Source organism: Nocardiopsis xinjiangensis YIM 90004 (genome assembly GCF_000341145.1).
Lineage (GTDB): Bacteria > Actinomycetota > Actinomycetes > Streptosporangiales > Streptosporangiaceae > Nocardiopsis > Nocardiopsis xinjiangensis.
The window spans coordinates 57672-114488 of sequence record NZ_ANBE01000014.1 but is presented as its reverse complement, the minus strand read 5'-3'; the positions used below and the strand labels follow the sequence as shown (position 1 = coordinate 114488).

Annotated in this window: 52 protein-coding genes and 2 pseudogenes (2 of these 54 running past the window's edge); 26 read left to right on the top strand and 28 right to left on the bottom strand. The window is 71.5% G+C overall.

The window, feature by feature from the left end; genetic code table 11:
* Positions 1-317 carry the 3' portion of a stealth conserved region 3 domain-containing protein gene (locus tag D473_RS0109155; RefSeq protein ID WP_017608775.1) on the top strand. 1429 nt of this gene lie to the left of the window's left edge, so the window shows 317 of its 1746 coding nt (coding positions 1430-1746); its start codon lies off the left edge, out of view; its stop codon occupies positions 315-317.
* 77 nt (positions 318-394) lie between these two features.
* Here D473_RS0109155 and D473_RS0109150 read toward each other — a convergent pair whose 3' ends face one another.
* Positions 395-1237 (bottom strand): SDR family oxidoreductase, encoded by an 843-nt coding sequence (locus D473_RS0109150; RefSeq protein WP_017575002.1) that lies wholly within the window; start codon positions 1235-1237, stop codon positions 395-397.
* Between the two features lie 152 nt (positions 1238-1389).
* Between D473_RS0109150 and D473_RS0109145 the strand changes: the two genes are divergently transcribed.
* Positions 1390-2157: a DUF6544 family protein gene (locus D473_RS0109145; RefSeq protein ID WP_017608774.1), complete on the top strand. Its 768-nt coding sequence runs from the start codon at positions 1390-1392 to the stop codon at positions 2155-2157.
* Positions 2158-2496: 339 nt separating this feature from the next.
* Here the strand turns inward: D473_RS0109145 and argG are convergent, their stop codons facing one another.
* On the bottom strand, positions 2497-3948 hold the full coding sequence (gene argG, locus D473_RS0109140) for an argininosuccinate synthase (RefSeq protein WP_017608773.1): 1452 nt from the start codon (positions 3946-3948) through the stop codon (positions 2497-2499).
* 68 nt (positions 3949-4016) lie between these two features.
* Positions 4017-4586, bottom strand: a complete 570-nt coding sequence (locus D473_RS0109135) for an NADPH-dependent FMN reductase (protein ID WP_017608772.1) — start codon at positions 4584-4586, stop codon at positions 4017-4019.
* Between the two features lie 225 nt (positions 4587-4811).
* Between D473_RS0109135 and D473_RS0109130 the strand changes: the two genes are divergently transcribed.
* The 6 genes from D473_RS0109130 (at position 4812) to D473_RS0109110 (ending at position 11078) form a co-directional block, all read left to right on the top strand.
* Positions 4812-5294: a universal stress protein gene (locus tag D473_RS0109130; protein ID WP_017608771.1), complete on the top strand. Its 483-nt coding sequence runs from the start codon at positions 4812-4814 to the stop codon at positions 5292-5294.
* 6 nt (positions 5295-5300) lie between these two features.
* Complete coding sequence (locus D473_RS0109125; RefSeq protein WP_017608770.1) at positions 5301-6890, top strand: sodium:solute symporter family transporter; 1590 nt, start codon at positions 5301-5303, stop codon at positions 6888-6890.
* Positions 6891-7065: 175 nt separating this feature from the next.
* The gene (locus D473_RS0109120) at positions 7066-8256 is read left to right on the top strand and encodes an anhydro-N-acetylmuramic acid kinase (RefSeq protein WP_026126773.1); all 1191 of its coding nucleotides are present in this window, start codon (positions 7066-7068) and stop codon (positions 8254-8256) included.
* A gap of 34 nt (positions 8257-8290) precedes the next feature.
* The gene (locus tag D473_RS0109115; RefSeq protein WP_017608768.1) at positions 8291-9796 is read left to right on the top strand and encodes a sodium:solute symporter; all 1506 of its coding nucleotides are present in this window, start codon (positions 8291-8293) and stop codon (positions 9794-9796) included.
* Positions 9797-9843: 47 nt separating this feature from the next.
* On the top strand, positions 9844-10332 hold the full coding sequence (locus D473_RS28670; RefSeq protein WP_394296764.1) for a response regulator: 489 nt from the start codon (positions 9844-9846) through the stop codon (positions 10330-10332).
* On the top strand, positions 10281-11078 hold the full coding sequence (locus D473_RS0109110) for a sulfite exporter TauE/SafE family protein (RefSeq protein ID WP_026126772.1): 798 nt from the start codon (positions 10281-10283) through the stop codon (positions 11076-11078). The genes D473_RS28670 and D473_RS0109110 overlap by 52 nt, the downstream gene beginning before the upstream one ends.
* An 86-nt stretch (positions 11079-11164) precedes the next feature.
* Here D473_RS0109110 and D473_RS0109105 read toward each other — a convergent pair whose 3' ends face one another.
* Positions 11165-11998, bottom strand: a complete 834-nt coding sequence (locus D473_RS0109105) for a MetQ/NlpA family ABC transporter substrate-binding protein (RefSeq protein WP_017608766.1) — start codon at positions 11996-11998, stop codon at positions 11165-11167.
* A gap of 586 nt (positions 11999-12584) precedes the next feature.
* Between D473_RS0109105 and D473_RS0109100 the strand changes: the two genes are divergently transcribed.
* From D473_RS0109100 to D473_RS0109075, 5 genes are all read left to right on the top strand, one after another.
* Positions 12585-12806, top strand: a complete 222-nt coding sequence (locus tag D473_RS0109100; RefSeq protein WP_017608765.1) for a hypothetical protein — start codon at positions 12585-12587, stop codon at positions 12804-12806.
* A 214-nt stretch (positions 12807-13020) separates the two neighbouring features.
* Positions 13021-13482, top strand: a complete 462-nt coding sequence (locus tag D473_RS0109090) for a hypothetical protein (RefSeq protein WP_017608764.1) — start codon at positions 13021-13023, stop codon at positions 13480-13482.
* A gap of 110 nt (positions 13483-13592) precedes the next feature.
* The gene (gene solA, locus D473_RS0109085) at positions 13593-14759 is read left to right on the top strand and encodes an N-methyl-L-tryptophan oxidase (protein WP_017608763.1); all 1167 of its coding nucleotides are present in this window, start codon (positions 13593-13595) and stop codon (positions 14757-14759) included.
* Between the two features lie 124 nt (positions 14760-14883).
* Positions 14884-15687, top strand: a complete 804-nt coding sequence (locus D473_RS0109080; protein ID WP_017608762.1) for an SDR family oxidoreductase — start codon at positions 14884-14886, stop codon at positions 15685-15687.
* Between the two features lie 106 nt (positions 15688-15793).
* Positions 15794-16255, top strand: coding sequence for a VOC family protein (locus tag D473_RS0109075; RefSeq protein ID WP_017608761.1), 462 nt, complete (start codon positions 15794-15796; stop codon positions 16253-16255).
* A 23-nt stretch (positions 16256-16278) separates the two neighbouring features.
* Here D473_RS0109075 and D473_RS0109070 read toward each other — a convergent pair whose 3' ends face one another.
* Positions 16279-18246 (bottom strand): PQQ-binding-like beta-propeller repeat protein, encoded by a 1968-nt coding sequence (locus D473_RS0109070; RefSeq protein WP_241474741.1) that lies wholly within the window; start codon positions 18244-18246, stop codon positions 16279-16281.
* A gap of 166 nt (positions 18247-18412) precedes the next feature.
* Here D473_RS0109070 and D473_RS0109065 point away from each other — a divergent pair, with 166 nt between their 5' ends.
* The 4 genes from D473_RS0109065 to D473_RS0109050 all read left to right on the top strand — a co-directional run bounded on the left by D473_RS0109065 (position 18413) and on the right by D473_RS0109050 (position 22149).
* Positions 18413-18754 carry an antibiotic biosynthesis monooxygenase family protein gene (locus tag D473_RS0109065; RefSeq protein ID WP_026126771.1) on the top strand — a complete coding sequence of 114 codons (342 nt, stop codon included), beginning with the start codon at positions 18413-18415 and terminating at the stop codon, positions 18752-18754.
* 292 nt (positions 18755-19046) lie between these two features.
* Complete coding sequence (locus D473_RS0109060) at positions 19047-20006, top strand: GNAT family N-acetyltransferase (protein WP_017608758.1); 960 nt, start codon at positions 19047-19049, stop codon at positions 20004-20006.
* Between the two features lie 174 nt (positions 20007-20180).
* Complete coding sequence (locus tag D473_RS0109055) at positions 20181-21182, top strand: asparaginase (protein ID WP_017608757.1); 1002 nt, start codon at positions 20181-20183, stop codon at positions 21180-21182.
* 43 nt (positions 21183-21225) lie between these two features.
* Positions 21226-22149 carry a polysaccharide deacetylase family protein gene (locus D473_RS0109050; protein WP_206539021.1) on the top strand — a complete coding sequence of 308 codons (924 nt, stop codon included), beginning with the start codon at positions 21226-21228 and terminating at the stop codon, positions 22147-22149.
* Between the two features lie 37 nt (positions 22150-22186).
* Here D473_RS0109050 and D473_RS0109045 read toward each other — a convergent pair whose 3' ends face one another.
* The 6 genes and pseudogenes from D473_RS0109045 to D473_RS0109020 all read right to left on the bottom strand — a co-directional run bounded on the left by D473_RS0109045 (position 22187) and on the right by D473_RS0109020 (position 28127).
* Entirely contained in the window at positions 22187-22945 is a 759-nt protein-coding gene (locus tag D473_RS0109045) for a nucleotidyltransferase domain-containing protein (protein WP_026126769.1), read from the bottom strand.
* Between the two features lie 61 nt (positions 22946-23006).
* The gene (locus tag D473_RS0109040) at positions 23007-24182 is read right to left on the bottom strand and encodes a DUF418 domain-containing protein (RefSeq protein ID WP_017608754.1); all 1176 of its coding nucleotides are present in this window, start codon (positions 24180-24182) and stop codon (positions 23007-23009) included.
* A 160-nt stretch (positions 24183-24342) separates the two neighbouring features.
* Positions 24343-25173: an alpha/beta fold hydrolase gene (locus D473_RS0109035; RefSeq protein ID WP_017608753.1), complete on the bottom strand. Its 831-nt coding sequence runs from the start codon at positions 25171-25173 to the stop codon at positions 24343-24345.
* 330 nt (positions 25174-25503) lie between these two features.
* Positions 25504-26319 (bottom strand): annotated as a pseudogene (locus D473_RS0109030) (aldo/keto reductase); the annotation flags it as partial.
* Between the two features lie 18 nt (positions 26320-26337).
* A complete protein-coding gene (locus D473_RS0109025; protein WP_017608751.1) occupies positions 26338-27345 on the bottom strand; it encodes an NADP-dependent oxidoreductase in 1008 nt (335 codons plus the stop codon).
* An 86-nt stretch (positions 27346-27431) separates the two neighbouring features.
* Positions 27432-28127 (bottom strand): type 1 glutamine amidotransferase domain-containing protein, encoded by a 696-nt coding sequence (locus tag D473_RS0109020; protein WP_026126768.1) that lies wholly within the window; start codon positions 28125-28127, stop codon positions 27432-27434.
* A gap of 195 nt (positions 28128-28322) precedes the next feature.
* Between D473_RS0109020 and D473_RS0109015 the strand changes: the two genes are divergently transcribed.
* Both D473_RS0109015 and D473_RS0109010 read left to right on the top strand, forming a co-directional pair.
* Positions 28323-29150, top strand: a complete 828-nt coding sequence (locus D473_RS0109015) for a helix-turn-helix domain-containing GNAT family N-acetyltransferase (protein WP_026126767.1) — start codon at positions 28323-28325, stop codon at positions 29148-29150.
* Positions 29151-29189: 39 nt separating this feature from the next.
* Positions 29190-29816 (top strand): HAD-IA family hydrolase, encoded by a 627-nt coding sequence (locus D473_RS0109010; protein ID WP_017608748.1) that lies wholly within the window; start codon positions 29190-29192, stop codon positions 29814-29816.
* 20 nt (positions 29817-29836) lie between these two features.
* On the opposite strand, the gene D473_RS0109005 is transcribed toward D473_RS0109010, so the two are convergent.
* The gene (locus D473_RS0109005; RefSeq protein WP_017608747.1) at positions 29837-31678 is read right to left on the bottom strand and encodes an alkyl/aryl-sulfatase; all 1842 of its coding nucleotides are present in this window, start codon (positions 31676-31678) and stop codon (positions 29837-29839) included.
* A gap of 110 nt (positions 31679-31788) precedes the next feature.
* On the bottom strand, positions 31789-32271 hold the full coding sequence (locus D473_RS0109000) for a DUF1269 domain-containing protein (protein ID WP_017608746.1): 483 nt from the start codon (positions 32269-32271) through the stop codon (positions 31789-31791).
* A gap of 335 nt (positions 32272-32606) precedes the next feature.
* On the opposite strand from D473_RS0109000, the gene D473_RS0108995 reads away from it, so the two are divergent.
* Positions 32607-34865, top strand: coding sequence for a glycoside hydrolase family 3 C-terminal domain-containing protein (locus D473_RS0108995; protein WP_017608745.1), 2259 nt, complete (start codon positions 32607-32609; stop codon positions 34863-34865).
* On the opposite strand, the gene D473_RS28370 is transcribed toward D473_RS0108995, so the two are convergent.
* Positions 34855-34977, bottom strand: a complete 123-nt coding sequence (locus D473_RS28370) for a hypothetical protein (protein ID WP_017608744.1) — start codon at positions 34975-34977, stop codon at positions 34855-34857. The two genes, D473_RS0108995 and D473_RS28370, sit on opposite strands and share 11 nt — an antisense overlap.
* Positions 34974-36278 (bottom strand): MFS transporter, encoded by a 1305-nt coding sequence (locus D473_RS0108985; RefSeq protein ID WP_017608743.1) that lies wholly within the window; start codon positions 36276-36278, stop codon positions 34974-34976. Before D473_RS0108985 ends, D473_RS28370 begins: the two co-directional genes overlap by 4 nt.
* 70 nt (positions 36279-36348) lie before the next feature.
* Between D473_RS0108985 and D473_RS0108980 the strand changes: the two genes are divergently transcribed.
* A complete protein-coding gene (locus tag D473_RS0108980) occupies positions 36349-37341 on the top strand; it encodes a GlxA family transcriptional regulator (RefSeq protein WP_017608742.1) in 993 nt (330 codons plus the stop codon).
* Between the two features lie 15 nt (positions 37342-37356).
* Here the strand turns inward: D473_RS0108980 and D473_RS0108975 are convergent, their stop codons facing one another.
* Positions 37357-37998, bottom strand: a complete 642-nt coding sequence (locus D473_RS0108975) for a response regulator (RefSeq protein ID WP_017608741.1) — start codon at positions 37996-37998, stop codon at positions 37357-37359.
* Positions 37995-39215: a sensor histidine kinase gene (locus D473_RS0108970; protein ID WP_017608740.1), complete on the bottom strand. Its 1221-nt coding sequence runs from the start codon at positions 39213-39215 to the stop codon at positions 37995-37997. The genes D473_RS0108975 and D473_RS0108970 overlap by 4 nt, the downstream gene beginning before the upstream one ends.
* Positions 39216-39379: 164 nt before the next feature.
* Between D473_RS0108970 and D473_RS0108965 the strand changes: the two genes are divergently transcribed.
* Both D473_RS0108965 and D473_RS0108960 read left to right on the top strand, forming a co-directional pair.
* Positions 39380-40471, top strand: a complete 1092-nt coding sequence (locus tag D473_RS0108965; RefSeq protein ID WP_017608739.1) for an ABC transporter permease — start codon at positions 39380-39382, stop codon at positions 40469-40471.
* A complete protein-coding gene (locus tag D473_RS0108960; RefSeq protein ID WP_017608738.1) occupies positions 40468-41193 on the top strand; it encodes an ABC transporter ATP-binding protein in 726 nt (241 codons plus the stop codon). The genes D473_RS0108965 and D473_RS0108960 overlap by 4 nt, the downstream gene beginning before the upstream one ends.
* On the opposite strand, the gene D473_RS0108955 is transcribed toward D473_RS0108960, so the two are convergent.
* The 4 genes from D473_RS0108955 to D473_RS0108940 form a co-directional block, all read right to left on the bottom strand.
* Complete coding sequence (locus tag D473_RS0108955; protein WP_026126766.1) at positions 41166-41876, bottom strand: response regulator; 711 nt, start codon at positions 41874-41876, stop codon at positions 41166-41168. The two genes, D473_RS0108960 and D473_RS0108955, sit on opposite strands and share 28 nt — an antisense overlap.
* 420 nt (positions 41877-42296) lie before the next feature.
* Entirely contained in the window at positions 42297-43154 is an 858-nt protein-coding gene (locus D473_RS0108950; protein ID WP_017608736.1) for a 5-oxoprolinase subunit C family protein, read from the bottom strand.
* A complete protein-coding gene (locus D473_RS0108945; RefSeq protein ID WP_017608735.1) occupies positions 43151-43786 on the bottom strand; it encodes a 5-oxoprolinase subunit B family protein in 636 nt (211 codons plus the stop codon). The genes D473_RS0108950 and D473_RS0108945 overlap by 4 nt, the downstream gene beginning before the upstream one ends.
* Complete coding sequence (locus tag D473_RS0108940) at positions 43783-44556, bottom strand: LamB/YcsF family protein (protein WP_017608734.1); 774 nt, start codon at positions 44554-44556, stop codon at positions 43783-43785. The genes D473_RS0108945 and D473_RS0108940 overlap by 4 nt, the downstream gene beginning before the upstream one ends.
* A 187-nt stretch (positions 44557-44743) precedes the next feature.
* Here D473_RS0108940 and D473_RS0108935 point away from each other — a divergent pair, with 187 nt between their 5' ends.
* Complete coding sequence (locus D473_RS0108935) at positions 44744-45535, top strand: aminotransferase class IV family protein (protein ID WP_017608733.1); 792 nt, start codon at positions 44744-44746, stop codon at positions 45533-45535.
* Here the strand turns inward: D473_RS0108935 and D473_RS0108930 are convergent.
* From D473_RS0108930 to D473_RS25615, 3 genes and pseudogenes are all read right to left on the bottom strand, one after another.
* Positions 45505-47622: an MMPL family transporter gene (locus tag D473_RS0108930; protein WP_017608732.1), complete on the bottom strand. Its 2118-nt coding sequence runs from the start codon at positions 47620-47622 to the stop codon at positions 45505-45507. The genes D473_RS0108935 and D473_RS0108930 overlap by 31 nt on opposite strands.
* Before the next feature lie 48 nt (positions 47623-47670).
* A complete protein-coding gene (locus D473_RS0108925) occupies positions 47671-49296 on the bottom strand; it encodes an SDR family oxidoreductase (protein ID WP_026126765.1) in 1626 nt (541 codons plus the stop codon).
* Between the two features lie 215 nt (positions 49297-49511).
* Positions 49512-50662 (bottom strand): annotated as a pseudogene (locus D473_RS25615) (lycopene cyclase family protein).
* Between the two features lie 62 nt (positions 50663-50724).
* Here D473_RS25615 and D473_RS0108915 point away from each other — a divergent pair.
* Both D473_RS0108915 and D473_RS0108910 read left to right on the top strand, forming a co-directional pair.
* Positions 50725-51513 carry a class I SAM-dependent methyltransferase gene (locus D473_RS0108915; protein WP_017608730.1) on the top strand — a complete coding sequence of 263 codons (789 nt, stop codon included), beginning with the start codon at positions 50725-50727 and terminating at the stop codon, positions 51511-51513.
* Entirely contained in the window at positions 51510-53099 is a 1590-nt protein-coding gene (locus D473_RS0108910; protein WP_083917941.1) for an FAD-dependent oxidoreductase, read from the top strand. The genes D473_RS0108915 and D473_RS0108910 overlap by 4 nt, the downstream gene beginning before the upstream one ends.
* Here D473_RS0108910 and D473_RS0108905 read toward each other — a convergent pair.
* The 4 genes from D473_RS0108905 to D473_RS0108890 form a co-directional block, all read right to left on the bottom strand.
* A complete protein-coding gene (locus D473_RS0108905; protein ID WP_017608728.1) occupies positions 53015-54070 on the bottom strand; it encodes a DUF5914 domain-containing protein in 1056 nt (351 codons plus the stop codon). The two genes, D473_RS0108910 and D473_RS0108905, sit on opposite strands and share 85 nt — an antisense overlap.
* 66 nt (positions 54071-54136) lie before the next feature.
* Complete coding sequence (locus D473_RS0108900) at positions 54137-55084, bottom strand: phytoene/squalene synthase family protein (RefSeq protein ID WP_017608727.1); 948 nt, start codon at positions 55082-55084, stop codon at positions 54137-54139.
* Positions 55081-56589, bottom strand: coding sequence for a phytoene desaturase family protein (gene crtI / locus D473_RS0108895; protein ID WP_017608726.1), 1509 nt, complete (start codon positions 56587-56589; stop codon positions 55081-55083). The genes D473_RS0108900 and crtI overlap by 4 nt, the downstream gene beginning before the upstream one ends.
* On the bottom strand, positions 56586-56817 hold the end of the coding sequence (locus tag D473_RS0108890; protein WP_017608725.1) for a polyprenyl synthetase family protein. Its footprint extends 833 nt past the window's final position; the window shows 232 of its 1065 coding nt (coding positions 834-1065); its start codon lies beyond the right edge, outside the window — the gene reads right to left on this strand; it ends in the stop codon at positions 56586-56588. Before D473_RS0108890 ends, crtI begins: the two co-directional genes overlap by 4 nt.

Genomic DNA, 56817 nt, shown 5'->3' with positions numbered 1-56817 from the left:
AGGAGGCCGAACGCACCGTGCGGTCGCGGTTCCGCTCCCCCGAGGACGTCGCGTTCGCCGCGACCCTGCACCACCACTACGCGCTGTTGACCGGGCAGGCGGTGCCCGAAGAGTACCGGTTGCGCTACATCGACGTCGGCGGGGAGGACGCCGCGGCCGAACTCGCGCGCCTGGAGGAGGGCGAGAAGGTCGACTTCTTCTGCCTCAACGACCTGGACACACCTCCGGAGGCGGAGGAGCGGGTGAGCGGCATGCTGCGCTCGTTCCTGGAGCACCGGTTCCCGTTCCCGTCCCCGTACGAGAAACCGGGGGCCTGAGGGGGGACGGGTGCGCCGTACGCGTCGCACCCGTCTCACACGGCTGTCCAACGCACCCGTGTTCCGACCTCCGGATCTCAGCCGGCCCGCCAGGTGCCGTCTTGAAGGGCTTCGGCAGCCTGCGGTCCCATCATGGTCAGGCCACCGTCGACGAAGAGCGAGGTCCCGGTGACGTAGGAGGCCTCGGGCTGAGCGAGGAAAGCCACGGCGGCCGCCACCTCGTAGGCGTGGCCGGGCCGTGCCAGCGGATAACCGGCCCGTGTGTCCAGCTCCGGCGGTTGCTCGTGCTGACCGGTCATGGGGGTGGCGATCTCGCCCGGCACCACGTTGTTCGCAGTGATGCCGTACAGGCTGAGCTCCAGCGCCAAGGTCCTGGTGAGGAGCTTCATCCCGCCCTTGGCGGCGCAGTAGGCCCCGGCGTTGACCCTCGGGTACTCCTCGTGGACGCTGGTGACGTTGATGATGCGTCCGCCCCGCCCGACATCGCGCATGTGGCGTCCGGCGATCTGCGAGCACAGGAACGCGCCGTCCAGGTCCACGGACAGGACTTCGCGCCAATGTTCGTAGTCGGTCTCCAACAGGGGTTGGTTCGACCCCCGACCCGCGTTGTTGACCAGGACCCCCACACCGCCGAGCTCCTCGATCAGCTCACCGACGGCGTCGGCCCCCCGCCGCGGTTCGGCGAGGTCGTGCCGGCGGATAGCCAGGCGGCGACCCGCCTTGCGGACTTCGTGCTCGGTCCGGCTGATGCCCTCGGTGTCCTCGTGGTAGGTGACGCCGATGTCGAAACCGGCCTGGGCGAGACGGATCGCACTCGCCCGCCCGATCCCGCTGTCCGCGCCCGTGACCACCGCCACGCGCTCGTAGTCGTCGAATGCTCCGGACCCCTCGACCCGGTCGGTGCCAGTGGTGACTGACATGGTCGTGCCCCCTCGTGAACAGCTCTCTCACGTGCCTCCCGCCCACCGACTACCCCAGGTACAAGTGCACACACGTCACGGGGCAGAGCCGCTCCGCGGTGCACGGCGCGGCTCTGCCCGGCCTCGGGGCAGTGCGCTCTAGGGTCGGGGCCATGGTGACTCTGCCGGCGCCCCCGGAAGCCCGAACAGCCGCACCGACCTGGGACGCCCTGATCCCGCAGACCCCGGCCACCGAGGGTTTCGATCCCGCCTCGGTCGAGGGCCTGCCCGCCCCGGTGCGGCGGTGGACGGGGCACTGCATCGCCCCGGGCGCCCCGCTGTCGACCACCGTCGTGCTGACCATGCACGGCCGTGTCTGGTTGGGGAGCTGGCGCCGAGTGCGGGCCCGGCAGCTGCTCTCGGCGGGCCGCGGGTACGTGTGGGCGGCCGCCGCACGGGTGGGCCCGTGCCCCCTGCACGGCTTCGACCTCTACCACGCGGGGTCGGGACGGCTGCGGTGGTCGGCCGGGGGCCTGCTACCGGTGTTCTCCGCCGATGACCACGACGTCGCCCGGAGCACGGCGGGGCGGCTGGCCGCGGACCTCGCGCTCACCCCGGCGGCGGCTCTGCTGCCGCAGGTGCACTGGTCCGAGGTCGACGACGACATCGCACACGCCGACATGATCATCGACGGGCGGGTCCACCGGATCACGATCCGGGTGAGCCCCAAGGGCCGGCTGGAGTGGATCGCACTGCCGCGGTGGGGCGACCCGGACGGTCACGGATACGACATCCACCGGTTCACGACCGTGTTCAGCGGAGAGCAGGAGGTCGAGGGCCTCCTGCTGCCGCAGCGGATGCGTGCCGGTTGGGGCCTGGACGCGCGCCAGGGCGCACACGAGTTCTACGACCTGGAGATCGACGCCGCGGTCTGGTTCTAGACGTGGTGTTCGGTGAGGGGATTGGTTCCTCAGGCGTGCGAGAGGTGCTGGGGGCTCGGGGGCTCAGGCTCTGGGGCGCGAGGACAGCGGTGGGTGGGGCAGTGAACCGGTGCAGGTGGGTGGTGTTCGTCGGAGCGTCGAGCTCAGCCCGACCCCGAGGAACCACCGCACCCAGCCACCACAAGAAACCCTGATTGCCGAGCCCCGGGGACCCGAACCCGGCCTCAGGCCCGAGCCCACCCCCGCCCCCAGCAACGATCCCGGGCACGACGGAACGGGCCGCCCTGCCCGGGGTTCCCGGACGGGGCGGCCCGTCGGTTGTCGAGAAGGCTCAGGGCCTCAGTCGTTGCCGGACTCCAGAGCGACGTGGTCGAGCATGTCGCTGTCGTCCGAGCCCTGGCCGCGCGAGGCGATGGCCTCGGCGCCGCCCTCGGGCATCGCGCCGATGAGCCCGGTCGAGGCGGCCTGGGCCGCGCCGACCGTGTTGGGCTGCGTGGCGTCGCCGACCATGCCGACGCGGGAGTAGTCCTCCAGCTTGGCTCGGGAGTCGGCGATGTCCAGGTTGCGCATGGTGAGCTGGCCGATGCGGTCGACGGGGCCGAACGCGGAGTCCTCGGTGCGCTCCATGGACAACTTGTCCGGGTGGTAGCTGAACGCGGGACCGGTGGTGTCCATGATCGAGTAGTCCTCGCCGCGGCGCAGGCGCAGCGTGACCTCGCCGGTGACGGCGGTGCCGACCCAGCGCTGCAGGGACTCGCGCAGCATCAGGGCCTGCGGCTCCAGCCAGCGGCCCTCGTACATGAGGCGGCCCAGGCGGCGGCCGTCGGTGTGGTAGGCCTCGATGGTGTCCTCGTTGTGGACCGCGTTGACCAGGCGCTCGTAGGCGGTGTGCAGCAGCGCCATGCCGGGGGACTCGTAGATGCCGCGGCTCTTGGCCTCGATGATGCGGTTCTCGATCTGGTCGGACATGCCCAGACCGTGGCGGCCGCCGATGGTGTTGGCCTCCAGGACCAGATCGACGGCGGAGTCGAAGCTCTTGCCGTTGATGGTCACCGGGCGGCCCTGGTGGAAACCGATGGTGACGTCCTCGGTCCGGATCTCGACCTCGGGGTCCCAGAAACGCACGCCCATGATGGGGTCGACGATCTCGATGCCGGTGTCGAGGTGCTCCAGCGACTTGGCCTCGTGGGTGGCGCCCCAGATGTTGGCGTCGGTGGAGTAGGCCTTCTCGGTGCTGTCGCGGTAGGGCAGGCCGCGCTCGACCAGCCACTCCGACATCTCCTTGCGGCCGCCGAGCTCGCCGACGAAGTCCGCGTCGAGCCAGGGCTTGTAGATGCGCAGGGCGGGGTTGGCGAGCAGACCGTAGCGGTAGAACCGCTCGATGTCGTTGCCCTTGAAGGTGGAGCCGTCGCCCCAGATCTGCACGTCGTCCTCGAGCATGGCGCGCACCAGGAGGGTGCCGGTGACCGCGCGCCCGAGCGGCGTGGTGTTGAAGTAGGAACGCCCGCCGGAGCGGATGTGGAACGCCCCGCAGGCCAGGGCGGCAAAACCCTCTTCCACCAGGGCGGCGCGCCCGTCGACCAGTCGCGCGACCTCCGCGCCGTAGTCGTTGGCGCGTTCGGCCACCGAGGGCATATCGGTTTCGTCGTACTGGCCGATGTCGGCGGTGTAGGTGCAGGGGACGGCGCCCTTCTCGCGCATCCACGCGACCGCCACCGAGGTGTCGAGGCCGCCGGAGAAGGCGATACCGACACGTTCACCGACAGGCAGAGAGGTGAGTACCTTGGACATGAATATAAGTATGCACGGTCATGCATGCACATACAAACCAGTGGTCAGGGACGCAACAGTGAGTCGGATCACAACACCCCGGGTGCGCGCTTGTGCGCTGCGTACCCCAGCGCTTCCTGCAGCTCCCCGACCGCCAGCCGCACACGGTCGACCACCGCCGGGTCGGTGAAGCGCCCCGACGCGTCCGTGCGGGCCCCCGCGCGCGAGACGACGACGCAGTCCACCAGGATCGCGCCCAACAACGTCAGGGGCGGCATGAGCGGAGTGTGCGCACGCATCCCGCCGGCCTGACCGGGCGAGGCGCTGACCAGCAAGGTCGGACGCCCGACCAACCCGCCCGAGCCCACGAGCCAGTCCAGCGCGTTCTTGGTGACCCCGGCCGGGCCGTGCGCGTACTCCGGGGTCGCGATGACCACGCCCTCGGCCTCCTCTGCGCGTGCGCGGAACTCACGCACCGCATCGGGCCAGGCCCTCTCGTCGTTCTCCACGTCGGGGTCGAACAGGGGCAGACGACCGGCGAGATCGGCCCCGACCACACGGGCACCCTCGGAGAGCCCGTCCACCAGGTCCAGCAGCGCGGCATTGTAGGAACCCCGGCGCAAGCTCCCGCAGATCCCCAGCACCGTCCACTCCGTCATGTACGCACCCCCGGTGTCGTCGTCGGCCCCTCGATCCTCGCACCGTGCGGGCCACCATTGCGACGGGTGCCGCCCGGATTCCGGTTCTTCGGTGACACTCCGTGAGGAAACTCGAACACGGCGTCGAGTTCTGGCACTGAAGAGGAGGAGCCCGGCACACGCGGACACAGCGCACCGCCGTGGGCCGGGCCGGTCCCGGACAGTACTCGTGAGCGGAGTCCGCTGATGGTTTCCTTTCCCACCCTGGTCCTGGTGGCCGACGACGGCTCACCCGAGTCCGATCGGGCCGTGGGCACCGCGGCCCGGTTGTCGGAGGCCACCGGCTCCCGCCTGGCCCTGGTCCATGTCAAGGTCCGCTCCCCCAGCGTCACCGGGGTCACCGCGGTACCCGCGCAGGAGGAACGGCTGCGAACAGAGGGCGAGGAGTTCCTCCGAAGGCGGGCCGACGAACTGGCCGAACAGGGGTTCACGACCGCCCGCACCGAGCTGCGGATCACCCGGCGGCCGGAACGGTCGGTCCTACGGGTCTCCGAGGAACTACGGGCCGGACTCATCGTCGTGGGGGTACGCGGGGCGCATTCGGCCGACCGCCTGGCGCTGGGCGACCTCTCCCTGCCCCTGGCACGCGACGCGCACTGCTCGGTCCTCGTGGTCCGGGACGGGCGACACGGGACCGCCGAGCGCACCATCGACACGGAAGAGGGGTGATCAGCGATGCCCGACTTCACCCTGGGACCCGTCGACCTGACCGTCGTCGTGCTCTTCGTGGCCGCCGTGATCGCCATCGCCGTCTGGGTCGGCCGCGGTCAGGAGGGCTCTGAGAGCTACTTCCTCGCGAGCCGGAGCATGGTCTGGCCCGTGGTCGGGTTCTCCCTGTACGCGACACAGTTCAGCGGCACCCAATACCTCGGCCTGGCAGGTGCCGGTTTCACCAGCGGCATCCAAGTGTGGAACTTCGAGTGGATGGCCACGCTGGTCCTGCTCGTGTTCGCGTTGCTGATCCTGCCCTTCTACCTGCAGTCACGGATCACCACCGTCCCGGAGTTCCTGGAACGCCGGTACGACCGCCGGGCCCGCTACGCGTTCTCCGGCTTCACCGTGGTCACGGCCATGCTCCTCGACAGCGCGGGCGCGATGTTCGCCGGCTCCCTGGTGCTCTCCCTGCTGTTCCCCGAGATCCCTCTGGGCGTGCTCATCGTCATCATCGCCGTACTGGGCGGCGGGTACGTGCTCATCGGCGGCCTGAAGTCGGTGATGATCACCGACACCATCCAGGGCGTGGTGCTGTTCGCCGCGGGGTCCGCGCTGTTCATCATGGTCTTCGCCGAGTTCGGCTACGACTGGTCGGCCCTCCCCGAGCTCGCGCCCGAGGGAGGTTTCACCGTCGCCCCACCGCCGGACGACGACCTTGTTCCCTGGCCCGGTATCTTCACCGGCGCGATCTGGCTCTCCTTCTACGTGTGGGTGGCCAACCACATCGTCGTCCAGCGTGTCCTGGCGGCCAAGAACATCGACCACGGGCGCTGGGGTGCCCTGTTCGCTGGGGCTCTGCAGCTTCCGGTCCTGGTGATCCTGATCTTCCCGGGGGTTCTCGCCCGGGGCATCTACGACCCTGCCGAGGTCGCCAACAGCGACCTGGTCTGGCCGGCGCTGGTGTTCGACTACGTGCCGGTGGGGCTGCGCGGGCTCGTGGTCGCCGCTCTGGTCTTCGCCCTGATGTCCACCCTGGACTCGGTCCTGAACGGTGCCGCGAGCCTGGTGGTCAACGACTTCGTCAAGACCCGCAACCACAGGTTCACCGAACGCCAGCTGTTGACCATCGGCCGGTTCCTCGTGGGGGGCTTCCTGGTGGTGGCCGCCTTGTGGGCGCCGGTGATCACCACGTTCTCGGGCATCGTGGCCTACTTCCAGTCCTTCCTGGGGTACGTGACGATGCCGCTGGTGGTGGTCCTGCTCGGCGGGTTGTTCTGGAGGCGGGCCTCCACGGCCGCCGGTTTGTGGACGCTGGCGGTGGTGCCGGTCGGGTTGGCCGCCTTCCTGGTGTTCGAGCTCCTGGGTGTGGGCAACCTCCAGTTCCTGTACGGGACGGGCATCATGTTCCTGCTGAGCCTGGTGGTCTTCGTGGCCATCTCACTCAGCACCCCGGCCCCGCCGGCGGAGAAACTCGAGGCCGTCACCTGGAGCCGGCAGAGCTGGCGGCAGGAATCGGCAGCCCTGGCGGAGACCCCCTGGTACAAGAACTACCGCTACATCGCCCTGGGCCTGGGGGTGGTGACGGTGTGCTCGGTACTGCCCTTCGTCTGAGGGGATGGGGGTGCCGCAGAGCGGCCCGGCGAACGGTCGCTCCCTGGCCGAAAAACCGGCTCCGGCCAACGCGTAACAGGGGTTGCGTGGGCACACAGGCGCGGGATATCCCTGGATGAACGTTTTTGCCGAAGTGGGATCCGCAGACGTTCATTTCCGACGAAGGGGGTGCCGCGTGCGAGTGCTGGGTCTGTCCTCGGGCACCTCCACCGACGGCATCGACGTCGCCGCCGGGCACTTCGTTCTCGACGGGGACCTCGTCCGGCTGCGACCACTCGGGCACCGCACCGTCCCCTACTCCGCACCTCTGCGCGGGGAACTGCGCGCAGCCCTTCCACCGGGCTCCACGACCATGGAGACCGTGTGCCGGCTCGACACCGGTATCGGGCAGGAGTTCGCCGGGGCCGCGCGGGAGGCCGCCACCGATCTGGCCGGGGGCCGGGCCGATCTGGTCGCCTCCCACGGGCAGACCCTCTTCCACTGGGTGGAGGGGTCGACCGTGCACGGGACCCTGCAACTGGGCCAACCCGCATGGATCGCCGAGGCCACCGGGCTCCCCGTGGTCTCCGACCTGCGCACCGCCGACGTGGCCGCCGGGGGCCAGGGCGCCCCGCTGGCGGCGGTACTCGACACGCTTCTGTTGAACGGGCGGGGCGTGCCGGCGGCGGCCCTCAACATCGGCGGCATCGCCAACGCCACGGTCGTGCCCTCCACCGGGGCACCCACCGCGTTCGACACCGGCCCCGGCAACGCCCTCATGGACGCCGCCGTGCGCCGCGTGACCGACGGCCGCGCCGACCTGGACCTCGACGGGCGGATCGCCGCCGCGGGCCGTGTCGACCCCGACCTGTTGGCCACGCTCCTGGCCGACCCCTACTACCGGCTCGCCCCGCCCAAGTCCACGGGACCGGAGCTGTTCGGCGCCCCCTACCTCGACGCCGTCCTGGACGCACACACCGGCACACACGGGCCGGTCGAGGCCCCCGACCTCCTGGCGACCCTGGTCGAACTGACCGCCCGCACCGTGGCCGAGGCGCTCGGGCCCTTCTCCGTGGCCGAGGTGCACGTGTCCGGGGGCGGGGCCCGCAACCCGGTGCTCTCCGCGCGCCTGGCCGAACTCCTGCACCCCGCACGGCCGGTCCCCGCCGGGGACCTGGGGCTGGACGGCGACGCCAAGGAGGCCTACCTGTTCGCGCTGCTGGGTTTTTTCACCTGGCACGGGCTCCCCGGAGCGCTGCCCTCCTGCACGGGAGCGGTCCGGGCCACAGCGGCCGGGCGCATCACCCCGGGTCCTGCTCCGCTGCGCCTGCCCGCCCCCGCCGCCACCGTCCCCCGGCGTCTGGAGGTCGCCGACCCGGACAGGTGAGTGCCCACCCCCTACCGGCCACGGAGGTCAACGCGTGCACACCATCGACCTGGCGGTCATCGTCGTCTACCTGTTGGCCTCGGCCTGGCTCGGGCTGTGGCTCTCGGGCAAGCAACGCACGGTCCGCGACTACTTCATCGGCAACCGGCAGCTTCCCTGGTGGGCGGTGTGCCTGTCGGTGGTGGCCACCGAGACCAGCGCGCTGACGGTGATCAGCACACCCGGTATCGCGTTCCTGGACAACGTCACGTTCCTGCAGGTCGCGATCGGCTACTTCATCGGCCGGATCGTCGTGGCCTTCGTGCTGCTGCCCCGTTACTACCGCGGGGACATGACGACCGCCTATGCCTACCTCGGGGTGCGGTTCGGACGCGGGATGCAGGGCACCGCATCGGTGACGTTCCTGTTCACCCGGTTGCTCGCCGACGGTGTGCGCCTCTTCGCCGCCGCGATCCCGATGAAGATCGTGCTCGACGCCTTCGAACTGGAGCTGTCCTACTTCACGATCGTGGCGCTGCTCGGTGTCGCGACGATCCTGTACACGCTCGTGGGCGGCATCAAGGCCGTGGTGTGGGTCGACGTGCTGCAGATGGGCGTCTACATGCTCGGCGGGGTCATCGCCCTGGTGGTGATCGTGCAGAGCCTGGACGTCAACTTCTGGAGTGTGGCCCAGGAGGCCGGCAAGACCCAGTTCCTGGACTTCACGTCCGACCCCGTGTCGTCCCCCTACGCCACCGTCACCGCGCTGGTGGGCGGTGCCCTGCTGTCCATGGCCTCCCACGGTGCCGACCAGCTGATCGTGCAGCGCCTGCTCGGGTGCAAGAGCCTGCGCGATGCCCAACTCGCCCTCATCATGAGCGGGGTCGTGGTCTTCCTCCAGTTCGCGCTGTTCCTGACCGTGGGACTGGCGTTGTACTCCTACTACGAGCAGCAGACCATCGACCAGTTGGGGCTGGCCAACTCCGACGAGCTGTTCCCGACCTTCGTCGTCGACGGGATGCCGGTCGGGATCGCCGGGCTCGTCCTCGCAGGGATCATGGCCGCGGCGATGAGCACCCTGTCCTCGTCGCTGTCGGCTCTGTCGTCCTCGACCATGTCCGACCTGTACCAGCGGTTCTCCCGCCGCCCCCTCGACGAGGCCCGCGCCCTGCGCGTGAGCCGTCTGTTCGTGCTCGGGTGGGGCCTGGTCTTCATCGGGGCGGCGGCGTTGTTCACCGGCACCGACAACCCGGTGGTGGAGCTCGGGCTCTCGGTGGCGAGCCTGACCTACGGCGGACTGTTGGGCGCGTTCTTCCTCGGGATGTGGGTGCCCAAGGCCCGGCAGCTGGACGCGACGATCGCCTTCGCCGTCGCGGTCGCGACGATGTCGTCCCTGTTCCTGTTCGCCCCGGAACTGGTCGGGTTCACCTGGTACACCGCGATCGGTCTCACCCTCACCCTCGGCCTGGGCTATCTGCTCTCGCGGCGCCACCGTGGGGACGCGTCCGGTACGGCCGAGACCGACCTGTCCCCGCGCCCCGACGCCGAGGAACGCATCTGACCGACCGCCCCGGCCGAGCGCGAGACCGGGAGATCGACGTGGTGCTGATGGATCTGCGTAGGCCCCGGATGTCCGGGGTGCACGCCATCACCGAGTTGGGTGAGCAGGCCCCGCACGTGCGGGTTCTGGTGCTGACCACGTTCGACAGCGAACGCGACGTGCTGCCCGCGGTGGAGGCCGGGGCCCACGGGTACCTGCTCAAGGACGCCACCCCTGACGAGTTGGTGCACGGGGTACTGGCGGTGCACCGGGGCGAGTCGGTGCTGTCCCCGGCGGCCGCCTCCCATCTGATGGGGCGCGTACGTGCACCTCGGGGCGACTGCCGAGCCGCCGTGAACGGGACAGCGTGTGGCCCGTCCGGGCACGGGGCCGAGGCCTCGCACGCGCTGCACCGACCACGGGTCCGTGGCCTCGTGCCCTACAGGTGTCACCGGACGAGGAGCCCGGTGGTGGGACGGTGGAGGCCCTGCCCTACCGTGGACCGGTGTTCGACTCGATCCTGGTCCTCCTCGCGTTCGGTTGCCTCACCGGCCTGACCACGGTGCTGTTCGGTTTCGGCGGCGGTTTCGTGACCGTTCCCGTCGTCTACGGTGTCGTGTCGGCCTCCTCCGGCCAGGACACCGACCCCATGCACGTGGCAGTGGCGACGTCGACGGCGGTGATGGTGGTCAACGCCTCCGGTGCCACCCTCGCGCAGCTGCGCACGGGACGCCTGCGCCGGGAGTACGTGTGGCCTCTGGCGGTCTACGTCACCGTCGGCGCGGCCGTGGGTTCGGTGGGTGCGCTCGCCCTCGGCGACCGGGTACAGCACGTGCTGTTCACCGTCTACCTGGTGTGGACGATCCTCGACAGCCTCCTGCGGCGCGGTTTCCTGTCCCACGCGGAGGGCGCCGAACCCCGCCGTCTGGGCCGCGGCACCGTGACCGCGGGCGGGATCGGTATCGGCACGGTCGCCTCCGCCCTGGGTGTGGGCGGAAGTGTGCTGACGGTGCCGTTGCTGCGGCGCCGGGGCCTGCCGATGGCGGACGCGGCGGCGATGGCCAACCCGCTGGCTCTGCCGGTCGCTTTCGTGGCCACGGTTGTGTACGCGTTCGCGGGCGGTACCGGTGCCGGCGGGCACCTGGGGTACGTGGACCTGGTGGCGGGGGCGGCCCTCCTGGCCGGGTCACTGCCGACGATCGCGCTCGTCCGGCGGATCGTGGGGCGGATGCCGGACCGGGTGCATGCCTGGTTCTATGTGGGGCTGCTCGTGGCGGCCCTCGTGGGCATCAACGTGGTCTGACCCGGACACGGCCCCGGGCACAGAACCGCCCCGTCGCGGGGGCGAACGGGGCGGTTCTGTGGGGTGGGGGCCGGGGACCGGAAGGGTCAGTCGCCCTCGGCGGGAATGACGCTGCCCTGGTACTCCTCCTCGATGAACTCGAGGGTCTCGTCGGCCAGCAGGAGCTCGCCGAGGGTGGCGATGCGCGGATCGTCGGCGTTCCCGGTGCGGGCCGCGAGGACGTTGACGTAGTCGTTGCCCTCGACCTCTTCCAGGAGGATGGAGTCCTCCTCGAAGTCGAGCCCGGCCTCCTGCGCGTAGTTGTTGTTGACGATCGCGGCGTCCACGTCACCGAGTGAACGCGGCAGCTGGGGCGCCTCGACCTCGTGGAAGTCCAGGTCCTCGGGGTTGTCCTCGATGTCGGAGAGTGAGAAGTCGGCTTCCTCGACCCCGTCGGCCAGGGTGATGAGGCCGCTCTCCTCCAGCAGCACGAGCGCACGGAACTCGTTGGTGGGGTCGTTGGGCAGCGCGATCTCCGCGCCGTTCTCGAGCTCCTCCACCGAGTCGACCTGCTCGGAGTAGAGCCCCAGCGGAGGCAGGTAGGCCTGTTGCACGGCGGTGAGGTCGGTATCGTTGCCCTCGTTGAACTCCAGCAGGTAGGGCTCGTGCTGGTAGAGGTTCGCGTCGATCTGTCCCTCGGCGAGGGCGGTGTTGGGCGCGATGTAGTCGGAGAACTCCTGGATCTCCAGGGACAGTCCGGCGTCCGCGGCGAGCTCCTCGTCGATGAACTCCAGGATCTCCCCGGCCGGGACGGCGGTCGCACCGACGGTCAGGGTTTCCCCGCCGCCCGTGGAGTCCGCCTCGTTCTCGGACGGTGCACCACAGGCGGTCAACGCCAGTACGGCCACAGCGGCAGGGGCGATGACGGCGGAGCGGTGCATTGCGGAGGTTCCCTTTCGTGTACGTGGAGGGAGACACCTGTGGGCGGTTCGTAACCAGATCAGCAGGTATTTCCGATTTACCCGATTTTAAAGGCAGGGCCAGACGCCGCGCCACCCCGGGTGACCAAGGACACAGGCCCGCCCGCGCCGACACACCCGCTTCCCGCCGCGCGGACTCACCCGGCTCCAGCGCCTGCGTTCCGTGCCCGTGCGTGCTCGCGTGCACCATTGGCCAGTACATAACAGGCAAATTATGACGGATGACGAATTTCCCCCAGTAGTGCGGCATAACCCAAAGGCTTCGGAAGATTTTTCGGCGAGATTCTCCGTTCCCGCCCCACGGAGCACTCTGATGGTGCAGGATGATTCTCGAAGGCGAACAACGGCCCCGTAACTCTCCGCACCCCCTGTCGGAGATGGCCCCTCCCCGCCGACGAGGGTCGCTTCTCCTTCACCCCCTCCGGCCCCCGGTGCCACCCGCACCGGGGGCCTCTTCATGCTCTCCCTCCCCTTACACGGGCCTTATCGGAAGAGGGAACAGACTCCAGGTTCAACGCGACACGCACCGGACACGAACGGAGTGCTGATGATCGGCGAAGCGATCGAGTGGTTCAAGGGGCTCTTCGGCGGCGAGGCGGGCGAGCTCGCCCAGGACGTCGCAGAGTCCTACGGCCAGGAGGCGATGGAAGGCGTGCAGGAGAGCACGGAGGGGGTCCAGGACGGCATCGAGACCGCCACGGACGCCGCCGAGGACCCCGGCGGCACCGCCGTCGACGCAGCGCGGGACGAGCTGCTCGGCGACAACTGACCGGAGCCCCCGCCCTCCACCGCCCCGAGCCGCACGGTGCGGGCCCGCAGCCGAAAGCCCCCACACCGCACCGTGCGCCGTGGACACACACCACGCACACCGACCACACCCGACAAGGCGCACCCAAACCACCCCGGCAGGTCGCACCCCCACAAATAGGCACTCTGAGTAGCATCACAGGTGCCCAAAGCAAGGAACCAGGGGGAGCAACAGCATGATACGACCGCCCGTCGAACCGCACCACATGCCGGCCCGCATCACCACCGGGGCCTTCATCCTCAGCTCGGGCCTGGACAAGCGCGCTGTCGACGAGGAATCCGCACAAGGCATGCACGGCATGGCCGCCAAGGCCTATCCGTTCCTCGACAAGATCGCTCCCAAGCCCTTCGCCAAGCTGGTGTCGACCTCGGAGATCGCCCTGGGCGTCGCGCTCCTGATGCCGATCGTGCCCACGAAGGTCGCCGCCGCCGGCCTGACCGCGTTCAGTGCCTCACTCCTGGGCATATACCTGCGCGTCCCCGGGATGCGGCGCCCCAACAGCATCCGTCCCAGCGACGAGGGGCTCGCGGTGGCCAAGGACGTGTGGATGTTCGGCACGGGCCTGTCACTGCTCATGGACCCGGGCCAGGCGCACGGCGAGTCCCGCCCGTGCTCCTGGCTGGGTTCGAAGCGCTGATCCCACGGCACGGCTCCGGTGTCCCCGTGTCTCCACGGCGGGCCGCCCTGCGACGATGGGGCGGCCCGCCGTGTTTCGTGACCGGTGGGGCGCGTGGAAGGGAGACGGTCGTGGGAGAGACGTTGCGGACCGACACGGTCGTGGTGGGGCTCGGCGCCATGGGGTCGCAGGCCCTGTGGCAGCTGGCACGCCGGGGTGTGCCGGCCGTGGGGGTGGAGCAGTTCTCCCCCGGGCACGACCGGGGGTCCAGCCACGGCGAGTCGCGTATCATCCGGACCGCCTACGTCGAGGGCGCCGAGTACGTGCCGTTCGTCCGCGCGGCCTGGGAACAATGGGCCGACCTGGAGCGGGCCTCGGGCCAGGAGCTGCTGCTGCGCACCGGAACGATCATGGCGGGCGCCCCGGACTCGGGGGCCGTCTCGGGCGCGCTCACGGCCGCCGCCCACCACGGCCTGGAGCACACGCACCTCTCCCCGCAACAGGCACGGGAACGCTTTCCCCACCACCGGTTCGCGCCGGGTGAGGAGGCGGTCGTCGAACAGGAGGGCGGGGTCCTGCTCCCGGAGGCCGCCATCGGGGCCGCCGTCCGCCTCGCGCGGGAAGCCGGGGCGCGGGTCCTGACCGGGGCGCCCGTGACCCGGATCGTGCCCGACCCCGAGCAGCCGACCGTGTGGGTGGGCGATACCGGGATCCGGGCGCGCCGGGTCGTGGTCGCGGCGGGTTCGTGGACGACGCGGCTCCTTCCCCAGCTCCCGGACCTGGGCATCAGGGTGGAACGCCGGGTCCTGGGCTGGTTCCCCCTCACCGGTGACCCCGCTCCGCACACCGGCGGCCAGGTCTTCGCTCGCGACGAGGAAGACGGAACGCTCTGGTACGGGTTCCCGAGCCTGGACGGGCTCACCGTCAAGATCGGGGTACATGCCGAGGCCTCGGGTGCACGGTTCGAGGGCGCGCAGTGGGGCGAACCGGTCGATCCGCGTGTGGGACCGCGTGCGCCGGACGCCGCGGACAGGGCCCGGTTGGGCCGTCTGGCCGCGCGGTTGAACGGGGTCGGGACGCTCCCCGAGCGTATGGCCGCGTGCATGTACACGATGACCCCGGACGAGGACTTCCTCATCGGGCACCGCAGTGAGCTGCCCGGTCTGGTCCTGGCCGGCGGGTTCTCCGGGCACGGGTTCAAGTTCGCCTCGGCGGTGGGTGCGGCCCTGGCGGATCTGGCTGAGCACGGCCGTACCGACCTGCCGATCGGGATGTTCGACCCGCAACGGCCCCAGTGATCGACGGTTTGCGTGGGCGGTACGGGCCGGCCCGTGCCGAGGGACGGGACGGCACCGCGTGCGATCATGTGCGCGGTGTCGGCGCGAGCACCTCTCCTCCGTGGTCCCCGTCGAAAGGAAGCCCATGCCTCAGCCCTCTGCCCGTACCGCCCTGGTCACCGGCGCCTCCTCCGGTATCGGGCGCGCGGTGACGGCCGTCCTCGTCGAGCGGGGACACCGGGTCGTCGGCACCAGCCGCAAACCCGAGACGATCACCGATCCGGTGCCCGGTGTGGAGTACGTGGCCCTCGATCTGGCCGACGAGGCCTCGGTGAAGGCCTGCGCCGAACATGTGGGCGCCGTCGACGTGCTGGTCAACAACGCCGGGGAGAGCCAGAGCGGCCCGTTCGAAGAGCTCCCGGGCGCAGCAGTGGAACGGTTGTTCCGCATCAACGTGTTCGGTGCGGTGCGGCTCACGCAGCTGGTCCTGCCGGGGATGCGCGAGCGCGGGTACGGGCGTGTGGTCATGGTCGGCTCGATGCTGGCCAGTTTCCCGCTGGCCTACCGTTCCTCGTACGTCGCCTCCAAGGCCGCGGTCAAGGGGTTCGCGAACGCGCTGCGCCGGGAGGTGGCGCCCTACGGGGTGGGGGTGAGCACGGTCGAGCCGGGGTCGATCAACACCGGGATCAGCGAGCGGCGCACTCAGTACCTGCGGGAGGACTCCCCGTTCCGTGGGGAGTACCGGACGATGCTGAGCGCGCTCGACACCAACGAGTCGAGAGGGATCTCGGCGGAGCGGGTCGCGGGAACGGTACTGCGCGCGATCGAGGCGCCCACTCCGCGGCCGCTGTACGCGGTCGGGAGCAACGCGCCGGTGGTGTTCGCGCTGCGTCGTCTGTTCCCGCGGTCGTTGATGCTGCGGATCGTCGCGCGCAAGCACGGGCTGTGAGCGGGCCGACCCGGCCGTCCTCGGAGCGGAGCAAAGGGAAACGCGGCCGGTCCGGGTGAGAATGTGAGCGAGCACGCTCGTCCGCCGCTCCGTCCCAGGAGGCCCCATGAGGCAACAGGTCCACTTCGTGACGCTCTCGACCACCGACCTGGACGCGGCACGCCGCTTCTACCGGGACGGCCTGGGCTGGGAGCCGCTCGCCGACGTACCGGGCGAGGTCCTGTTCTTCCAGGTGGGACCGGGGATGGTGCTCGGCCTGTTCGACTCGGTGAAGTTCGATCGTGACCTGTCGGGCACGGAGGCCTCCGCCACGGCCGGCCCGGCGATGTCCACCGACGCTGCTGTGTCGGGGGTGACCCTGGCACACAACGTGGAGGGGCCCGAGGAGGTCGCGTGGACGGTCGAGGCCATGGTGCAGGCCGGGGCCCGGGTGCTGCGCGCACCGGAGCACGGCGAGTTCGGCGGGGTGCGCCATGCGTTCGTCGAGGACCCCAACGGGGTGGTGTGGGAGGTCGCGCACAACCCCGGGTGGCACATCGACCAGTCCGGGAACGTGGTGCTGGGGTGAGCTCCGGCTCTCTCTCCCTCGGGTCAGACGATGCCGACGACCTCGCTGCTCCCGGGGCGGGCCAACACGATCCCGCCCGGGACCCCGTGCAGGGACACCCACGGCTCGGCCTGCTCCTCGGGCACGTCCCCGGACGCGGGCTCCAGGGTGACGTGGACCTCGGTGGCCGCGGGTTCCTCGGCCGGTTCCTCCCCCTCGGCCCAGGGGCGCACCGCCAGGGTGACGGTCTCGGATCCGCCCCCGGTGGCCCGCGGGGCGGCCGTGACCAGGGCATCCTCGAGTGGGACGGGGCGGATGCGTTCCTTGCGCCCGTCCTCGGACGCGGGGGTCTCCTCCGCCGGTGCGGTCCGCTCGCCCCCGTCGAACTCCCGCCAGGTGTAGGTTCCGGAGCCGCCGTCCTCTCCCCAGGTCAGGTAACCGTCGGTGGTGAAGGTCCAGGTTCCCTCGTGCCCGGCGGGGCCGCCGAACCCCGGCAGGTCGCGCGCCACCACCTCGCCGTTGCGGCCGAAGAGGACGTTGCCGCTGTCCCTCCCGTCCTCGGAGGCCCATGCGAACGCGAACAGATGGCCGTCCTCGGAGGTGTGGATCCACATCTCGTCGCTGGGCGAACTCATGTCCACGTCGGTGTGCCACAACCAGGTCCCGGTGCCGGGGACGAGGCCGTGCAGGGTACGGACGGAGCCGCGTCCCCCGCGTTCGCCGGTCATGATGTCCATGTCGCACTCGAGGAGGACGACGATCTCGTGGCGGGTGACGTCCTGGCCGAGGCGTGAGCAGTCGCCCATGGGTTCGTAGGTCCAGCGCTCACGTCCGGTCCCGGGCACGTACCCGGCCACGGTCGTTCGGCCTTCGCCGCTGCGCAGAGTGGTGAGAACGTCGCGGTGCACCAGCGGGGTGAGGTCGCCCTGATGCTGGTACTTCGTGGGGTGGGCCGTGCCCGGGCTCCGGTACTCGCCGACCTCCTGCCCGGTGTCGGCCTCGAGCACGACCAGGCGTTGGACGTGGCTGCCGTCGATGTCACGGGCGGGATAGGTGAGCATGACGTCGGTGGCGCCGGGTGAGGCCTGCATGTCGACGGCGTGCTCCCCGGACCTGCGGTAGTGCCAGCGTTCCTCCCCGGTACCGCCGTCCAACAGGGCGACCCCTTCGGTGGAACGGACGAGGACCCCGGTGCGTGTCGGGGCGACCTCCAGGACCGGGCCGCCGTCGGGGGTGGACCAGCGCCACCCGATGCCGCCGACGGTGCCGGGCAGGCCGGTGCCGAGGTCGTGATCGCCGTCGCCCGAGTGTGCGGTGGTGGCCTCGACCGGCAGAAAGGTGGTGAACAGGGCGGTCAGGGTGACGGCTGCTGTACCCGCGAGGAGACCGGCCCCGGCGCCGGCCGCCCGGGAGCTGCGGGAGCCGCGGAGCGCGGTCGGGGAGACCGCGAACAGGCACAGGACCAGGACGACGGCGGTGGCGCCCAGGGCGAGTCCGTAAGGGGAGAACTCCATGAACCGGGGGTCCCCGGGGCCCGCAGCGGGGCTCGCCGGCGCCCACCAGAGCGGTACGAGGACCACGGCGGAGACCAGGAAGGTGGCCACGGCCAGGATGCGGCGCGGGCGTCCGGGGGCCGATACGCGGGAGAGCAGGTTGACCCGGGCGGCCGGGCGCTCCTGCGCGGCCGGCCCCTTGGAAGAGGCGTCCAAAGGTTCGGGGTGGGTCGCCCGCTCCCGCAGTGAAGCCGCCGGTGGCGCTGCGTGGCCGTCGGTGCGGTGCGCACAGGCGCATTCGTCCCGTGCGACGGCACCGGCCCGGCGGTGTTCCATCTCGTGCAGGCATACCAGGGGCAGGGCCAGGACGGTGCACAGCCCCCAGATCCAGACCAGGTGGACGGGCCACGGGACGTAGCCGGCCACTGCGTGGACGTCGACGGCGGCCAGGGCGAGCGTCACCGCGCCGGGCAGGAGGAGCCCGGAGGCGAACCAGAAACGGACCGGCGAAGGGGGCACCCTCCGGAACATAGGGAACAGAGGAGCTTTCGGTCAACGTCTCCGGGCGTCCTTGCCGTGCCGTTGCGGGATCGCCTGCCGTATCCGGGTGGGGCAGGTGGGGCCTCCGTGCCCTGTCGTTCTAGGTTGGTCGCAAGAGCCGTACACGACCGTGGAGGTGACGCGGGTGAGCGTCGTCAAGTTCAACGTCCTGACCGTTCCCGAGGGTGCCGGGGCCACGCTGGAGGAGCGTTTCGCCAAGCGTGGGGGCATGGTGGAGAACCAGCCGGGGTTCGAGGAGTTCCAGCTCCTGCGTCCGGTCGAAGGCAACGACAAGTACCTGGTCTACACCCGCTGGCGGTCCGAGGAGGACTTCCAGAACTGGGTGAACGGCCAGGACTTCCAGCGCAGCCACTCCGAGAGCGGCAAGGGGTCCCCGGACGGGGGCGGCGACAAGCCCGCGCCGGCCGCGAGCGACAGCGAGGTGTGGGGCTACGAGGTGGTCCAGCGCGTCGAGGGCAAGAGCTGAACCCGGCCCGCTCGTGTGCGGTCCGGGCCCGGTCTCCGCGTTCCGGACCGCACATCGGGGTCTGCGCGCCTCGACGGGGAAGCGGGACGTGGTTTTCCGCTCGCCCCGGGAAAAGCATTTGTGCTTCCCCCCGGGGCCCTGTAGAAAACAGGTCACATACCGGGCCGCCGGGCCCGGGCCGACGACGAAGAGGAGGTACGAGCGATGTTCCCCGCCGACCGAGCGCCCGTGACTTCCCGAGGGCCCTGCTGAGAGGACCTCGCAGGACGGGTGCGCGCACAGAGAGTGCACCATGACCACGATTCCGCGTGAATTGACCATCCGTCCCCTGCACGGCACGGAGGAAGTCGAGCTGTTCAACCGGCTCCCCTTCGTGCTCAACCCCGAGATCGCCGCCGACCTCGGCGAGGGGCGCCGCCGCACCGATTGGATGTGGGTGGCCCTGGACGACGACCGGCTCCTGGCCCGCCTGTCGTTCTGGCGCCGCGGCCCGAAGGACACCGTCCCGTTCCTGCTGGACGTTCTGGACGTGGACGACACCGCCGAGGACCTCGACCGTGTGGCCGTGCTCGCGCAGCTGTTGCGGGCCGCGTGCGACCAGGTACTGGACCCCGACGGTTCCTGGCCCGAGTACCTACGGTTCGTCGACGCCGGTTGGCGCGAGCACACCGGCCTGCGGCGTGCGGTCGAGGAGCGGATGGAGGCCGTCTCACGTATGGGCGGTGTCCCGTTCGTCGAGCGCCTGCGTTACGCCTGGCGTGCCGCGAAGGCCCCCGTTCCTTCGGTTTCGGGCCGTCTGCGGTTCCGGGGGATCCGGGACGAGGAAGAGATCCTCGGCCTCATGGTCCGTGCCCTGGAGGGCACCCTCGACGGGCACGACCGCGCGGACCTGGCCGGGACAGGCCCGAAGCAGGTGGCCCGGGACAATTTCGACGACGAGTTCGCTCGGTACTCCACGCCCCGTTCCTGGTGGCGGGTGGCGACGCTCGAGGACGGCGAACCCGTCGGTTTCGTACTCCCGGCCCGCAACGCCAAGCACCCGATCATCGGATACATCGCCGTGCTGCCCGAGCATCGCGGCCGCGGGTACATCGACGACCTGTTGGCCGAAGGGACACGGGTGCTGACCGAGGAAGGCGGTGAGTCCCGCGTGCACGCCGCCACAGACCTCGGCAACGTGCCGATGGCCCGCGCGTTCGACCGGGCGGGGTACACGACGCTCAGCGGTGTCGTGACAATGGTCTGGCGCTGACTGCACGCGTGGCCCGGCGGGCGCCCCTCCGGCGCCCGCCGGGCCCTGGGGCCCACGTGCTGGGCCCAGGGGCGGGCTGCCCCGAACGATGGGCTGCGTGTGGGGCTCCTTGACCCGGGCGGGCCGCGCACGGAGGATGCGGTGATCCGCCCTCACCCGTCACTTGGAGGTCCCATGCGCACCCTGGCCCTGTTGAGCACCGGCGGCACCATCGCCACCACCGCGGGCGAACAAGGGCTCGCGGTCGGGGTCGGTGCCGACGACCTCCTCGCCGCGGCCGAGCGCGTGTGGGGATCGGGCGGGGTCCGGGTGCAAACACGCGAGGTGCACCGGCTGGTCAGCTTCGCGGAGAGCCTCGGCGACGTCCTGGCCCTGGCGCGGGCCGTCCGCGAGACGGCCCGGGACGTGGACGGCGTCGTCGTCACCCACGGCACCGACACGATGGAGGAGGCCGCCTTCCTGCTGGCCCTCACCCACGACTCCCCGGTCCCGGTCGCCTTCACCGGAGCGCAGCGCCCCTACGACGACCCGGCCCCGGACGGTCCCCGCAACCTCGCCGCCGCCCTGCGCTGGGTGGGCGATCCCCGATCGGACGGCACGGGGGTCAGTGTCGTCTTCGACGGGGACGTGGTGCCCGCCGTGGGTGTGCGGAAGGTGGACACGCTGGGCCTGAAAGCGTTCCGCGCGCCGGGGCGGGCACCGGTGGCTGCCGTGGACGCCGACGGGGTCCGGGTGCACGCCCACGCGCCGAAGGTGCCGGTCCTGCTGCGCCCGGACCTGGAACCGCCGCGGGTGGACGTGATCGCTCAGTACCTGGGCGCCGACGCCACGGCCCTGCACGCGTCCGTGGCGGCCGGAGCGCGAGGTGTGGTCGTGGCCGGTTTCGGGGCGGGCAACGCAACGCCGGAGACGACTCGGGCGTGCGCGGAACTGCTCGACTCGGGTGTCCCGGTGGGTCTGGCGAGCCGGGTGGGTTCGGGTCCGGTCTCGGGCCTGTACGCCGACGGAGGGGCGGAGCTGGTGCGTGCGGGTGCCGTGCTGATGGGCGACCTGTCGCCGTGGCAGGCACGCCTGTTGTTGGCGGCGTCCCTGACGCACACCGACAGCACCTCCGGGGTGGCCGAGCGCTGCCGGACGTGGTTGGCGGCGGTGGGTGCGGTACCCGAGCACGGCTGAGTCCGGGCCGTTTCGGTCCTTGATCGGCCACGGAACCGGGGACATGATGCACGCGACCGCCGAGCGTCGACCGAAGTGGGTGGAGAACATGGCCAAGGAGATCCTGGTTGCTTACGGCGTGGACGTCGACGCCGTCGGCGGGTGGCTGGGCTCCTACGGGGGCGAGGACTCTCCCTGCGACGTCTCCCGGGGCATGTTCGCCGGCGAGGTCGCCGTGCCGCGCATGCTGGAGCTGTTCCGGCGCGCGGGCATCACGGCGACGTGGTTCTGGCCGGGGCACTCGGTGGAGACCTTCCCCGAGGGGTTCGAGGCGTGTTTGCGCGCGGGCCACGAGATCGGGGTGCACGGGTACAGCCACGAGAACCCGATCGCGATGAGCGCCGAGCAGGAGGCCGACGTCCTCGACCACTGCATCGCCCTCATCGAGCAGCGCACCGGTCGCAAACCCACGGGGTACGTGGCCCCGTGGTGGGAGTTCTCCGACATCACCAACGAGCTGCTCATCACGCGCGGTTTCAAGTACGACCACTCGTTGATGCACCGCGACTTCCAGTGCTACTACGTGCGGGTGGGCGACCGGTGGACCAAGATCGACTACGGTCGCCCGGCCCGGGACTGGATGCATCCGCTGGTGCGGGGCCAGGAGACCGACCTGGTGGAGATCCCGGCCTCCTGGGAGCTCGACGACCTGCCCCCGATGATGTTCATCAAGGCCAACCCGAACAGCCACGGTTACGTGAACCCGCGCGACCTCGAACAGCAGTGGAAGGACCAGTTCGACTGGGTCTACCGCGAGTACGACCACGCGGTGTTTCCGATGACGGTGCACCCGGACGTGTCGGGGCGCCCGCAGAACCTGCTCATGCACGAGCGCCTCATCGAGCACATCAGCGGGCACGAGGGGGTGCGCTGGGTGACCTTCGACGAGATCGCCGAGGACTTCCTGAGCCGCAACCCGAAGGGGTGACCGTGCTCGTGGGCCGCTCCCCCGGTCGCCGCGCGGCTCAGGCGGTGGCCACGAGCCGGTTGGCCTCGGCGACGGCGGCACGCAGGTCGTCGGGATCGCCGGTCGTCCCCGCGATGATCAGGTCCATCTCCTCCAGACCGGCCTTGGAGAGCAGGTTCTTGTCGTTGGTGACCCATTCCCCCCGCGCGGCGCAGACCCCGTGAGCGGCCTGTGCGGCCGCTCGGGCCAGGAGCCCGGCGCACTGGGTCACCCGTCCGTACGGCGCGTGGTTGTGCTCTGCGTAGGAGAGGTTGGCCGCGGCGAAGCCCCGCCACACCCGGGGTGCCTCGGCGCGCAGAGCCTCCGGGTAGCCGGGCCGGGGCAGCTCTCCGTGCAGAACCTGTCCGAGGGCGAGCTCGGCGAGCAGCAGGTAGGTGGGGATCCCCGCGAGGTGGAACATCAGCGGTTCGACACGGAACCGGCCCTGTTCGGCCTCGGCGATCTCGTGCTCGACGGCGCCGAGGTCGCGGTAGTGCACGTCCACGGGGCGCCCGTGCACACGCAGCCAGGCGCCGCCGTTGAAGACCCCGCCCCACTCACCGATCCCGGAGACCTTCCCGTCCCACCCGATGTCGCTCAGGTCCTGCGGGTCGAAACCGGAGCGGTAATAGAGGGCCAGGTCCCAGTCGCTGTCGACGCGGTGGGTGCCCTCGGCCCGTGAACCGCCGAGGGTGACGGCCTCCACGCCGGGCAGGGCGTACAGGCGGTCGGCCAGGTCGGTGAGGAAACGGGTGTCGTCGGTGTCGGCGCTGCTCATCGGGGCATCGTCGCAGAAGCTCTCGGTGCGGCGCCACACGGTCGTTGCGCGCTCCACCGGCTCACCCGGATTCGGTGCGCCGGACCTTCGCGTAGGTGCGGTTGCGAAGGAAGCTCTCCAGGGGGCCGCGCACCCCGGCGCGGCGCATGAGGTCGGCGAGCACGACGGTGGCCAGCCACACACACGCGCCGGTCAGGAGCGCGGCGGTGTCGCTCATCCGGGCCAGGTCGAGGGTGTAGGGCATGAACAGCACGAGCCAGGCCACGGACTGCAGGACGTAGCAGGTCATGGAGCGCTGACCGGTGGCCACGAGCGCGGTCACCACGGGCCCGCGGCGCTGTCCGATCCGCAGCGCCACGAGGGCGATGAGCGCGGCGTAACCGAATCCGCCGAGGTATCCGGTGAGCACGTGCAGCCACGCCGCACCCAGGACCACGACGGCACCGGGTTCCCAGATCTGGACGAGCTGGAGCGCGTAGGGGATCCCGCCGAGGACCGCCACAGGGGTCCCGATACCGGCGACCCGGGTGAGCAGGCGGCGGTGGCGGCCGGGCTCCTCCAACAGGCGGCGGCGTGCGGCCCAGATCCCGATGGTGAAGGGGAAGACCGACAACAGCACCATGGTCAACATGACCGGCCAGCTGACAGCGCGCACCACCATGTCGGTGAGCGGTTCCCCGGCGACCGGCGCGGCTTGCTCCGGGTCGCTGAACAGGGCACTGCCCGCGGTGATCAAGGCGTAGAACAGGCTGCCGACCGCCATCCAGACGAACCCGTGGGCAAGCAGGCGCCGGTCGCTCACGTGCAGGAGTCCGGCCAGGGTCAGGGCGATGAGCCCGTAGACGGCGATGATGTCGCCGGAGAAGAGCAGCAGGGTGTGCAGGAACCCGATCAGGATCATCCACCGCCCGCGCCGGCGCACGAGCGAGCGCACCCAGGGCCAGGGGTGTCCCTCGTCGGTGCGGCGCAGGTGGATCCAGGCGAGGCCGTAACCGAACAGCAGCGCGAACATGGGGTACCCGCGCGACTCGGCGAAGACGGTCACCGTGAACACACTGACACTGTCGGCGGTGCTCTGGAGTGTGTAGGGCAGCGGCTCTCCGGTGGCCATCGCGCGGAACACGACGGCGTGCACGACGGCGATGACCAACAGCATGAACCCCCGCGCGAGGTCGGGGGCGAGTGAGCGTTCCGACAGGGCAAGACCCGTGACCCGCTGCGGTTGGGGACCTGCCATGCTCACTCCTCCTGGGGACCTCGGGCCCGCCGGATCGACGGGGTTCGGGTCCCATGCTAGGAGTTCGGCATGCACGGGCACCTCCACCGATCGGCCGTTTCTGCCTCCTCCACTCGGCCGGCTCGGGGCCGACCGGTGGCGGGTGAGCCGCGGCAGTGCCTCAGGTGTCGAACTCACGCAGGAGCTCGGCCACACGGTCGGGGCGTTCGTACAGGGACAGGTGCNGGCGGGCGGGTGAGAAGAACGGGTCGTGCGAGCCGGTGGCCACCATGACCCGGTGTCCGGCCCACGCGTGGAAGAACTCGGCGTTCAGCGGGCTGGGCGTGGAACCGGTGCGGCAGTGGCGCGCCACGAGCGTGAGCCACTCCGCCTCGGAGGTGCCTTCCGCACGGTCGGGGTCGGAGCCCCGACCGCTGAGGAACTCCACCAGGCGCCCGCTGGTGTGCTCGTTGGGATGGATCATCCACGACAGGGTCGCTTTCATCGCCCCCGAGGAGAGGCCGGCCGCGGTCAACCCGGCGGGGTTGACCAGCAGCATCCCCGCCACCAGGGGCGAAGGGGCCGCAGCCAGAGTTATGGCGGCCCCTCGGGAGTGGCCCAGGACGATCACGGGCCGGTCGGTGATATGCGGGAGGAGTTCGTCCAGCCAGGCAGCGTAGGAGTCGGCTCGGTCGCCCACGGCGCGACGGCCGCAGCTCAGGCCGGGCTGGCCGGGGAGGTCGACCAGGTGCACCGGGCGGTCCTCGGCCAGGACCCGCGCTGCGGGCACGGTCGTCGCGGCGTTGAGGTTGGTACCGGAGAGCACCAGCACCGGGGTCCCGGGACCACCGGCCGCACTGAAGGCCTGTGTACTCCCCAACCGGGTCTCGATGGGCGGGAGGGGCCCGAGTTCGGGCCACTGGCTCAGGGCTTCGTGGCACCAGGCGTGCACGGACCGTTCGGCGTTCTCGGAACGGTAGACACGCGTGGCACGAAGAGGGACGACGGTCATGGATCCGGCTTTTCGCGTAGGAAGGCTTCGGTGGTCACCGGCCATGTTTCCCGGCGCACCAAGAGAGGACTGTACGCCTCCGTAGGGCCCGTTGCCACCTGGGCTCCGGGCTCGTCGCGGCTCCGTTGCCGACCGGGGCGTCCATCCCTGGGGTACCCGTGGCGACGTGTCCCGTGGGAGGTGGGTCTCCCCCTGTTACAGGAGTCCGAACACCCGTCCGTTACCGGCCATCCGGCGCGCAGGGCGTTGACTTCCCGGCCGCTTCGACGTGCACGGGCCGGGGCATCGGTAAAGGGGCGTCTCCCGCCCGTGGCTCACGNNNCCGACGAAGTTCATCTCGGCGGGGTCGGGGCCGATACGGCCGCCGTTGTCCATCGCGTTGATGCGCTCGATGTCATCGGCATCGAGCTCGAAGTCGAACACGTCGAAGTTCTCCCTGATCCGCGACGGGGTCACGGACTTGGGGATGACGACGTTGCCGATCTGCAGGTGCCAACGCAGGACGACCTGCGCAGAGGTCTTGCCGTGCTTTTCGCCCAGGTCTTGCAGGATCTGGTCCTCGAGCAGCCCCTTGCCCTGCCCCAAGGGGCTCCAGGCCTCGGTGAGCAGCCTGCGGTCGGCGTTGACCTTGCGCATCGCAGCCTGGTTGAAGTGGGGATGCAGCTCGATCTGGTTGAGCACGGGGACGACCCCGGCCTCCCGGAGGAGCTTGTCGAGGTTCTGCTGGGTGAAGTTGGAGACACCGATCGCCTTGGCACGGCCGTCGGCGTAGATGCGCTCCAGAGCTCGCCAGGAGTCGACGTACTTGTCCTGTTCCGGCACGGGCCAGTGGATCAGGAACAGGTCGACGTAGTCGGTGCCCAGACGCTCCAGACTGGCGTCGAAGGCACGCAGGGCCTCGTCGTAGCCGTGCTCGTCGTTCCACAACTTGGTGGTGAGGAAGACGTCCTCACGGGCGAGTCCGGACTCGGCGATGGCCCTGCCCGTACCGCGCTCGTTGTCGTAGGCCTTCGCGGTGTCGATGCTGCGGTAACCGGCCTCCAGGGCGGCCGCGACCGAGGCGTGCGCCTCGTCGTCGGCCACCTGCCAGACACCGAACCCCAGTTGCGGCATGCGGAGGCCGTTGTTCAGCGTGACGTGCTGCAATGGATGCCTTTCCATCTCTTACTGCGAGAGCCGAACCAGCATCTTGCCAGTGTTGGCACCACGCATCATGTCGAGGAACGCCTGGACGGAGTTGTCGATCCCGTCCACGACGGTCTCCTCGGTGTGAAGTTTTCCCTCGGCGAGCCAACCAGCGGCCCGGTGAGCGTATTCCTCCGCCAGGTGGTTGTGGTCGCCGACGATGAACCCGCGCAGGTTCAAACGCTTGCCGACCGCGAGGAAGAGGTTGTTCGGCCCGGGGACGGGCTCGGTGGCGTTGTAGGACGCGACCGCCCCGCACAGGGCCACACGGCCGAAGTCGTTCATGACGTTGAGCGCGGCCTGCAGGTGGTCGCTGCCGACGTTGTCGAAGTAGACGTCGACACCGTCGGGGGCGGCCTCGGCGAGCTGCCGGGTGAGTTTTCCCTCGCGGTAGTCGATGGCCGCGTCGAAGCCGAACTCCTCGAGGAGACGGCGCTTCTTCTCCGGCCCGCCGGCCGAACCCACGACCCTCTTGGCGCCGAGCTGCCGGGCGATCTGACCGACCAGGCTGCCGACCGCACCGGCCGCGCCGGAGACGAACACGGTGTCTCCCTCGCGCACTTCCGCGACCTCGGTGAGCCCGGCGTAGGCGGTCATGCCGACCATACCGAGCGCGCCCAAGTAGGCCTGGGCGGGTGCGATGGAGGTGTCGACGGGGCGCACCGCCTTGGTGGGCAGAAGGGCGTACTCGCGCCATCCGGCCATGTGGGACACGGACGCCCCCACGGGAACGTCGTCGGAGCCGGAGGAGACCACCGTGCCGACGGCGCCGCCCTCCATGGGCTCACCCAGCTGGAACGGCGGCACGTAGGACTTGGTGTCGTTCATCCGGCCGCGCATGTACGGGTCGACCGAGATCCAGTCGTTGCGGACCAGCACCTGGCCGGGACCTGGTTCGCCGACCGAGGTCTCCACGAGGGAGAAATCGGTCGGGTCGGGCTCGCCGACCGGCCTGGCGACGAGGTGGACTTCCCGGGATGTGGGCATGGTGGACCTTTCCGTGTCTTGATGGGCCGCGGCTGCACATGCCGCCGCGAGGTCGCAGGAGATGCACGGGGCAGCTCCGGTGCGGTTCAGGTCAGCGCGCGGCTCACCTCGGCGGCGAGTGCGGTCGAGGAGGCCGGGTTCTGGCCGGTGAAGAGAGTGCGGTCGTGGACCACGTGCGGCTGCCAGGGGGCGCCGGCGGTGAAGTCGGCGCCCATGCCCTCCAGACGGTCCTGGAGGAGCCAGGAGGCCTTGTCCGCGAGCCCGGCCTGCTTCTCCTCCTCGTTGGTGAAGGAGGTGAGGCGGTACCCCGAGAAGACGTGGCTGCCGTCATCGCGCCGGGCGGCGAGGAGGGCGGCCGGCGCGTGGCAGAGCACGCCCAACGGGGTCTCGGAGTCCACCGCGAAGGTCAGGACCCGCGCGGAATCGGCGTTGTCCGCGAGATCCTCCATGGGGCCGTGGCCTCCGGGGTAGAACACGGCGGAGTAGACGGAGGGGTCGATGTCCTCCAGGCGCACCGGGGCGCCGAGGACCGCGTTCTGCTCGACGGCACGTTCGAGGGCGTCGGCGTTGTCCTGACCGCCGTTGGCGTCGGCCGCCAGGCTGGCACGGTCGACGGTGGGCACGACACCGCCGGGGGTGGCCACCTCCACCTCGTGTCCGGCGTCGACGAAGATTCGGTACGGGGAGAGGAACTCCTCCGCCCAGAAACCCGTGGGGTGCTGTGTCCCGTCGTCGAGTGTCCAATGGTCCGCACCGGTCATCACGAACAGGATGCGCGCCATGGTCGGCTCCTTCTTCACCAGGGTCTCGGGCCGGGGCAGCCGATCGGCATGCGGCATGCGGAACGCGCCCCGTCACGGCACAACGCACGAAGTTCCGCAGCGATTCCGAACGTTCCCGGGGACATGGGGGACGGTGGTCGGTACCACATCTCGGTGCGGGTGTGGGGACGCTGTGTGATCGGCCAGAATGTGCGCATGCCCGCGAAACCCCGCACCGCCCGGCTGTCCGCCGAGGCGGCCTCCGACCACGCCGCACGTTTTTCGGCTCTGGCCGACCCTGATCGTCTCCGTCTCCTGCACGCCCTGGCCGTGGAGTCCGGCGGGCTCACCGCAGAGGTGCTCTCCGGGAGGCTGGAGCTCGCGCCGTCCGCGGTGGAGGAGCACGTGGACGTGCTCGCCTCGGTCGGGCTGGTGGCCCGGGGTCCGGAAGGGTCCGCGCGGGTGGCGCGTGAGGGACGGTGGTCCTTCCCGAACCCGGTGGACACGACCCTGGGGCTGTTGGACGTGCCCGTGGGTGCCCCGGACTCCCCCGCGCCCGCGGACGTGCGCCTGCGCGCCATGGAGCCGGAGGATCTGGAGCGGGTGCGGCAGATCTACGCCGAGGGCATCGCGACCGGCGACGCGACCTTCGAGACCCGGGTCCCGGGCGTCGAAGCCCTGGAGGACAAGTGGCTGAGCGGGCACCGGTGGGTGGCCGAGGCCGACGGCGAGGTGGCCGGGTGGGCCGCGGCGGCGCCCACGTCGGGGCGTCCGGTGTACTCAGGGGTCGTGGAGACGTCGGTGTACGTGGCGGAGAAGGCACGGGGGCGGGGTGTGGCCCGTGCGCTGTTGCGGCACCAGGTGACCGAGGCCGACCGGGGCGGGTTGTGGACGCTGCGCACGTCGATCTTCACGGAGAACCGGGCGAGCCTGGCCCTGCACCGGTCGGCGGGTTTCCGTACGCTCGGGGTCCTGGAGCGTGTGGGCGAACAGAACGGCACCTGGCGGGACATCGTCACGATGGAGCGTCGCCGACGGTGTTGAGGCCCTGCACGGGGCCCGTTCGGTGGGAGAGGAGACCGCGTGGGCGAGTACGTCGGTGCGGCGGTGCTGTTCGACATGGACGGGGTGTTGGTCGACTCCGGTTCGAGCATCCGCGAGGGAGTGACGGCCTGGGCGCGGGAACGGTTTCTGGACCCTGCGCACGTCCTGGAGCACGCGCACGGGCGCACCGACCACGACCTGGCGCGGATCGTGGCGCCCCACCTGGATCCCGCAGAGGAGGCCGAGCGGATCCAGGCGCAGGAGATCGCCCACGGTGCGACGGTGCGGGCGATGCCCGGCGCGGCCGGTCTGTTGACGGAGATGGAGACCCGGGGCCGGTCATGGGCGGTGGTCACCTCGGCGGGGCGAACACTGGCGCTGTCGCGGCTGTCCACTCTGGGTCTGCCGGCGCCGCGTGTGCTGGTCACCGCCGAGGACGTGGAGGCGGGCAAGCCCGACCCGGGCCCGTACCTGCTGGGCGCCGAACGGGTGGGCGCGGACCCGTCGGTGTGTGTGGTCGTGGAGGACTCCCCGAACGGTGTGGCCGCCGGCGCCGCCGCGGGGATGGCGGTCGTCGCGGTCGCGACCACGACCGGTCCCGGCGAGCTCGCGCAGGCCACCGCTGTGGTTCCCGACGTGTCCACCGCGGCCTCTCTCCTCCTCTGAGCGTTCCGAGGGGCGGGCTGTCAGGGCGTGACGATCGGGAACCCGTAGTCGGGCGGGTCGAGCAGGCCCAGGAGGCGGGCCACCAGCCCCGTCTCACCCTCGGTCTTCATGTCGTCGAGGGCGAGGCGGCCCACGAGCAGGCCCGGGAGTTCGGGGCGGGTCAGCGTGACCGTCAGCTCGGCGCTGCCCGAGCGCGGATTCTCGGTGATGATGAGCGCCCCGTTGGAGAGCCTGGTCCGGTAGGTCGTGCCCTGGTCGGTGAGGACCCAGTCGATCGCGAACGCCTCGTTCCAGGCACGGGGGCCGTCGACGCGGATCGCCAGGGACTCGAAGAACTGGGCGACCGGCAGCCCGCGCGAGACACCCATCAGCCCGGCACTCGCGGGCGGGTCGGGGGTACGGCCCCGCAGTTCGGCGGCGCCCTGGAGATAGAAGTTGCGCCAGGGGCCGCACTCCGCGCCCCATCCCAACTGGTCGTAGACGTCGGCGAGGGTCTCGCGGGCGTTCCGGTGGTCGGGGTCGGCGAAGACCACGTGGTTGAGCAGGGTGACGGCGAAACGGGCGTCGCCCTCGTCGCGGTAACGCTCGGCTTTGCGTACGACCTCCTCCGGGCCGCCCATGCAGTCGACGTAGCGGCGGGCGTTCTCCTCGGGCGGGTGTTCCCACAGGTGGGCGGGGTTGCCGTCGAACCAGCCCATGTAGCTCTGGTAGATGGCCTTGACGTTGTGGCTGACCGAGCCGTAGTAGCCGCGGGTGTGGCGGCGCCGTTCCAGGGTGGGCGGCATCCGGAAACTCTCGGCGATCTCGGAGCCCACCATGCCCTGGTTCATCATGCGCAGGGTCTGGTCGTGCAGGTAGGCGTAGAGGTCGCGCTGTTCGCTGAGGAAAGCGGTGATGTTCTCCGTGCCCCAGGTGGGCCAGTGGTGGGAAGCGAAGAGGACGTCGACGTCGTGGGCGAACCGGTGGACCGACTCGTCGAGGTAGCCGGCCCACACTCGGGCGTCGCGGACCATGGCCCCGCGCAGGGTGAGGATGTTGTGCAGGGTGTGGGTGGCGTTCTCGGCCATGCACAGGGCCCTGTGGTCGGGCAGCAGGAAATTCATCTCCGATGGCGCCTCGGTACCGGGTGTCAGTTGGAAGACGAGCCGGACCCCGTCGACGACCTCTTCCTGCCCGGTGCGGGTGATGGTGCGGTTGGGGGCGATGAGGGTGACCGTGCCCGAGGAGGCCCCCAGCCCCAGGCCGGTACCGATGTGCCCGGTGGGGCCCACGGGCAGGTGTGCCCCCGTCTGGAAGACACTGCGCCGCGCCATGGCCGGTCCCGCGTGCACGTTCTCCGTGACGGCGTGAGCCATGAACCCGGCCGGCGCCAGGATCGGCACGTCACCGTCGACGACCCCGCCCACGCCGCCGAAGTGGTCCACGTGCGAGTGCGTGTAGACGACGGCGCTCACGACCCGGTCGCCCCGGTGTTCGCGGTACAGGCCCAGGCCGGCCGCGGCGGTCTCGGTGGACATCAGCGGGTCCACGACCACCACGCCCTCGTCGCCCTCGATCAGGGTCATGTTCGACAGGTCCAGGCCGCGGATCTGGTACACCCCATCGGTGACCTCGAACAGTCCCTGGTGCGCGGACAGCTGCGACTGCCGCCACAGGCCGGGATGGGCGCTGTCCGGGCTGGAGGCGTCCAGGAACGCGTAGGCGTCGGTGTTCCAGACCACCCGGCCCACCGCGTCATAGACCTTCCCGGGCACCAACCGGGCCAGCAGGCCGCGGTAGGCGTCGGCCGGGTCCTCGTCCAAGAAGTCGCCGGCGGGGGTGCGAGTGTGCGCTTGGGTAGGGCCGGGGTCGGCTCCGGTCATCTCACCCTCCCGTTGCTCGGACGTGTGCCCGGACCCGCGCCCGCGGGCGGCCGGGACCGGGTAGGGCGGAGCGGCCGGCGCATGCGGTGCACCGGCCGCTCCGCCGGGGTTCAGGAACGCAGGGCTTCGACGAGCTCCTGTTCGTTCTCCTTGGACAGGTTGGTCTGGATGACGGTGGGGTCCAGGGGCTTGAAGGCCTCCACGACCCGGTCGGCGGTCTCGACATCTGCCAGGAGGAAGACCGCGCACCGGCCGCCTTCGAGCTCGGATCCGATCTGGCGGATCATGTCGTCGTCGATACCGATGTCGGTGAGTTTCCCGGCGACCGCCCCGGTGGCCGCGCCGACCGCCAGGCCCAGGACCGGGTTGAGGAAGATGAGACCGATGAGGGTGCCCCACAACGCGCCGCCGGCCGCTCCCATACCGGTGGTGTTGACGGTCTGGTGGATACGGGGGCGGCCCTTGCCGTCCTGGTAGGCATAGGCGGCGTCGGACAGGTGGAGGAGTTCGCGTTTGTCGAGTTCGGCGCCGATCTCGAGCGCGCGGTCGGCGGTGTCGCGGTCCTGCACCCCGAGAACGATGAGTTGCGGCATGTGTGCGTCTTCCCCCTGGTCGGCTGCGGCCGCGTAAGGGCCCCGTCCGGCGGGAGCCTTCCCGAACGTGTCCCGGATTAGCCCCAACGGATGCGACAAATCACGCAAACCACCTCAAACAAGGCACCCGAGAGGGGCTCGGGCAGCGGTGCGGCGCGCGGTGAGGAGCCTGGCCACGTAGGGGATGCGGGGGCTCCGGGTGGGGCGGTACCACTCTCGCGCATCCGGATGCCTGGCATAACTTAACGACCGTGTAGTAACTTCGACGGCGTCGAACGGAACACGCCCAGGGGCCGGTCCCGGGCCCCTTTCACCACCGCCCGCCGGAGGCGTCCATGACCACCCCTGAGCCCCGCCCCGACCTGGCCGCGAAAGCGTCGGCCACCTCCGGCAGCGGCTTCTGGTACAGCACCGCCGTCGACGGTGTGCTGCGCCGCCTGCACCTGACCGACGGGCCCCACGGGGTGCGGCAACAGCGGGACGGCCAGGGCGACCACCTGGCGCTGTCCGAGAGCACACCCGCGACGTGCTTCCCACCCGCGGTGGGCCTGGGCGCCACCTGGAACCCCGACCTGGTCCGGCGCGTGGGCACGGCGCTGGGCACCGAGGCCTCCGCGATGGGGGTGGACGTGCTGTTGGGGCCCGGTATGAACATCAAGCGGTCCCCGCTGTGCGGGCGCAACTTCGAGTACGTGTCCGAGGACCCTCACGTGACCGCGCGTATCGCCGCCGCCCTGGTCGAGGGGATCCAGTCGGAGGATGTGGGCGCCTGCGTCAAGCACTTCGCCGCCAACAACCAGGAGACCGACCGGATGCGGGTCAGCTCCGACGTGGACCCGCGCACCCTGCGCGAGATCTACCTTCCGGCGTTCGAGGAGGTCGTCCGCTCCGCGGCCCCGGCCATGGTCATGTGCTCCTACAACCGCATCAACGGGGTGTACACCAACGAGGACCCGTGGCTGCTCACCGAACTCCTGCGCGGAGAGTGGGGCTTCACCGGCGCCGTGGTCTCCGACTGGGGCGCGGTCCGCGACCGGGTCGCGGCTGTGCGGGCCGGCCTGGACCTGCAGATGCCGCCGGACGGCAATGACGCCGCCGTCGTGGCGGCGGTGGAGAACGGGGAACTGGACGAGTCCGTGCTCGACACCGTGGTGGAGCGTCTGGCCCGGCTCCAGGAACGGGTAAGGCCCGACACCTCGCGCGACCCCGAACACGACAAGCACGACCTCTTGGCACGGGAGGCCGCCCGCGAGGCGCTGGTACTGCTCAAGAACGAGGGCGGAGCGCTGCCGCTGGACCCGGCCGGGTCGGTGGCGGTCATCGGGGAATTCGCCCGCACGCCCCGTTACCAGGGCGGAGGTTCCTCACACGTGGTGCCGACCCGTTTCACCAGCGCACTGGACGCACTCACCGAGACGGTCACGGGGACCCTGCGCTTTGCTCCCGGGTTCGTCCCCGAGGGCGACCCGGACCCCGAGGCCGAGGCACGGGCGGCCTCGGAAGCCGTGGAGGCCGCGCGCGGATCGGATGCGGCGGTGCTGTTCCTGGGGCTGCCCGACTCGTGGGAGTCGGAAGGGTTCGACCGCACCACCCTGGAACTGCCCTCGGCGCAACGGGACCTGTTGGCGCGGGTGCGGGAGGTCAACGACCGGATCGTGGTCGTGCTCTCCAACGGCGGGATCGTGACCGTGTCCGAGTGGGAGTACCACGCCGACGCCGTCCTCGAGGGATGGTTGCTCGGCCAGGCCGGCGGCGGAGCGGTCGCGGACGTGCTCACCGGGGCGGCCTCTCCGTCCGGGCGGTTGACGGAGACGGTGCCGGTGCGGTTGTCGGACCACGCCTCCCACCTGAACTTTCCCGGTGAACACGGGCACGTGCGCTACGGGGAAGGGGTGTTCGTGGGTTACCGGTACTTCGACACCCTCGACCGGCCGGTGTCCTATCCCTTCGGGCACGGTCTCACCTACACCGAGTTCACCTACTCCGACCTGGCGGTCACCGGGGCTCCGCAGGACCGGGCGGCGTGGACGGTCGCCTTCACCGTCACCAACACCGGTGCGCGGGAGGGACAGGAGGTCGCCCAGCTCTACACGGGTATGCCGCAGTCCCGTCCGACCCGTCCGGTGCGGGAGCTGAAGGGGTTCGCGAAGGTTGCCCTGGCACCCGGGGAGAGCACCCGGGTGGAACTGCCGCTGACCGGGCGGGACCTGTCGACGTGGGACCCCGAACACGGGCGCTGGTCGCTGGCGCGGGGCACGTACACGGTGTCGGTGGGTGCCTCGTCGCGGGACCTGCGGCTCACGGCCGAGGTGGACAGCGGGGGTGACCGGTTCGTGCCGCCGCTGACGGCCGCCTCGACGCTCGCGCAGTGGCGCCGCCACCCGGTCGGCGGTCCGGTACTGGAGGAGATCCGAGCCGGGATGGGCGGCGCGGACGCGGTGCCGGACGAGGTGCTGGAGATGGCCGACTCGATGCCGCTGTCCGCCATGGCCGCGTTCGGGACGGGCATCACGCAGGAGATGCTCGGCCTGCTCGTGGCGGACGTGGAGACCCGGCGGCGGGCGGCGGTCGAACGCGGGGAGTTCACCGGCTGACCCGGCCGGCGGCGTGCAGACCCTGTTCCGGGCCGGTCGCCGCGACCGGCCCCACCAGTGGCGCGAGGAGCACGGCGACCACGGAGAGGGCGCTGGTCCACAGGGATGTCACCGGTCCGCCTCCGAGCCTTCCCCGGCGGGCAGGCGGCGGACCATGGCGACCGCGAGCGCGCACAGCAGCGCGGCGAACAGCCACAGCGGCCCGTACCCGCCGGTGGTGTCGCGGATCGTCCCGCCCAGGACGGCGGCGGCGCCGGCCCCGAGTTGGTGGGCGGCGTTGGCCCAACCGAACACGATGGCTCCGTCACCGCCGAAGTACCGGTTGCAGAGCACGATGACGGGCGGGACGGTGGCCACGTCCAGCAGCCCGAAGGCGACGACGAAGACCACGAGTGCGGGTCCGGGGTGCGGACCGAGAAGGACGGGCAGTGCGGCCAGCAGCAGCGTGCGCCCGGCGAAGTACCCGGAGAGCAGCCACCGGGGATCGAGGCGGTCGGTGAGCCAACCGGACACGACCGTGCCCAGCAGGGAGAACACCCCGATGCCGGAGACGAGCGCAGCGGCGACGGTGACGGCCATCCCGTGGTCCTGGGCGGCGGGCACGAAGTGGGTCCACATGAGCCCGTTGGTGGAGGCCCCGCAGACCGCGAACACCCCGGCGAGCAGTGCGAAACGGCGATCGCGCAGGGCTCCGGTGAGGACGGCGACGGTACGGCGGCCGGCGGCCGCGGCGGGAACGGACCGGGGCGCGGGGCCGGCCGGGTCGGCGCCGTAGGGGGCCAGACCGACGTCGGCGGGGTGGTCGCGCAGAACGAGGGCGGCCAGCGCCGCCAGGACGAACACGGTCAGGGCGAGGGTGACCAGGGCGGGACGCCAGCCCTGATGGTCCACGGTCCAGGCCACGGCGGGGAGGAAGGCCAACTGCCCGAAGGCACTCGCCCCGGTCAGCGTGCCGAGGACGAGTCCACGGCGGGCCACGAACCAGCGCTGGGCGACGGTCGCGGCGAAGGTCATGGCCACCGCCCCGGTCCCGGCCCCAACGAGGAACCCCCAGTAAAGGGTGAGCTGCCACGGGCTGGACATCACGGTCGTCAGGATCGTGCCCGTGCCGACCAGGGCGAGAGCTGCCACGGCGACACGGTGCAGGCCGAAGCGGTCCATGAGCGCGGCCGCGAAGGGGGCGACGAGTCCGTAGAGGACCATGTTGACCGAGGAGGCCAGGGCGATCGAGGAACGCGACCAGGCGTACTCGGCGCGGAGGGGCTCCACGAGAAGGCCGGGAACGGCGGTGAGGACCGCCGCGCCGACCACGGCCAGGACCGCGACCGCCGCCACCCACCAGGCACGGTGGGGACGGCGGCCGGTTCCGGGGCGGGATGTGCGAACGGTGGCGGGCGTGTCTCGGATGCTCATGGGTCCAGCGTCCGGCGCGGAGCGGGCCCGGGACAGTGGCCCGTTTGCCAATATGTGAAAGGATCCGGCCATGGATGCTTTCCGAGGAACCGCGCCGCACAAGGTGGCGGTGTTCGTGCGGGACGGGGCCCTGCCGATCGAGACCGGGATCGTGCACCGGTTGTTCGGACAGGCCCGCGACGCGGCGGGCCGGGCTCTGTACGAGGTGGTCACGTGCGCGCTCGCCCCGGGCCCGGTGCGGACCGACGCCGACCTCGGGTTCACGGTCCCGCACGGCCCCGCTCCCCTGGCCGCTGCCGACACGGTCCTGGTGCCGGCAGCGGAGGAGGACTACGTGGAACGGCCGCACGATCCGCTCGCCCCGGAGCTGGCCGAAGCACTGGCACGGGTGCGGCCGGGGACCCGGGTGGCCTCGATCTGTTCGGCAGCGTTCGTGCTGGCGGCGCTCGGATGGTTGGACGGGTGCCGGGTGACGACGCACTGGCGGTCCACGGGCTTCTTCCGAGCCATGTACCCGCACATCGACCTGGACCCCGACGTGCTGTACACCGACAACGGCCGGGTCCTGACCGCCGCAGGCGTGGCATCCGGTCTCGACCTGAGCCTGCACATGATCCGCACCGACCACGGGGCGGCGGTGGCCAACGAGGTCGCGCGGGCAACAGTCGTACCGCCGCACCGCGACGGCGGGCAAGCCCAGTACGTACGCCGTCCCGTGCCCGAGCCCGAGGGGACCCGGACCGGCACGGCGCGGGCGTGGGCGGTCGAGCACCTGGACGAGCGGCCGACCCTGGCGCAGATGGCGGCGGTGGCGTCGATGAGCGTACGGACCTTCACGCGCCGGTTCCGGGAGGAGACAGGGGTCTCACCCGGCCGGTGGCTGACCGCGCGCCGTCTGGACCGGGCGCGGGAGCTGTTGGAGGACACACGCCTGCCCGTCGACCGCATCGCCCACGCGACGGGCTTCGGGACGGGTGCGTCACTGCGGCAGCACATGCGCGCCGAGCTCGGGGTCTCCCCCGGCCACTACCGTCGTACCTTCGGCGCCCCCACCGCGCAGTAGCCGCACGGGCCCCTGTCACTCGACGCGGATGATGCCCCGCTGCAGCGCCGTGGTGATCGCGGCCGTCCGGTTGTCCACACCCAGCTTGTCGAAGATGTGCACCAGGTGGGTCTTGACCGTGGCCTCGCTGATGAAGAGGTCCCGCGAGATCGCCCGGTTGGACATCCCCCGCGCGAGCAGCCCGAGGATCTCCAGTTCCCGTCCGCTCAACGCCGGCCGGGGCGAGCGCAACCGGTCCATGAGCCGGTTGGCCACGTCGGGGGCGAGCGCGGTCTGACCGCGCGCGGCCGAACGCACGGCCGCGCACAGTTGCTCGGGCGGGGCGTCCTTGAGCATGTACCCGGTCGCCCCGGCCTCCACGGCGGCCAGGATGTCGGCGTCGGTGTCGTAGGTGGTCAGTACCAGCACGGGCGGCGGCGAGGGCAGTTCCACGATCCGGCGGGTCGCCTCCACCCCGTCCATGCCTTCGCCCATGCGCAGGTCCATGAGCACCACGTCGATCTGCGCTCCCCGATCGAGCACGTCGAGGGCGGCGCGTCCGTCGGCGGACTCGGCGACCACGTCCATACCGGGTTGTTCGGCGAACATCGCCTTGAGCCCGTGTCGGACGACCGGGTGGTCGTCCACCAGGAGGATTCGCAGCGGGCTCTCGGTCACGAGGGCTCCTCACGGGTGAGTGGCAAGCGGACGGCGACGGCGGTGCCTTCACCGGGGGCGGACTCCACGTCGAGGCGGCCGCCGAGGGCGGCGACCCGCTCGCGCAAGGCCGACAGTCCGTAACCGGTGCCGTCCGGGCGGTCCCGTACCTCCTCGGGACGGAACCCCGCACCGTCGTCGTAGACGTCCAGGGTGACCTGGTCGTCCAAGTAACCGAGGGTGATGACGGCGGTGTCGGCTCGGGCGTGCGCGTTGACGTTGCCGAGACTGGCCTGGGCCGCGCGCAGCAGGGCGACATCGTACTCGGAAGGAAGAGGCAGGGGTTCCCCGTCCATCCGGAAGCGGCAGTCGACACCGCGTTCGCGTTCGCACAACCGGCGCAGGGCCTGCGGCAGATCCCCTCCGGCCAGGGAGGGCGGGGCGAGGTCGCGGACGAACCGGCGGGCCTCCTCCAGGTTGGTGGAGGCACTCTCGCGTGCCTCGACGACGCGGGTGGCGGCCAGGCCGGGTTCGTGGGGCAGGGCGTTCTCGGCCGAGCGCAGCAACAGCACGATGCTGGAGAGCCCTTGGGCGAGGGTGTCGTGGATCTCGCGGGCCAGGCGCTGGCGTTCGTCGAGGATCCCGGTACGGCGCTGGGAGGCGGCGAGTTCGTCCCGCGTGCGGGTGAGGGTGTCGATGAGCTCGAGGCGCTGCTCGCTCTCATGGCTCAGAGCCCGGTAACCGATGGCGATCGCGACGGCGAAGACGGCCCCGAGGATCGGTCCCAGGACCATGCCGACGGTGAGGTCACCGGTGTGCAGGGCCTGCCCGCCCACGACGGATGCGGTGACGGCCACGACCGCGACGACGGAGTGGACACCGTGCAACAGGTTCAGGTGCAGGAAGAACAGCGGGAACGCCAACCACACGAACTCCGATCCGACCGAGGCCAGCAGCGCCCACAGCACCGTGACCGTCGCCAACCACACCAGGACGCGCGAGCGGGGCGCGCCGGGGCGGGCGAACACGGCCCCGGACGCATAGGCCAGGCCGAGCAGGAACCCTCCGGCCGTGATGACCCAGTGTGTCCAGCGCGGGTGTTCAGGGACCGGGGCGTCGATCTCGGTCAGCGCGTACTGCGTGAGAGCGAACGCGAGCAGGAACAGGAAACTCGCGTGCAGCAACAGGCGCAGCGCCCGCAGCACCGTATCGACGCCGGGTGGATCTCCGTAGCGCATCAGAGCAGCGTATGAGGTACTCGGGCGTGCGGTCATCAATCGTTCGGTGGATCTCGGCGCACAACCTTCCGCCGTGCACGGCGCACCGTTCCCCCGATGCCACGGAGCGGGCCGGCGGCCGATGCTGGGGACGATCCGATGTTCTGCGAGAAAGGAGGGCCGCCGTGTTCGTCGCCCTTCGTGACATCCGCTTCGCCAAGGGGCGGTTCGCGCTGATGGGCTCCGTCGTCGCCCTCATCACGCTGCTGATCGTGCTGTTGTCCGGGTTGACCGCGGGGTTGGCCGACCAGTCCACGTCGGCGGTGCGCAACCTGCCGGCCGACCATGTGGCCTTCGGGGCCTCCGGTGAGAGCGAGGTCGAGGAGTCCTACGCCGACAGCACCGTGACCCGCGACCAGCTCGACACCTGGTCGCGGAAGGCCGAGTGGGCCGAACCGGTCGGTATCACCCAGACCCGGGTGGAGACCGCCGACGGGAGCTCCACGGCCGTGGCACTGTTCGGGGTCGTGCCCCAGGCGCGGCTGGCCCCTGAGGGACTGCCCCCGGGCGAGTACCTGGCCGTGAGCGAGGAGATCGCCGAGGACCACGGCGTGGGCGAGGGCGATGCCCTCGCCGTGAGCGGCCGGGAGCTGCAGGTCGCCGCTGTGGTGCCCGACGGGCACTACAGCCACACCCCCGCGGTGTGGACCGACGTGGAGACCTGGCGCGGGATCGACCCGCGTGTGCGCCACGCGGAGGGGGCCGACGCCCCGATCGCGAACGTGGTCGCCTCCGGAGGAGCCGGCGAGGACACGGCGGAGGACGCCGACTCCGAGGCGGGCACGGCCTCCTCGACCCTGGTGGACAGCATGCGCGCCATCGGGTCCTTCTCCTCGGAGAACAGCTCGCTGGTGGCGATGCAGGGGTTCCTGTACGCGATCTCGGCGCTGGTCGTGGGGGCGTTCCTGACGGTGTGGACGATCCAGCGCAGCGGGGACGTGGCGATCCTCAAGGCGCTGGGCGGTTCGACCGGTTACCTGCTGCGTGACGCGCTCGCCCAGGCGCTGATCGTGCTCACGGCCGGGGCCGCGCTCGGCGGCGCCGCCGGAGTCGGGGTGGGGGCCCTGGCCGCAGGGCTCCTGCCGTTCTCCCTGACCGTGTCGACGACGATCGGGCCGGTGGCGGCACTGATCGTCCTGGGCATGCTCGGCGCCGCACTGGCCGTGCGCCGGGTCACCTCTGTCGACCCACTGATCGCCCTGGGAGGCGTGCGATGAGCCTGGAACTGACCGACGTGAACCTGACCTACCCCGACGGCGACGGTGTCGTGACGGCGCTGGACCAGGTGTCTGTTCGTGTGGAGCCCGGTGAACTGGCGGCGGTCGTGGGGCCGTCCGGTTCGGGCAAGTCGAGCCTGCTGGCGGTGGCCGCGACCCTGATCCGTCCCGCGTCGGGCCGGGTCGTGGTCGGCGGCACCGACACGCTGGGGATGCGCCCGCGTGAACTGTCGGAGCTGCGGCTGAACCGGATCGGGATCGTCTTCCAACAGCCGAACCTGATCGGTGCGCTGACCGCGGCCGAGCAGCTCATGGTGACCGAGCACATGCGGTCGCGGCCACTGCGCGAGGCCCGCCGTACGGCGTCGGAAACGTTGGCGTCGGTGGGGCTCGGCGGCAAGGAGCACCGGCGCCCGCACCAGCTCTCGGGGGGTGAACGCCAACGGGTCAACATCGCCCGTGCGTTGTCGGCCCGCCCGGCCGCGCTGCTGGTGGACGAACCGACGGCGGCCCTGGACCAGGAGCGCGGGGGACGTGTCATGGACCTGCTGAGCGAGGCGACGCGCACGTTCGACGTGGCGACGCTGCTGGTCACGCACGACACGGAGTTCCTGGGGTCGGCGAAGCAGGTGCTGGAGATGCGCGACGGGCGNGGCGGGGTCCGTCGATCGGGGCCGCGCCGAGCGGGGCCCGTTCACGTGAGGTCGGCCCGGACCGCGTAGATGGCGGCCTCGGTACGCGAATGCACCTGGAGTTTCTCCAGGATGTTGCGCACGTGGTTCTTCACGGTGTTCTCGGTGATGAAGAGCCGCGCCCCGATCTCCCGGTTGTTCAGCGAGTGGGCCAACAACCGCAGGACCTCGGTCTCCCGCGGGGTCAGGTTCGGCACCGAGACCGGCGCCGTGCGGGTGCTCTCCTGTTTGGCCAACTCGGCGAACTCCCCGATGAGGCGGGTCGCCATCGACGGGTTCACGAAGGAGTGGCCCCCGGCGATGGAGCGCACCGCGCCGGCGATCCCGTCGACCCCGATCTCCTTGAGGAGGTAGCCGGTGGCCCCGGCCTTGAGGGCGTCGAAGAGGTCGGACTCCTCATCACTCATGGTGAGCATGATGAACCGCGTGCGGGGCACGGAGTCGCGGATCTCCTGGCAGGCGTCGATGCCGGAGGAGTGCGGCATCATGACGTCCATGAGCACGACGTCGGGGCACAGCTCTCCGGCCAGGCGGATCGCCTCCTGCCCGTCGCCGGCCTCGCCGACGACGTCGATGTCCTTCTCGTCTCCCAGGACCGAGACCAGTCCGCGGCGGAACAGGGCGTGGTCGTCGACGACGAGCACCCGGATGGGCTCGGGGACGGGGTCCGGGACGGGACAGAGCCCTGCTGGGGTCGGGGGGTGGGGGCTCACGACGCAGGCCTTCCTTCTTGTGGCTGTCCGGCCGTTCCGGCTCAGGGGCGGGTCACCTTCTCGGGCCCTGCAGAGGGACCGCACGGGTCGTGGGGCCGGGCGGGACCGGGTCGTGGCGCAAGAAGCGGGACCGACCGCTGGTCATCCTCTCTCCCCCGTGTCCGCGGGTTTTCGCCCAGCTTCCCACATTGGCTTCCTCCCCGGTGTGGAGAACGGGGAGTCCGATACACGCTCACGCGTGCACGGGCTCTGGGGCTGAGCTCTTCGTGTGGTTGGGCGTCCGGGTCTCTTGTGGACCGGAGGCCTTGCACCGTGCACCTGCCTGGGGCGCCGAAGCGGGTTGCGCAAAGACCCGACCAGGCGAGGATCCCACCCCCGGCGCCCCGGCACCACAAGAAACCCCACACCCCCATCAACGATCTACCCGGGACGGAACCGCACCCGCGTCCCGGGCCGCGCCTGGGCCGCCAGGGGCAGGTCCGCTGCAGGAACCACCGCGACGACGGGGTATCCGCCCGTGGCGGGGTGGTCCGCGAGGAACAGCACGGGCTCTCCCCCGGGCGGCACCTGCAGGGCTCCGGCGACCATGCCCTCGCTGGGCAGCTCTCCGTGGCGCGCCCGTTCCAGGACCGCTCCGGACAGGCGCGCGCCCACACGGTCGCTGTGCGGGGTGACCTCGAACTCGCCGGTGAAAAGGGTGTCGAGGGCGGCGCCGGTGAACCAGTCCGCGCGCGGGCCGGGCACGGCGCGCAACACCACGTCGGGTGCGCCGACCTCGCCGACGGGAGCCTGGTCGAGGCCGGGCCACCCTTCGGGGGCGGGCCCGACCGGCAGCCGGGCCCCGGGGGTGACTGTGTCGGGTCCCAGACCGGCGAGCACGTCGGTGCTGCGTGACCCCAGGACGGGCGGGACGTCGATGCCACCGCGCACGGCCACGTAGGTGCGCACCCCCCGGCCGGGGGTCCCCAGGACGAGTTCGGCGCCGTCGGGCACGTGCAGGACGCAGTTGAGGGCGGCGGTGTGCCCTTCCGTCCGCAGGGGTGCGGGTGCGCCGGTGACGGCGAGGGTGAGCGCGCCGTGGGTGCGTAGATGCAGCCCGCCCAGGGTGACCTCGAGGGTGGCGGCGTCGGGCCGGTTGGCCACGAGCCGGTTGGCGAGGGCGTGGGAGTCGGCGTCGGCGGCACCGGAGGGCCCCACCCCGAGGTCGGCACGGCCGATGCGGCCCCGGTCCTGGACCGTGGTCAGAGGGCCGGTCGCCAGCACTTCGAGCGCGCTCACGATGCCTCCTCGAATCGGACCCGTACCCCGGGCCGCAGCAGGCCCGGCGGGTCGCGTTCGGGGTCCCACGTGCGCAGGACGGTGCGGCCCAGCAGCTGCCAGCCGCCGGGTGAGACACGGGGGTAGACGCCGGTGAACTCCCCGGCCAGGGCGACGGCGCCGCTGGGGACCCGGGTACGGGGTTCGCTGCGCCGGGGCACCTGGAGGCGGGGGTCGCCGCCGACGAGATAGCCGAACCCCGGGGAGAAACCGCAGAAGGCGACGGTCCACACGGCCTCGGTGTGTGCGGCCACGACCTCGCGGGGGCCGAGCCCGGTGAGGGCGGCGATGTCGTCGAGGTCCTCGCCGTCGTAGTGCACCGGGACGGTCAGGGTCTCGCCGTGGACCGCCTCGGCGCCGGCGGGGCGCCGCAGGTCGTGGAGGGCGGCGGTGATCTGGTCGGGGTCGGCCCCGGGGCCCAGACGCAGGAGTACCGTGCGGGCGGCGGGCACGACGTCGGTCACCCCGGGCGGGGTGTGGGCTGCCAGTGCGGCGTGGAGGGCGAGCACCTCGTCCAGGTCGGCGACCTCGAGCAGGAGTCCGCGGTCGGCGCACGGCAGGATCCGCGGGGCGAAACGGTCGGCTCTGCTCATCGGCCGTCCGTCCGGGTGAAGGGGTGCAGCTGAACGCCCTCCTCACGCAGGCGGGCGGCGACGGTGCGGGCCACCTCGACGGCGCCGGGGCTGTCACCGTGCACACACAGGGAGTCGGCGTCCAGGCGCAGTTCGGTGCCGTCGACGGCGCGCACGGCCTCCCCGTGGACGATGCGCAGGCACCGGTCGGCGATCTGGGCGGGGCCGTGCAGGAGCGCGCCCTCCTCCCGGCGGGGGACGAGGGTGCCCTCGGGGGTGTAGGCGCGGTCGGCGAAGGCCTCGCGGAACACACGCAGTCCGGCCTCCTCGGCCAGGCGCAGGAACTCCGATCCGGGCAGCCCGAGCACTGGCAGGTCTGGGTCGTAGGCGCGCACGGCCTCGACGACGGCGCGTGCCTGCCCGGTGTGGCGCACGACCGCGTTGTAGAGGGCGCCGTGCGGTTTGAGGTAGCGCACCCGGTCGCCGGCCAGGTGCGTGAAGGCGCTCAGGGCGCCGAGCTGGTAGAGGATCTCGTCGGTGAGTTCGTTCGGGGGCACGTCGATGAAGCGGCGTCCGAACCCGGCCAGGTCGCGGTAGCCGACCTGGGCTCCGACGGCCACCCCGTGTTCGGCGGCGCCGGCGGTGGCGCCGCGCAGCACGGTGGGGTCTCCGGCGTGGAACCCGCAGGCGACGTTGGCGCTGGTCACGGTGGCCAGAAGCGCACGGTCGTCACCCAGCTCCCAACGTCCGAACCCTTCCCCCAGGTCGGCGTTGAGGTCGATTCGCGGCATCGTGGTCCTCGGTCTCTCAGGGCGGGCGAACAGGGCTTTCCCGTTTCTGTACCCGAGAGCACCAGGGTAAGGAGCGGGCCCGCTCCGCGTCGGCGTGGGCCGCTCCGCCGCGGTGGCCGATACGGGCCGCACATGTGGGTGGGGAACCGCTCCACGTCCCGCGCCGAGGTGCCATCATGGTTGCGCGATGGAACTGAACGGACGCCCCGTCGGAACCGGGGAACTCGCGAGCCTGGCCCTGTACGGCTACGGGCACTTCACGACCATGCTCGTCGACGGCCTCAGGGTGCGCGGGCTGCAATGGCACATGGACCGCTTGCACCGGGACTGTCACACATTGTTCGGCACGGACCTGGACCTTCCGCGTGTGCGCGAGCTGGCCCGCCGGTCGGCGCGTGAACACACGTCGCCGTCGGTCGTGCGCATCACCGTGTTCGATCCGCAGTTGGACCTGGGGCGTCCCGGGTCGCGGTCGCTCCCGCAGATCCTGGTCACGACCCGCCCGGCCCCCGACCCGACCGTGCCCCCGCCGCCGGTGCGCCTGGGCACGCGCCTGTACGCGCGCGACACCCCTCAGGTGAAGAGCACGGCGTTGTTCGGATCGTTGCTCCGGCGTCGGTCGGCGCAGATGGACGGGTTCGACGACGCCTTGTTCTCGGGGGTGGACGGCCGGGTCTCGGAGGGCCCGACGTGGAACATCGGGTTCCTGGACGGCGAGGGTGTGGTGTGGCCGCAGGCTCCGAGCCTGCCGGGGGTCACGACCCGGTTGGTGGAGCATGCGGCCGACACCCTCGGGGTGCCGGTGCGGACCCGGCCGATCGCGGCTGCGGCGTGCACCCGGATGGCGGGCGCCTTCGTCACCAACGCCACCACGGGTGTGCGGGCGGTGGCGTCGGTGGACGGGGTGCAGTTGCCGCAGTCGGGACTGGTCCGCAAGATCGCCGCTGCCTACGAGGCGTTGCCGGGCGATCCGCTGTGATGCCGGGGCCGTCCGGCCCGTCCCGGCCACCACATGCGTGGTCCCACGTCCAGTGACAGAGCGGGAACCAGCAGGGTGCGCACCAGGAGCGCGTCCACCAGCACGCCGAAGGCCACGAGGAAGGCGAGCTGGAGCAGGAACAGCAGCGGGATCACGGCCAGTGCGGCGAACGTGGCCGCCAGCACCACCCCGGCCGAGGTGATGACCCCGCCGGTGACCGTGAGCGCGCGCAGCACACCCTCGCGGTGCCCGTGGACCAGGGTCTCCTCGCGGGCACGGGACATGAGGAAGATGCTGTAGTCGATCCCGAGGGCCACCAGGAAGACGAAGGCGAACAGCGGCACCACGGGGTCGGCCCCGGGCAGTTCCAGTACGTGGTCGAACACGAGCGTTCCCACACCCAGGGCCGTGGCGAAGGACAGCACGTTCGCGGCCATGAGCAGCAGGGGCGCGACCAGGGACCGCAACAGCGGGATCAGCACGAGGAAGACGGTGAACAGCACCAGCGGGACCACGACGGTGAAGTCGCGCTGGGCGGTCTCCACGGTGTCCAGGTCGGTGGCGCTGATGCCGCCGACCAGGGCGTCGGCACCGTCGACGGCGCTGACCCGGGCACGCAGGTCGCGGACGGTGTCCACGGCCTCGGAGGACTCGGCCGGCGCTTGCAGGCCGGCCTCGACCAGGACCCGGCCCTGCACCACCAGGGGTTCGGAACCGCCCTTCTCGATGACGGGTCCGGCCGTGTCCACGCCGGGGGTGGACTCGGCGGCGCCGACCACCTCGTCGACGTGGTCGGCGTCGGCGAGCACGAGCGCGGGTGAGGAAGAGGCCTCGTCCCCGAATCCGCGCTCGAGGGTCGCCTGACCGCTGACCGATTCGACCTCGGTGCGAAAGACCTCGTCCTGGCCGGTGCCCTCGGCGCTGAACTGGGGGGCGAAGACCGCCGCTGCGGCCAGCAGGACGGTGGTGGCCAGCCAGGTGGTGCGGGGGCGGCGGGAGACGAAGGCGCTGATGCGGTTCCACAGGGGGTGGTCCGTGCTCGGGCTCCGGCCGCCGTCTTCCTCGGTCCCGGACACGGGGCGGGGCGGGAACGGCCAGAAGGCGACGCGTCCGAACACGGCGAGCACGGCCGGCAGGAAGGTCAGGGCAGCCGACAAGGCGGCCGCGATACCGATCGCCACGACCGGTCCGAGGCTGCGGGTGGAGGTCAGATCGGCGGCAAGCAGGCACAGCACACCGAGGATGACGGTGCCGCCGGAGGCCATGACCGGACCGAGGACACCGCGCACAGAGGCCAGGGCGGCGTTCGGTACGGGCCGGCCCGCGGAGAGTTCCTCCCGGTAGCGGGCCACCAGCAGCAGGGCGTAGTCGGTGCAGGCACCCACCACGAGGATGAACAGGATGCCTTGGCTCTGCCCGTTGAGGCTGACCCAGTCCTGGGACGCTGCGAAGTGGACGAGGGCCCCGGACAGTCCGAGCGCGAGCAGGGAGGTGAGGATCACCAGCAGTGGCAGGACCGGTGACCGGTAGACGCCGATGAGGATGACGAGCACGGCCCCCACCGCCACGAGCAGGAGCGTGGTGTCGATGCCGCCGAAGGCCGCGGCGAGGTCGGCGGCGAAACCGGCGGGGCCGGTCACTTCGGCTCGCAGCCCGTCCGGTGTCTCGGCGTCCAGCCAGGAACGCATCTCCTCGACGGTCTCCTGCTCGTCGGCACCGTTGTCCAGAGGCACGACCAGCTGCGCCACGGAAGGGTCCTCGGTACCGGGCAGGGGGCCGACGACGGGTCCACTGGTCCAGGAGGCGTCGGCGAGTTCGCCGCTGAGCGACTCGATGCCGGCGAGGTCGGTGCCGGTGAGCTCACGGTCGGCGGAGAACGCGACGAGCGCGGGGGTGGTCTCCTCCTGTTCGAACTTCTCGGCGGCCTCGTCGACCTCCGTGGACTCGGAGTCCACGGGCAGGAAGGCCGACGGGTCGTTGGTCTGGACCTCGCCGAGTTTACCCAGGAAGGCGCCGAGTGGGCCGGCTCCGGCCACCCACACGAGGACGATCAGGAGGGCAGCTCCGATCCATGCTCTGGAACGCACCGCTCGCCTTTCTCTCGGAAAGCAAATATCTCGTATTTCGAGAAAGTATCAGAGTCGAGGCCGGGGTCCCGTCCGGGCCCCGTTCACCGACCGGCCTCGGAGGCGTTCACGGCGGTCGTGTTCGGCTCGGGCGGCGATCCGGCGCACCATGGAGCCGAAGACGATCCCGTGGAAAGGCTGGAGGAAGGCCCAGTACAAGTGCCCCGGCAGCCCCTTGGGGTGAAAGAGCGCGCGCTGGCGGTAGACCGAGGTGCGGGGTTCCTCGCCCCCGGGCCCTGGCGCGGGGTCCGCCCGCAGCTCGAGCCAGGCCCGTCCGGGCAGGCGCATCTCGGCACGGAGCCGCAGGAGTTCGCCGGGCACCAGTTCCTCGACGCGCCAGAAGTCCACGGAATCGCCCACGCGCAGGCGCCAGGGGTCGCGGCGGCCGCGTCGTACGCCGACCCCGCCCACTGCCAGGTCGATCCAACCGCGGGCAGCCCAAGCCAGTGGCCAGGAGTACCAACCGTTGCGGCCGCCGATACTCTCGACGACGCTCCACAGCGCCTCGGGGGGTGCCGCCACGGGGTGTGAGCGTTCGTCGGTGTACTCGCTGCCGCCGGCCCAGTCGGGGTCGGTCGGCAACGGGGCGGAGGGTGCGTTGGGCCAGGTGGCCGAGGACCAGCGGGTGTCGACCCGGGTCCGTTCGGTACGGCGCAGGGCGAGGCGTACGGCTTCGCCGAAACCGATGCGGCCGCCCGCGATGAGCTCTTCCTGGGCACTGTCGTCCCGGTCCGCCCCTGCACGTTCCTCCCGTTCCCTGTTCGCCTCTCCCCCGTCCTCGCTGCCGGTCTCCGACACGACCGCGTCGTGGCGCAGCGACTCCACGAGGGGGCGCGCCACGGTCGGCGGCACCGGGGTGACCAGGCCGACCCACAGGCTCGACAGTCCCGGAGAGAGCACGGGCACCGGCACGATCAGCCGGGGCCGCAGGCCGGCCTCACCGGCGTAGCGGCGCACCATGTCGGCGTAGGTGAGTACATCGGGCCCGCCGATGTCGAAGGTCGCGTCGGTCCCCTCCGGCAGGTCGCCGGCGCGTACGAGCAACCGCAGGACGTCGCGCACGGCGATGGGTTGGACCCGGCTGCGAACCCACCGGGGTGTGGTCATGGCCGGCAGCCGTTCGGTCAGGTGCCGCAGCATCTCGAAGGAGGCCGATCCCGACCCGATGATGACGGCGGCCCGCAGCACCACGGCGGGCACGGCCCCCTCCAGGAAGACCCTCGCGACCTCGGCACGCGAGGCCATGTGCGGTGACAGTCCGCCCCTGCTCGAGACCAGCCCGCCCAGGTAGACGATGCGCCCGGTCCCGGCGTCGGCCGCGGCTCGGGCGAAGGTGTGCGCGCCCTGCAGGTCGGCGCTGCGGAAATCGGTGCCGCCGCCCATGGAGTGCACCAGGTAATAGGCGGTCTCCACCCCGTCGAGCGCTTCGGGGAGACCCTCACCGCTGATGACGTCACCGCGGACCACCTCCACCCGGTTGCGCCAGGGGTGGTCCCGGAGTTTGTCGGGCGAGCGTGCCAGACAGCGCACCCGGTGGCCGGCCTCCAGGAGCTGCGGCACCAGACGGCCACCGATGTAACCGGTGGCGCCGGTGACCAGTACTGGGCGTCCCCGTCCTCGTTCGTGAGTGTTCACCCGTATGCCCCCGAATGTGTGGCGCCGGCCCCGTGCCCGCGCCGTTCGCGGCGTTCGTCGCGGCGCCCGCGGTGGGAGTCCCCACAGGCGGGCCCCGGAACAACGCCCGTACACACCCAAGGTCATGACCGCCGGCCCGGCGACGAAACCGAAGACCGCAGCCGGTCTCACACACCGGCTCGGTCAACACCTCGGCACGGTGGCGCCGAGCGCTCTCACACCGGTGGTCCGCCGGAACGCCGTCCACCGCGGACAGGGCCCCGCAGTCTCGCGCCGAGACCGTGCCAGGTGTGTTCGAGGACCGTGCGCGACATGGCCGCCACCGGGGTCCTCAGGCCCATGAGGAGCTCGCGTCCGGGGTGTCCTCCCCCGTCGAGGAAGGCCAGCACGTCGGCGAGCCGGTTGGCGGCGAACAGCCGGGCGAAGAAGTCGTCGCCGCGCACCCGTCCGCGGTCGAGCGCCCTGAGCATGATCNGGCGGCCGTCTGGCGGCACACCCCGCTGAAGGTGTAACCGGTGGAGGGGCGCGTGGCTCCGCCCGCCGTGCCGATACGGAAGACCCTGTGCCCGGCCCGGGGCGGGAACGGGGCGTCGGTCATGGGGATGGCCCCCTGCTCGGAGGTGAGCACCTCCACCTCACCCAGTCCGGTGAGGGCACAGTAATCGGTGAGGGCCCGTTCGTACTCCTGTGTGCTCAGTGCCTCGCGTCCGAACTCGGTGTACTCCACGAGGGCCTCACGGTCGGAGAGGGGCAGGACGTAACCGAAGGAGACCCCGCGCTGCGGTTGGGGCGGGCGCAGATCCATGAGCACCGCCGATCCCGGGTCGAAGGTTCCGGGGCGGGCGCGCACGAACCAGCCTCGGAAGTGCTGGAGGAGCCGTGTGCGCCCGCGCTCCGACGGTAGGACCGGCCGTGAGTCGAAGACCCAGCGGGCCGTGAGGTGCACCGTCCGCCCCTGCGGGGTCCGGGCCGTGACGGTGGCGTGGTCGGGGCCGTCCGCCACGGACCCGGCGATGAGCCGGAGGTCGTCGCGGTTGTGGCCGTCCCGCCCCCGGACGTGGGCCTCCATGTCCGCCGAGCGGAGCATCTTGTAGACGTACGGGGCGGCCGGCGACCGGTGTTCGGTCCCGTCCGGGCCGATCACCGACAGGTCCTCCCACCGGGCGGTCAGCAGGTGGTCCCAGGGGCCGCCGTCGGTTTCCCAGAAACACCATGTGCGTGGCGGCGGGGTGCGGGGGCCCGGTGGCGGTTCGACGAGTGCGCTGCGCAGAGGATGCGCCCGTCGTTCGTTGATTCCGGTCACACGATGGGCCAAGCTGAGGCCCGCGGCCCCCGCACCCACGATCACCAGGTCGTAGTCGGGCATGCCTCCCAGCATGGCCCAGCGGCCCGGGGAGCGCAGGTGCGACGCGACACTCCGGGAGGACCATGACGGCCTTGTCCGAACACACGAGCGCCATGAAACTCGGCACGGTCACCGAGGAGTTCGACCACGCCGCTTCCGCCTACGATCGCCTGGTCGCCGCCAACCCCGGCTACCACCGCGATCTGCGTGTCTCCGCGCGGCGGCTGGCCCTGCCGGACTCGGGACGCGGGCTGTCGGTACTGGACCTCGGGTGCGGGACGGGGGCCTCCACGGCCGCGCTCCTGCGTGCGGCGCCGCGGTCCAGGGTCCTGGGTGTGGACTCCTCGCAGGGGATGCTCGACGCGGCGCGGGCCAAACGGTGGCCCGAAGGGGTCTGCTTCCAGCGTGCCCGGGCGCAGGATCTCACCCCGGCGTGGGTGGAGGCGCACCTGGGCGGACCGGCGGACGCGGTCTTCGCGGCCTACCTGATCCGCAACGTGCCCGACCCGGACGCGTTCCTGGCGGCGGTCGGTTCCGTGCTGCGCCCGGGCGGCCGGTTGGTCCTGCACGAGTACTCCGTCGCGGACTCGGCGCCGGCCGGATGGGCGTGGTCGGCGGTGTGCTGGGGCGTGGTGATCCCCGCCGGCCGGGCACTGACAGGGCGCTCGGACCTCTTCCGGTACTTGTGGCGGAGCGTGCGGGAGTTCGACGGCCGCGAGGGGCTGCTCGACCGTATGCGGCGCAGCGGCCTGGACATGGTGCGGTCGGCCCCGCTGCCGGGCTGGCAGTACGGCATCACACACACGTTCACCGGGCGCCGTCCGCCCGCGCCTCCGACGAGGACCGGAGCGGCCGCGGCAGGACGGGCATGAGCGGCGCCGAGGTGAGGGACACGAGGGCATGCCGGATCCCCGCGCCGGAACCGGGCGGACCGCGCCCGGACCGGGTGCCGCGAGTGGCCGTGGTGGGCGGCGGTGTGGCCGGTCTGGCCGCCGCGACCTGCCTGGCCGAACGCCGGGTCGAGGTCGTGGTCCTCGAGCGCGAACCGAGCCTCGGCGGCCGGTTGCGCGGCTGGGAGACGACATTGGCGGACGGGAGCACGGCCACGATGAGCCGCGGGTTCCACGCCTTCTTCCGCCAGTACTACAACCTGCGGGCGCTGCTGCGGCGCGCCGATCCCGGTCTGTCCTCGTTCGTGCAGCTGCAGGACTACCCGTTGGTCCACCGGGCCGGCCACGCCGACCGCTTCTCGGGGCTGCCCACCACTCCCCCGTGGAACGCCTTCGCCCTGGCCGCCACGAGCCGGAGCTTCCCGGTCCGGCAGCTGGCCGGCGTCAACGTCCCGGCGACACTGCAGCTGTTGGACGTGCAGCTGCCCGAGGTGCACGAGCGGCTCGGCCACCGCAGCGCGCGTGAGCTCCTGGACCTGGCCCGTTTCCCCGGCGACGCCCGGCACCTGGCCTTCGAGGTCTTCAGCCGGAGTTTCTTCTCCGCCCCCGAACAGCTCTCGGCCGCGGAGATGGCGGTGATGTTCCACCTGTACTTTCTCGGCTCCTCCGAGGGGCTGCGTTTCGACGTGCCCCGGTCGCCTTTCCCCCGGGCCCTGTGGGACCCGTGGGAGACCCGCTTGTCGGAGCTGGGCACGGCGGTGCACACGGGCGCGTCCGTGTGCGGCGTCGAGCCGCTCGGAGGCCCGGGGTACTCGGTGTCGTGGGAGTGCGGGACCATCCCCCGCGAGGAGGTCTTCGACGGTGTCGTGCTGGCCACCGACCCGGCCTCGCTCCCCGCGCTCGTGGAGCGTTCCCCGAGCCTGGGCACCCCCGAGTGGCGCGAGCGGGCGACAGGTGTGCGCACCGCTCCGCCCTTCCTCGTCTCGCGTTACTGGCTCGACCGTCCCGTGCGCGGGCACCGGCAGGCCTTCCTCGGTACCGGGGGGCACCCCACGCTCGACAACATCAGTGTCCTCGACCGGTACGAGGACGAGGCCGCGCGGTGGGCCGCGCGCACGGGCGGCTCGGTGGTCGAGCTGCACGCCTACGCCCTGCCGCAAGGGTGCTCGGAGGAGGCCGAACGGGACCACCTCTGGCGCCAGGCCGTGTCGGTGTACCCGGAACTGGACGGGGCCGTGGCCGTGGACTCGCGCCACGAGTTGCGGGCCGACTGCCCCCTCTTCCCACCGGGCGGGCACGTGCGCCGGTGCGGGATCACCACACCCGATCCGGGCCTCGTAATGGCCGGCGACCACGTGCGTGTGGATCTGCCCGTGGCGCTCATGGAACGTGCGGCCACCAGCGGGATCCTGGCGGCCAACACACTCCTGGGCGGGTGGGGGGAGCGGGGCCACCCCGTGTGGAGTGCGCCCCTCCGCGGCCGTCACGCGCCCTCACGCGCCCTCGCGCGGGCCTCACGCGGCTCCGGCCCCGGATCCGGCCGACGCGCGGACGACCGGAGCAGGTGACGCCGTTCGGCGTATGCGAGGTCGTCCCGCCACAGCCTTCGGGACGCCATGCGCATCAAGGGGCGCACGGCCCCCGCGACCCGGCGGGCCAGCACGAAGCCGGCCCGTTCGGAGGCAGCGACGGTGGCCTCCACCACCGCTGTGCGCGGCACACCGTAGGCGTCCGTGCCCAGGGGCGTGGCGTGGGTCTCGACCACACTCCCGAGCCCTTCGCCCTCGATGATGCGCATGAGGACCGTGCGCGGCTCCGGGCAGCTGAACTCGGCGCGGACGGGTACGCCCCACCGGCCCATCACCTTGAATCCGACCTGGACGACCATCCGTGTGGGGTCGGGGCCGCTCTGTCCGGACACCTCCTCCACACGCAGAGCCACGAAGCTGTAGGGGTGGAACCAGGAACCGTGCCAGGGGTCGAGACGGTTGGCCACGACGTCCCGCGGTTCACACCTGCCGGCCATGCTCGCGACCGCGGCGATGCTGTGCCCGGCCGGGGGGCGTTCGGCGAGCACGGGTTCGTCCAGCGGTTCCTCGCCTCCCAGGTGGTCCAGGCGCACCCAGAGCAGGATCCCGTCGTCGTGCACGGGGTAGGGGCTCCAGCCCGGGAACCCCTCGGGGCCGAGGGAGAGGCCGTGCCAGCGGCACACCACCCGCCCGGAGTCGACCGCGCCCCGGCACAGCGGGGCCCCCAAGTGGGGGCAGGCCCCCGGCCCGGCGTGGGCTCCGCCGTCCGCAGTGCGCCAGGCCACGACCTCGTTGCCTGCCACGAGGCGGCCGAAGGGACGGTCCGAGCGGATCTCCTCACTCGCGGCGAGGACGTACCAGTTGCCCGAGGGCAGCGCGGTGGCGTGGTCGAGTGCGGCACCGATGCGCGCGGGCACGGCCTCCCGCCAGGTCGGTCTCTGGTCGGCCCAGGCCCCCGGAGGCAGGCGGCGCAGCGGGTAACGGCGCGGGGCGGGGTCGGGCAGTGTCATGGCGGCTCCTCGGAGCGGTCGCGGGGCCCTGTCGGCGCGGTGACGGGGCCGGGGGCGTCGGTTGCCTCAGGGGCGCGAGAGCGCGCGTGCCCAGAGGGCCCGCGCCAGGGCGGGCACGGCGGCGGCCGTCTTGCGTGCGTCGGAGACGCCGTGGCGGGTCCTCCACACGTCGTGTTCGGCGGCCCGGATCTCCTCCAGGATCGCCCGGTACAGCCGGAAAGCCGTGGCGACACACGGCCTGGACACCGGGTCGAGCATCGCGATGCCCGGTTCGGCCAGGTCATAGAGCCGGTGGTTGACCTGGACCATCTCGGCCAGGGCGGCGCGCACACGCCGGTCGTTCGTGCCGCTGCGGGCGCAGTGCTCGAGCAGGGACCGGTCGGCCCCGTGTGCGGCCAGCACGTCCTGGGGCAGGTAGACCCGGCCCCGCCGCAGGTCCTCGGCGGCGTCCCGGAGGAAGTTGGTGAGCTGGAAGGCCTCCCCGAGGGCCGCCGCGTGCGGGGCCGCCTGCTCCCGGGGGACGACCGTTCCCAGGACCGGAAGGACCTGCAGACCGATGACGGCCGCCGATCCGTACATGTACTCGCGCAGGTGGCCCAGGTCGGTGTAGGCGGTGACGGTGAGGTCCATACGCATCGAGCGCATGAACGCCCGGAAGTAGGAGCTCGGCAGCGCGTGGCGGCCGACGGTGTGCGCGAGCGCCCGGTGCACCGCCTCCCGCGGTTGCTCTCCCTCCAGCGCGCGCCGCAGGTCCTCCTCGACCGCGTCCAGGCGGGCGTGCTGGTCCGCGGTGCTCGTTCCGGGGCCGGGTTCGTCGACGATGTCGTCCACCCAGCGCGCGAACCCGTAGAGCGCGTGGACGGAGGGGCGCCGGGACGGGGGCAGCACCCGTGTGGCCGTGAAGTAGGTCCGTCCGTGGCGGGCGTGCAGCTCCCGGCAGAGCAGGTAGTCGTCCCGGAGCGGGACCGGTCCGATCCCGGCCGCGTCGAGCTCGGCCCCAGCTGTGTCCCTCATCCTCTGCCCCGCCTCGACCGTTCGATGACGCGGTGCGCCGCGAGTTTCCCGGAGACGAGCACGGTGGGCAGCCCGACGCCCGGTGTGGTACCGCAACCCGCGAGGACCGCGTTGCAGGTGCCTCCGACGGTGTTGCGCGGACGGAAGGGGCCGGTCTGGGCGAAGGTGTGCGCGAGGGAGAACGGTGTCCCGTGCGCCATGCCCTGACGCGCCCAGTCGGCCGGTGTGACCAGCCGTTCGGCGCACACGGAGGCGTCCAGCCCCTCCAATCCCCTCTTCTCGAGCGTGGCCACGATGCGGTCCCGGTAGCGCGGCCCCTCCTGGTCCCAGTCGATGTCTCCGGCACGCAGGTTCGGGGCGGGGGCGAGGACGTAGTGCAGGTGCCGTCCGGGCGGTGCGAGCGAGGGATCGGTGAGGGTCGGCCGGGTCACCAGCAGCGAAGGGTCGCTCATCGTGGTGCCGCGGTCGATGATCTCGGTGAAGGTGCGCTCCCAGTTCTGCCCGAACAGGATGGTGTGGTGCGCGAGCCGGTCCCAGGTGCGGTCGGTCCCCAGGTGCAGCACCACGGCCGAGGGCGAGTAGCGGTGCGGGACCGGGCGGCGCGGCCGGTGCCCCAGCATGCGGTGCGCGTCGGGCAGGTCATTGGTGAGGACGACGTGGTCGCACGGCAGGCGCTCACCGCGGTCGGTGTGCAGCGCGGCGACCCGGTCACCGTGCCTCTCCAACCGCCGCACGGACGTGCCCAACTGCACACGCGCGCCCGCCTCCTCGGCGGCCGAGGCCATGGCTTCTCCGACCGCCTGGAGGCCGCCCTCGGGAAAGTACACACCAGCGACGGTGTCCATGTAGGCGATCACGGCGTAGGCGGCCAAGGCCCGCTGGGGCGGGACCCCGGCGTAGAGGGCCTGGAAGGAGAAGAGGCGGCGCAACCGTTCGTCCCGCAAGTGCCGGCCGACCGCCGGGGCCAGACGTCCGAACCCGCCCATGGCGGCCAGGCGCGCCAGGTCGGGGCCGACCAGATCCAGCGGGGAGTCGAACTGGGCGTCGATGAACGAGCGCATCTCCACCTCGTACAACCGGGTCAGCCAGTCCCTCAGACGCAGGTAACCGACGGCTTCCTCCAGCCCGGACACCCGGGCCACCTCGGCGGCCATCCGTGTCCGGTCGGTGTGGGCGTCGATCGAGGAACCGTCGGCGTAGAAGGCCCGGTAGGCGGGGTGGAGCGGGACCAGTTCCAGCCTCTCGTACACCGAGTCCCCGACCGCCCGGAAGGCCTCGTCCAACAGCTCGGGCATGGTGAGGACCGTCGGCCCGGTGTCCACGCGGAACCCGTCCATGTCCAAGCGCCCGGCCCTGCCGCCGGGATGGTCCTGGCGTTCGACCAGGTCGACCTCGTACCCCGCTCCGGCCAGGTGGAGCGCGCAGGCCAGGCCGGACAGCCCCGCACCGACCACGACGACCCGTTCGCGGCCGGCCGCCCCCGTGGCGGCGTGTGCCCGGCTCACGGCGTTCCTGCCGCGCGGGCGAACTCGTCCAGTCCCTCCCGGACGGCCGGTGGCAGGTCGATACGGTCCAGGTGCCCGATCCCGGAGCCGGCGAGCGCGGCGCATCTGTGCTCGACGTGTTCGCGTGCGCCCACCCGTTCCAGGGCCCGAGCGGCCTCGGCCACCGGGGTTCCCTCGTGGCCGACCGCCCGCAGGGTCTCCACCGCCCGGCGGTCTCCCCGGCGGTCG

Coding starts and splice junctions, on each gene's coding strand:
- D473_RS0109150 (WP_017575002.1), bottom strand. CDS start 1,237: ATGTCAGTCACCACTGGCACCGACCGGGTCGAGGGGTCCGGAGCATTC.
- D473_RS0109145 (WP_017608774.1), top strand. CDS start 1,390: ATGGTGACTCTGCCGGCGCCCCCGGAAGCCCGAACAGCCGCACCGACC.
- argG (WP_017608773.1), bottom strand. CDS start 3,948: ATGTCCAAGGTACTCACCTCTCTGCCTGTCGGTGAACGTGTCGGTATC.
- D473_RS0109135 (WP_017608772.1), bottom strand. CDS start 4,586: ATGACGGAGTGGACGGTGCTGGGGATCTGCGGGAGCTTGCGCCGGGGT.
- D473_RS0109130 (WP_017608771.1), top strand. CDS start 4,812: ATGGTTTCCTTTCCCACCCTGGTCCTGGTGGCCGACGACGGCTCACCC.
- D473_RS0109125 (WP_017608770.1), top strand. CDS start 5,301: ATGCCCGACTTCACCCTGGGACCCGTCGACCTGACCGTCGTCGTGCTC.
- D473_RS28670 (WP_394296764.1), top strand. CDS start 9,844: ATGGATCTGCGTAGGCCCCGGATGTCCGGGGTGCACGCCATCACCGAG.
- D473_RS0109105 (WP_017608766.1), bottom strand. CDS start 11,998: ATGCACCGCTCCGCCGTCATCGCCCCTGCCGCTGTGGCCGTACTGGCG.
- D473_RS0109100 (WP_017608765.1), top strand. CDS start 12,585: ATGATCGGCGAAGCGATCGAGTGGTTCAAGGGGCTCTTCGGCGGCGAG.
- D473_RS0109090 (WP_017608764.1), top strand. CDS start 13,021: ATGATACGACCGCCCGTCGAACCGCACCACATGCCGGCCCGCATCACC.
- D473_RS0109080 (WP_017608762.1), top strand. CDS start 14,884: ATGCCTCAGCCCTCTGCCCGTACCGCCCTGGTCACCGGCGCCTCCTCC.
- D473_RS0109075 (WP_017608761.1), top strand. CDS start 15,794: ATGAGGCAACAGGTCCACTTCGTGACGCTCTCGACCACCGACCTGGAC.
- D473_RS0109060 (WP_017608758.1), top strand. CDS start 19,047: ATGACCACGATTCCGCGTGAATTGACCATCCGTCCCCTGCACGGCACG.
- D473_RS0109055 (WP_017608757.1), top strand. CDS start 20,181: ATGCGCACCCTGGCCCTGTTGAGCACCGGCGGCACCATCGCCACCACC.
- D473_RS0109050 (WP_206539021.1), top strand. CDS start 21,226: ATGATGCACGCGACCGCCGAGCGTCGACCGAAGTGGGTGGAGAACATG.
- D473_RS0109045 (WP_026126769.1), bottom strand. CDS start 22,945: ATGAGCAGCGCCGACACCGACGACACCCGTTTCCTCACCGACCTGGCC.
- D473_RS0109040 (WP_017608754.1), bottom strand. CDS start 24,182: ATGGCAGGTCCCCAACCGCAGCGGGTCACGGGTCTTGCCCTGTCGGAA.
- D473_RS0109025 (WP_017608751.1), bottom strand. CDS start 27,345: ATGCCCACATCCCGGGAAGTCCACCTCGTCGCCAGGCCGGTCGGCGAG.
- D473_RS0109020 (WP_026126768.1), bottom strand. CDS start 28,127: ATGGCGCGCATCCTGTTCGTGATGACCGGTGCGGACCATTGGACACTC.
- D473_RS0109015 (WP_026126767.1), top strand. CDS start 28,323: ATGCCCGCGAAACCCCGCACCGCCCGGCTGTCCGCCGAGGCGGCCTCC.
- D473_RS0109005 (WP_017608747.1), bottom strand. CDS start 31,678: ATGACCGGAGCCGACCCCGGCCCTACCCAAGCGCACACTCGCACCCCC.
- D473_RS0109000 (WP_017608746.1), bottom strand. CDS start 32,271: ATGCCGCAACTCATCGTTCTCGGGGTGCAGGACCGCGACACCGCCGAC.
- D473_RS0108995 (WP_017608745.1), top strand. CDS start 32,607: ATGACCACCCCTGAGCCCCGCCCCGACCTGGCCGCGAAAGCGTCGGCC.
- D473_RS0108985 (WP_017608743.1), bottom strand. CDS start 36,278: ATGAGCATCCGAGACACGCCCGCCACCGTTCGCACATCCCGCCCCGGA.
- D473_RS0108980 (WP_017608742.1), top strand. CDS start 36,349: ATGGATGCTTTCCGAGGAACCGCGCCGCACAAGGTGGCGGTGTTCGTG.
- D473_RS0108970 (WP_017608740.1), bottom strand. CDS start 39,215: ATGCGCTACGGAGATCCACCCGGCGTCGATACGGTGCTGCGGGCGCTG.
- D473_RS0108945 (WP_017608735.1), bottom strand. CDS start 43,786: ATGAGCAGAGCCGACCGTTTCGCCCCGCGGATCCTGCCGTGCGCCGAC.
- D473_RS0108940 (WP_017608734.1), bottom strand. CDS start 44,556: ATGCCGCGAATCGACCTCAACGCCGACCTGGGGGAAGGGTTCGGACGT.
- D473_RS0108935 (WP_017608733.1), top strand. CDS start 44,744: ATGGAACTGAACGGACGCCCCGTCGGAACCGGGGAACTCGCGAGCCTG.
- D473_RS0108915 (WP_017608730.1), top strand. CDS start 50,725: ATGACGGCCTTGTCCGAACACACGAGCGCCATGAAACTCGGCACGGTC.
- D473_RS0108910 (WP_083917941.1), top strand. CDS start 51,510: ATGAGCGGCGCCGAGGTGAGGGACACGAGGGCATGCCGGATCCCCGCG.
- D473_RS0108905 (WP_017608728.1), bottom strand. CDS start 54,070: ATGACACTGCCCGACCCCGCCCCGCGCCGTTACCCGCTGCGCCGCCTG.
- D473_RS0108900 (WP_017608727.1), bottom strand. CDS start 55,084: ATGAGGGACACAGCTGGGGCCGAGCTCGACGCGGCCGGGATCGGACCG.